Source organism: Micrococcus sp. KRD128 (assembly GCF_017168395.1).
GTDB lineage: Bacteria > Actinomycetota > Actinomycetes > Actinomycetales > Micrococcaceae > Micrococcus > Micrococcus luteus.
In genome coordinates this window covers 39,485-96,825 of record NZ_JABFAX010000009.1, presented here as the reverse complement: position 1 = coordinate 96,825, position 57,341 = coordinate 39,485, and the positions used below count along the sequence as shown (strand labels likewise).

At 72.7% G+C, this 57,341-nt stretch carries 50 protein-coding genes and 1 tRNA gene (1 of these 51 cut by a window edge); 19 read left to right on the top strand and 32 right to left on the bottom strand.

Features of this window, described 5'->3' with window-relative positions:
- Together J1M44_RS04605 and J1M44_RS04600 are read right to left on the bottom strand one after the other, a co-directional pair.
- Positions 1-705 carry the 5' portion of a phosphotransferase gene (locus J1M44_RS04605; RefSeq protein ID WP_036317327.1) on the bottom strand. 372 nt of this gene lie to the left of the window's left edge, so only the first 705 of its 1,077 coding nucleotides appear in the window; it begins with the start codon at positions 703-705; the stop codon falls past the left edge of the window.
- 114 nt (positions 706-819) lie between these two features.
- Complete coding sequence (locus tag J1M44_RS04600; protein WP_081091247.1) at positions 820-2,250, bottom strand: NAD(P)H-quinone dehydrogenase; 1,431 nt, start codon at positions 2,248-2,250, stop codon at positions 820-822.
- A 73-nt stretch (positions 2,251-2,323) separates the two neighbouring features.
- On the opposite strand from J1M44_RS04600, the gene J1M44_RS04595 reads away from it, so the two are divergent.
- The 6 genes from J1M44_RS04595 (at position 2,324) to J1M44_RS04570 (ending at position 8,054) form a co-directional block, all read left to right on the top strand.
- A complete protein-coding gene (locus J1M44_RS04595; protein ID WP_180971850.1) occupies positions 2,324-3,169 on the top strand; it encodes a purine-nucleoside phosphorylase in 846 nt (281 codons plus the stop codon).
- Positions 3,169-4,899 carry a phospho-sugar mutase gene (locus J1M44_RS04590; RefSeq protein ID WP_206480671.1) on the top strand — a complete coding sequence of 577 codons (1,731 nt, stop codon included), beginning with the start codon at positions 3,169-3,171 and terminating at the stop codon, positions 4,897-4,899. The genes J1M44_RS04595 and J1M44_RS04590 overlap by 1 nt, the downstream gene beginning before the upstream one ends.
- Positions 4,900-4,919: 20 nt before the next feature.
- Positions 4,920-5,609: a deoxyribose-phosphate aldolase gene (gene deoC / locus J1M44_RS04585; RefSeq protein WP_145032306.1), complete on the top strand. Its 690-nt coding sequence runs from the start codon at positions 4,920-4,922 to the stop codon at positions 5,607-5,609.
- 58 nt (positions 5,610-5,667) lie between these two features.
- A complete protein-coding gene (locus J1M44_RS04580) occupies positions 5,668-5,973 on the top strand; it encodes a hypothetical protein (protein ID WP_098471326.1) in 306 nt (101 codons plus the stop codon).
- Positions 5,974-6,051: 78 nt separating this feature from the next.
- Positions 6,052-7,119 (top strand): acyltransferase family protein, encoded by a 1,068-nt coding sequence (locus J1M44_RS04575; protein WP_002854397.1) that lies wholly within the window; start codon positions 6,052-6,054, stop codon positions 7,117-7,119.
- Positions 7,116-8,054 (top strand): arsenate-mycothiol transferase ArsC, encoded by a 939-nt coding sequence (locus tag J1M44_RS04570; RefSeq protein WP_206480670.1) that lies wholly within the window; start codon positions 7,116-7,118, stop codon positions 8,052-8,054. Before J1M44_RS04575 ends, J1M44_RS04570 begins: the two co-directional genes overlap by 4 nt.
- 10 nt (positions 8,055-8,064) lie before the next feature.
- Here the strand turns inward: J1M44_RS04570 and J1M44_RS04565 are convergent, their stop codons facing one another.
- The gene (locus tag J1M44_RS04565) at positions 8,065-9,399 is read right to left on the bottom strand and encodes an O-antigen ligase family protein (protein WP_206480669.1); all 1,335 of its coding nucleotides are present in this window, start codon (positions 9,397-9,399) and stop codon (positions 8,065-8,067) included.
- A 126-nt stretch (positions 9,400-9,525) separates the two neighbouring features.
- Here J1M44_RS04565 and J1M44_RS04560 point away from each other — a divergent pair, with 126 nt between their 5' ends.
- A complete protein-coding gene (locus tag J1M44_RS04560) occupies positions 9,526-10,917 on the top strand; it encodes a polysaccharide biosynthesis tyrosine autokinase (RefSeq protein ID WP_206480667.1) in 1,392 nt (463 codons plus the stop codon).
- A 108-nt stretch (positions 10,918-11,025) separates the two neighbouring features.
- Here the strand turns inward: J1M44_RS04560 and J1M44_RS04555 are convergent, their stop codons facing one another.
- Positions 11,026-11,601, bottom strand: coding sequence for a hypothetical protein (locus tag J1M44_RS04555; RefSeq protein WP_102708173.1), 576 nt, complete (start codon positions 11,599-11,601; stop codon positions 11,026-11,028).
- Positions 11,602-11,912: 311 nt separating this feature from the next.
- Here J1M44_RS04555 and J1M44_RS04550 point away from each other — a divergent pair, with 311 nt between their 5' ends.
- Positions 11,913-12,800, top strand: a complete 888-nt coding sequence (locus tag J1M44_RS04550; RefSeq protein ID WP_206480665.1) for a nucleotidyltransferase family protein — start codon at positions 11,913-11,915, stop codon at positions 12,798-12,800.
- On the top strand, positions 12,790-13,122 hold the full coding sequence (locus J1M44_RS04545) for a PqqD family protein (protein WP_206480663.1): 333 nt from the start codon (positions 12,790-12,792) through the stop codon (positions 13,120-13,122). The genes J1M44_RS04550 and J1M44_RS04545 overlap by 11 nt, the downstream gene beginning before the upstream one ends.
- A 6-nt stretch (positions 13,123-13,128) precedes the next feature.
- Here J1M44_RS04545 and mfd read toward each other — a convergent pair whose 3' ends face one another.
- Complete coding sequence (gene mfd, locus J1M44_RS04540; protein ID WP_102708176.1) at positions 13,129-16,785, bottom strand: transcription-repair coupling factor; 3,657 nt, start codon at positions 16,783-16,785, stop codon at positions 13,129-13,131.
- Entirely contained in the window at positions 16,782-17,846 is a 1,065-nt protein-coding gene (locus J1M44_RS04535) for a MauE/DoxX family redox-associated membrane protein (protein WP_206480661.1), read from the bottom strand. Before J1M44_RS04535 ends, mfd begins: the two co-directional genes overlap by 4 nt.
- 184 nt (positions 17,847-18,030) lie before the next feature.
- Here J1M44_RS04535 and J1M44_RS04530 point away from each other — a divergent pair, with 184 nt between their 5' ends.
- Both J1M44_RS04530 and J1M44_RS04525 read left to right on the top strand, forming a co-directional pair.
- Positions 18,031-18,558: a DUF2505 domain-containing protein gene (locus tag J1M44_RS04530; RefSeq protein WP_078025720.1), complete on the top strand. Its 528-nt coding sequence runs from the start codon at positions 18,031-18,033 to the stop codon at positions 18,556-18,558.
- Between the two features lie 83 nt (positions 18,559-18,641).
- On the top strand, positions 18,642-19,217 hold the full coding sequence (locus tag J1M44_RS04525) for an arsenate reductase/protein-tyrosine-phosphatase family protein (protein WP_145015841.1): 576 nt from the start codon (positions 18,642-18,644) through the stop codon (positions 19,215-19,217).
- A 47-nt stretch (positions 19,218-19,264) separates the two neighbouring features.
- On the opposite strand, the gene pth is transcribed toward J1M44_RS04525, so the two are convergent.
- From pth to J1M44_RS04510, 3 genes are all read right to left on the bottom strand, one after another.
- Positions 19,265-19,840, bottom strand: coding sequence for an aminoacyl-tRNA hydrolase (gene pth, locus J1M44_RS04520; RefSeq protein WP_127435006.1), 576 nt, complete (start codon positions 19,838-19,840; stop codon positions 19,265-19,267).
- Between the two features lie 7 nt (positions 19,841-19,847).
- Positions 19,848-20,471, bottom strand: a complete 624-nt coding sequence (locus J1M44_RS04515; protein ID WP_206480659.1) for a 50S ribosomal protein L25/general stress protein Ctc — start codon at positions 20,469-20,471, stop codon at positions 19,848-19,850.
- A gap of 185 nt (positions 20,472-20,656) precedes the next feature.
- Positions 20,657-21,820 (bottom strand): O-antigen ligase family protein, encoded by a 1,164-nt coding sequence (locus J1M44_RS04510; protein WP_241252791.1) that lies wholly within the window; start codon positions 21,818-21,820, stop codon positions 20,657-20,659.
- 315 nt (positions 21,821-22,135) lie between these two features.
- On the opposite strand from J1M44_RS04510, the gene J1M44_RS04505 reads away from it, so the two are divergent.
- Positions 22,136-23,539, top strand: coding sequence for a polysaccharide biosynthesis tyrosine autokinase (locus J1M44_RS04505; protein WP_206480656.1), 1,404 nt, complete (start codon positions 22,136-22,138; stop codon positions 23,537-23,539).
- A 60-nt stretch (positions 23,540-23,599) separates the two neighbouring features.
- Here the strand turns inward: J1M44_RS04505 and J1M44_RS04500 are convergent, their stop codons facing one another.
- Both J1M44_RS04500 and rfbB read right to left on the bottom strand, forming a co-directional pair.
- Positions 23,600-25,015, bottom strand: coding sequence for a sugar nucleotide-binding protein (locus tag J1M44_RS04500; RefSeq protein ID WP_206480654.1), 1,416 nt, complete (start codon positions 25,013-25,015; stop codon positions 23,600-23,602).
- 13 nt (positions 25,016-25,028) lie between these two features.
- Positions 25,029-26,024, bottom strand: a complete 996-nt coding sequence (gene rfbB / locus J1M44_RS04495; protein ID WP_206480652.1) for a dTDP-glucose 4,6-dehydratase — start codon at positions 26,022-26,024, stop codon at positions 25,029-25,031.
- A 104-nt stretch (positions 26,025-26,128) separates the two neighbouring features.
- Between rfbB and J1M44_RS04490 the strand changes: the two genes are divergently transcribed.
- From J1M44_RS04490 to J1M44_RS04480, 3 genes are read left to right on the top strand one after another with little or no spacing between them, the layout of a single operon-like run.
- The gene (locus J1M44_RS04490; protein ID WP_144862323.1) at positions 26,129-27,139 is read left to right on the top strand and encodes a hypothetical protein; all 1,011 of its coding nucleotides are present in this window, start codon (positions 26,129-26,131) and stop codon (positions 27,137-27,139) included.
- The gene (locus J1M44_RS04485) at positions 27,136-27,966 is read left to right on the top strand and encodes an alpha-1,2-fucosyltransferase (protein ID WP_144862321.1); all 831 of its coding nucleotides are present in this window, start codon (positions 27,136-27,138) and stop codon (positions 27,964-27,966) included. Before J1M44_RS04490 ends, J1M44_RS04485 begins: the two co-directional genes overlap by 4 nt.
- Positions 27,967-28,017: 51 nt before the next feature.
- Positions 28,018-28,857, top strand: coding sequence for a glycosyltransferase family 25 protein (locus J1M44_RS04480; RefSeq protein ID WP_144862320.1), 840 nt, complete (start codon positions 28,018-28,020; stop codon positions 28,855-28,857).
- A 51-nt stretch (positions 28,858-28,908) separates the two neighbouring features.
- On the opposite strand, the gene J1M44_RS04475 is transcribed toward J1M44_RS04480, so the two are convergent.
- Complete coding sequence (locus J1M44_RS04475; RefSeq protein ID WP_036340540.1) at positions 28,909-30,876, bottom strand: glycosyltransferase; 1,968 nt, start codon at positions 30,874-30,876, stop codon at positions 28,909-28,911.
- A gap of 4 nt (positions 30,877-30,880) precedes the next feature.
- Positions 30,881-31,741, bottom strand: a complete 861-nt coding sequence (locus tag J1M44_RS04470; protein ID WP_144862318.1) for an alpha-1,2-fucosyltransferase — start codon at positions 31,739-31,741, stop codon at positions 30,881-30,883.
- 51 nt (positions 31,742-31,792) lie between these two features.
- On the opposite strand from J1M44_RS04470, the gene J1M44_RS04465 reads away from it, so the two are divergent.
- Genes J1M44_RS04465 through J1M44_RS04455 form a run of 3 tightly spaced genes read left to right on the top strand, consistent with a single transcriptional unit; the run spans position 31,793 to position 34,702 of the window.
- The gene (locus J1M44_RS04465) at positions 31,793-32,779 is read left to right on the top strand and encodes a glycosyltransferase family 2 protein (protein WP_052001260.1); all 987 of its coding nucleotides are present in this window, start codon (positions 31,793-31,795) and stop codon (positions 32,777-32,779) included.
- Between the two features lie 21 nt (positions 32,780-32,800).
- Positions 32,801-33,670: a glucose-1-phosphate thymidylyltransferase RfbA gene (gene rfbA, locus J1M44_RS04460; RefSeq protein ID WP_144862315.1), complete on the top strand. Its 870-nt coding sequence runs from the start codon at positions 32,801-32,803 to the stop codon at positions 33,668-33,670.
- 24 nt (positions 33,671-33,694) lie between these two features.
- On the top strand, positions 33,695-34,702 hold the full coding sequence (locus J1M44_RS04455; RefSeq protein WP_144862313.1) for a hypothetical protein: 1,008 nt from the start codon (positions 33,695-33,697) through the stop codon (positions 34,700-34,702).
- Positions 34,703-34,712: 10 nt separating this feature from the next.
- Here J1M44_RS04455 and galE read toward each other — a convergent pair whose 3' ends face one another.
- Genes galE through J1M44_RS04405 form a run of 10 tightly spaced genes read right to left on the bottom strand, consistent with a single transcriptional unit; the run spans position 34,713 to position 46,131 of the window.
- The gene (gene galE / locus J1M44_RS04450; RefSeq protein WP_036340621.1) at positions 34,713-35,696 is read right to left on the bottom strand and encodes a UDP-glucose 4-epimerase GalE; all 984 of its coding nucleotides are present in this window, start codon (positions 35,694-35,696) and stop codon (positions 34,713-34,715) included.
- The gene (locus J1M44_RS04445) at positions 35,696-36,838 is read right to left on the bottom strand and encodes a glycosyltransferase (RefSeq protein ID WP_144862311.1); all 1,143 of its coding nucleotides are present in this window, start codon (positions 36,836-36,838) and stop codon (positions 35,696-35,698) included. The genes galE and J1M44_RS04445 overlap by 1 nt, the downstream gene beginning before the upstream one ends.
- A 25-nt stretch (positions 36,839-36,863) precedes the next feature.
- Positions 36,864-37,826 (bottom strand): glycosyltransferase family 2 protein, encoded by a 963-nt coding sequence (locus tag J1M44_RS04440; RefSeq protein WP_206480650.1) that lies wholly within the window; start codon positions 37,824-37,826, stop codon positions 36,864-36,866.
- A 16-nt stretch (positions 37,827-37,842) separates the two neighbouring features.
- On the bottom strand, positions 37,843-38,880 hold the full coding sequence (locus J1M44_RS04435) for a glycosyltransferase family 4 protein (protein WP_206480648.1): 1,038 nt from the start codon (positions 38,878-38,880) through the stop codon (positions 37,843-37,845).
- Complete coding sequence (locus tag J1M44_RS04430; RefSeq protein ID WP_342356567.1) at positions 38,877-40,013, bottom strand: glycosyltransferase; 1,137 nt, start codon at positions 40,011-40,013, stop codon at positions 38,877-38,879. The genes J1M44_RS04435 and J1M44_RS04430 overlap by 4 nt, the downstream gene beginning before the upstream one ends.
- Positions 40,004-42,247 (bottom strand): N-acetylneuraminate synthase family protein, encoded by a 2,244-nt coding sequence (locus J1M44_RS04425; RefSeq protein ID WP_206480646.1) that lies wholly within the window; start codon positions 42,245-42,247, stop codon positions 40,004-40,006. The genes J1M44_RS04430 and J1M44_RS04425 overlap by 10 nt, the downstream gene beginning before the upstream one ends.
- Positions 42,244-43,035 carry a cytidylyltransferase domain-containing protein gene (locus J1M44_RS04420; RefSeq protein WP_206480644.1) on the bottom strand — a complete coding sequence of 264 codons (792 nt, stop codon included), beginning with the start codon at positions 43,033-43,035 and terminating at the stop codon, positions 42,244-42,246. Before J1M44_RS04420 ends, J1M44_RS04425 begins: the two co-directional genes overlap by 4 nt.
- On the bottom strand, positions 43,032-44,153 hold the full coding sequence (locus tag J1M44_RS04415; protein WP_206480642.1) for an RNA-binding protein: 1,122 nt from the start codon (positions 44,151-44,153) through the stop codon (positions 43,032-43,034). The genes J1M44_RS04420 and J1M44_RS04415 overlap by 4 nt, the downstream gene beginning before the upstream one ends.
- The gene (locus tag J1M44_RS04410; RefSeq protein WP_206480640.1) at positions 44,150-45,211 is read right to left on the bottom strand and encodes a CgeB family protein; all 1,062 of its coding nucleotides are present in this window, start codon (positions 45,209-45,211) and stop codon (positions 44,150-44,152) included. Before J1M44_RS04410 ends, J1M44_RS04415 begins: the two co-directional genes overlap by 4 nt.
- Positions 45,208-46,131 (bottom strand): glycosyltransferase family 2 protein, encoded by a 924-nt coding sequence (locus tag J1M44_RS04405; RefSeq protein ID WP_206480638.1) that lies wholly within the window; start codon positions 46,129-46,131, stop codon positions 45,208-45,210. Before J1M44_RS04405 ends, J1M44_RS04410 begins: the two co-directional genes overlap by 4 nt.
- 171 nt (positions 46,132-46,302) lie before the next feature.
- Between J1M44_RS04405 and J1M44_RS04400 the strand changes: the two genes are divergently transcribed.
- Entirely contained in the window at positions 46,303-47,427 is a 1,125-nt protein-coding gene (locus J1M44_RS04400) for a PqqD family peptide modification chaperone (RefSeq protein WP_241252790.1), read from the top strand.
- 20 nt (positions 47,428-47,447) lie between these two features.
- Here the strand turns inward: J1M44_RS04400 and J1M44_RS04395 are convergent, their stop codons facing one another.
- The 9 genes from J1M44_RS04395 to rsmA all read right to left on the bottom strand — a co-directional run.
- Complete coding sequence (locus J1M44_RS04395) at positions 47,448-48,323, bottom strand: glycosyltransferase family 25 protein (protein ID WP_206480636.1); 876 nt, start codon at positions 48,321-48,323, stop codon at positions 47,448-47,450.
- Positions 48,324-48,395: 72 nt separating this feature from the next.
- Complete coding sequence (gene lepB / locus J1M44_RS04390) at positions 48,396-49,148, bottom strand: signal peptidase I (protein ID WP_206480634.1); 753 nt, start codon at positions 49,146-49,148, stop codon at positions 48,396-48,398.
- Positions 49,149-49,150: 2 nt separating this feature from the next.
- Positions 49,151-50,131, bottom strand: coding sequence for a ribose-phosphate diphosphokinase (locus J1M44_RS04385; RefSeq protein ID WP_020627447.1), 981 nt, complete (start codon positions 50,129-50,131; stop codon positions 49,151-49,153).
- A gap of 118 nt (positions 50,132-50,249) precedes the next feature.
- Entirely contained in the window at positions 50,250-51,743 is a 1,494-nt protein-coding gene (glmU, locus tag J1M44_RS04380; protein ID WP_206480632.1) for a bifunctional UDP-N-acetylglucosamine diphosphorylase/glucosamine-1-phosphate N-acetyltransferase GlmU, read from the bottom strand.
- A gap of 37 nt (positions 51,744-51,780) precedes the next feature.
- Positions 51,781-51,852 (bottom strand) — tRNA-Gln (locus J1M44_RS04375).
- Positions 51,853-51,916: 64 nt separating this feature from the next.
- Positions 51,917-53,410 (bottom strand): sugar transferase, encoded by a 1,494-nt coding sequence (locus J1M44_RS04370; protein WP_342356566.1) that lies wholly within the window; start codon positions 53,408-53,410, stop codon positions 51,917-51,919.
- 140 nt (positions 53,411-53,550) lie between these two features.
- Entirely contained in the window at positions 53,551-55,392 is a 1,842-nt protein-coding gene (locus J1M44_RS04365) for an ABC-F family ATP-binding cassette domain-containing protein (protein ID WP_206480630.1), read from the bottom strand.
- A gap of 65 nt (positions 55,393-55,457) precedes the next feature.
- Positions 55,458-56,426 (bottom strand): 4-(cytidine 5'-diphospho)-2-C-methyl-D-erythritol kinase, encoded by a 969-nt coding sequence (locus J1M44_RS04360; RefSeq protein WP_206480628.1) that lies wholly within the window; start codon positions 56,424-56,426, stop codon positions 55,458-55,460.
- Positions 56,423-57,341 (bottom strand): 16S rRNA (adenine(1518)-N(6)/adenine(1519)-N(6))-dimethyltransferase RsmA (rsmA, locus tag J1M44_RS04355; RefSeq protein ID WP_241252789.1); only part of this gene is annotated, 919 nt, incomplete at its 5' end. The genes rsmA and J1M44_RS04360, both read right to left, overlap by 4 nt.

The following is a 57,341-nucleotide window of genomic DNA, read 5'->3' as shown; positions in this document are numbered from 1 at the left end:
CGACGGCGGCACGGGCGGCGCGGCGGTCCACGCCGTCACCGTGTCCGCGAGGGCGGCCACCGCGTCCGGCCACGCCTCGGCGCCCAGCCGTGCGTCGACGTCGTGGCCCTCCCACGCGCCCAGGCGCGCGGCGACCGCCCCCGGCAGCGCCGCGACGTGCCGGGCGCGCTCCGGCGTCCACGGGCCGCGGAAGGCGAACGGGCGGCCGAGGTGCGGGGCGATCCGCGGGTCGGTGACGTCCACGGCGGCGAGGTCGTCGAGGACGCCGCGCAGCACGTCCGGATCGCCTTCGTGCGGCGGGTGCGGGCCGCCCGGGAGGAAGCGCTGCAGCACCGCGGCGCCCGGGCCCGCGGAGACGGGATCCGAGAGGGCGACCGGGACGGCCCACGGCACGCGGCGCTCGGCCAGGGCCGCGGCGAGTCCGTCGAGGAGGGCCAGGCGCCGGGGCAGGTGCGCCGCGGGGTCCCGCTCGGGCGCCCACCGCGCGGCCGGGGCGGCCCCCACCTCGTGGGCCCGCGTCATCCGGAGGACGCCGACGTCCTCGAGCACGAGCACGCGGTGGAACTGCCCGCCCTCCTCCACGGACGCCGCGGCCCAGTCGGCTGTGCGGAGCCGGCGGGCGAGAGCGGGGTCGAGACCGGGGCGGAGGTGCCTCAGGGCGCGGTGGACCAGCTCGAGCTCGCTGGGGGCAGGCGGGGAGACCACACGACCACGCTAACCCTCCCGCCGCCCTCTCGGACTTTCGAACGTGACATCGGGGGAATGGACGCTTTCGGTCGTGAGATGGGCCCTATCTCACGACCGAAAGTCGTCTCTGGGTCAGATGCGCACGTGGAGGCGGCGCGCCGCCTCCGCGATCGACCCGGACATCGACGGGTACACGGTGAAGGTGTCCGCGAGGTCGTCCACGTGCAGCTTGTGCGTGACCGCGAGCGCGAGCGCGTAGATCAGCTCGGAGGCGCGCGGCGAGACCACCACGCCGCCGATCACGGTGCCGGAGCCCTGACGCGCGAAGATCTTCACGAACCCCTCCTCCGCGCCGGACATCTTGGCGCGAGGGTTGGTGTGGAAGTCCAGGCGCAGCACGTCCGCCTGGTACTGGCCGGAGTCCACCTGCGCCTGCGAGACGCCCACGGTGGCGATCTCCGGCGAGGTGAAGATGTTCGAGGCCAGCAGGTGCGGGCGCAGCGGCTTGAGGGCGTCGCCGAGCAGGTGGGCCACGGCGATGCGCCCCTGCATGGCCGCCACCGAGGCGAGGGCGAGCTTGCCCGTGCAGTCGCCCGCCGCGTAGATGCTCGGCACTGACGTGCGGGAGACGCCGTCCACGAGCACGTGGCCGGAGCCGGACAGCTTCACGCCCACGTCGTCGAGGCCGAGGCCCGCCGTGTTCGGCACGCCACCGACGGCCACCAGCGCGTGGGAGCCCTCGATCGACGGGGTGTCCTCGGCCCCCTCGCCGGAGAGGTGCACGCGCACGCCGGTCTCGGTCCGCTCGACGGACTCGGCCCGGGAGCGGGAGACCACCCTGAGGCCGTTGCCCTCGAAGACCTTCTCGAGCAGCTCGGCGGCGTCGGCGTCCTCGCCGGGGAGCACGCGGTCGCGCGAGGAGACGAGGGTGACCTTGGCGCCGAGGCGGTTGTAGGCCGAGGCGAACTCGGCGCCGGTGACGCCGGAGCCCACGACGATCAGGTGCTCGGGCAGGTCCTTGAGGTTGTAGACCTGCTTCCAGTTGAAGATCCGCTCGCCGTCCGGGACGGCGGTGGGCAGCTCGCGGGGGCTCGCGCCGACGGCCACGAGGATCGCGTCCGAGGTGATGATCTCGGGCTCGGCGCCGGCGTCGGCGTCGGCGAGGGCGCGGACGGACACCTCGTGGGGGCCGACGACGCGGCCCACGCCGTCGATCACCCGGACCCCGACCCGCTGGAGGCCCGCGCGGATGTCCGAGGACTGCTCGTGGGCCAGGTTCAGGATGCGGTGGCCGACCCGGCCCATGTCCGCGTGGGCCTCGGCCCCGCCGAGGTCCACCCCCAGGTCCACGGAGGCGCCCACGCGGCGCATCGAGTCGGCGGCGGCGATCAGCGTCTTGGAGGGGACCACGTCCGTGAGGACGGCCGCGCCGCCCACCCCCTGGCGCTCGACCAGGGTCACGCGGGCGCCCAGCTTCGCGGCCACCATGGCGGCCTCGTAGCCGCCGGGGCCGCCGCCGATGATGGTCAGGGACGGGATGAAGGTGCTGTTTTCCTCGGTCACGGGCTCCATTGTGTCCGCCGCGGACGGGAAAGTCCTAGCCCGCGGCCACGGGACACCGCCTAGACTCCACGACGTGACCGACCAGACCAGCATCCCCTCCCCCGACTCCCCCCTGACCGGCGACCATCCGGGCTTCGACGAGGCCCGCGCGGCCGCCGACACCATCGCCCGGGCGACGGGCGTGGCGGAGCACCGCGTCGCCGTCGTCCTCGGCTCCGGCTGGGGCGAGGCCGCCGGCCTGATCGGCGACGAGGTCGCCGCCGTGCCGCTGGCCGAGGTGCCCGGCTTCCACGCCCCGAAGGTGCCCGGCCACAACGCGGTGATCCGCTCGGTCCGACTGCCGGACGGCACGCACGCCCTCGTCTTCGGCTCGCGCACGCACTTCTACGAGTCCCGCGACGCCCAGGCCGTGGCGCACACCGTCCGCACCGCCGCCGCCGCCGGGGCGCGCACCGTGGTGCTGACCAACGGCTGCGGCGGCCTGGACCCGGAGATCGCCCCGGGCACCCCCGTCCTGATCGCGGACCACATCAACCTCACCGGCGCCACCCCGCTCGCCGGCGCCACGTTCGTGGACCTCACCGACCTCTACTCCCCGCGGCTGCGCGCGATCGCCTGCGAGGTGGACCCCTCCCTGCGCGAGGGCGTGTACGTCCAGTTCGCCGGCCCGCAGTACGAGACCCCCGCCGAGGTGCGGATGGCGCGCACCCTCGGCGGCGATCTCGTCGGCATGTCCACGGCACTGGACGCGATCGCGGCCCGTCACGCCGGGCTGGAGGTGTTCGGCATCTCGCTGGTGACCAACCTCGGCGCCGGCATCTCGGAGACGCCGCTGTCCCACGCCGAGGTCGTGGAGGCCGGTCAGGCCGCCGGCCCGCGCATCGCGCGCCTGCTCGCGGACATCGTGGGGCGGCTCTGATGCCCGCGCATCCCCCGCACGACGACGTCGCCGCGCTGCCGGAGGACGTCCTCGCCCGGGCTGAGCGGTGGGCGGCGGAGGACCCCGATCCCGCGCACCGGGACACCCTGCGCGCCGAGCTCGACGCGGCCGCCGGCGTCGGCCCGGAGGCCGCGGCCGCCCGGGCGGCGCTCGCCGCCCGCTTCGCCGGGCCGCTCGCCTTCGGCACCGCCGGCCTGCGCGCCGAGGAGGGGCCGGGCGAGTCCCGCATGAACCGGCTCGTGGTGCGCCGCACCGCGGCGGGTCTGGCCGCCCACCTGTGGGACGGCGTCGGGCGGGACGCGGCCCCGCCGCTGGCCGTCGTCGGGTACGACGCGCGGCGCGGTTCGGCCGCCTTCGCCGCGGACACGGCCGCCGTCCTGACGGCCGCGGGCGTGCAGACCGTCCTGCTGCCGGATCCGCTGCCGACGCCGGTGCTCGCCTTCGCGGTGCGCCATCTCAGCGCGGACGCCGGCGTGATGGTCACGGCCAGCCACAACCCGCCCGCGGACAACGGCTACAAGGTCTACCTCGGCGGGCGGCTCACGGACGAGGCGGGTCGGGGGGCGCAGATCGTCTCCCCCGCGGACGCGCAGATCGCCGCCCGCATCGACCACGCGGCGTGGGCCACGGACATCCCGCTCGCCGACGACGGCTGGACCGTGGCCGGGCCGGACCTGCTGGAGGCCTACCGCGCGGCAGCCCTCGGCGTGCTCGACGACGACCGGCACGGCCACCGCGACCTGCGCGTGGTCTACACGCCCCTGCACGGGGTGGGCGGCGCCGTGGTCCCGGGCCTGCTCGAGGACGCCGGCTTCGGCCCCGTCCACGTGGTGGCCGAGCAGGCCGCCCCGGACCCCGCCTTCCCCACGGTGGCGTTCCCCAACCCGGAGGAGCCGGGGGCGATGGACCTCGCCCTCGCCCTGGCCGCCGACGTGGACGCGGACCTGGTGATCGCCAACGACCCCGACGCCGACCGCCTGGCCCTGGCCGCGCCCGTCACCGGCGCGGACGGCGTGCGCTCGTGGCGGATGCTCTCGGGCGATGCCGTCGGGACGCTGCTGGGCGCGCACGCGATGCCGGCCCTGCACGCGGCCGGCCGCAGCGCCGCGAACTCCGTGGTCTCCTCCCCGCAGCTGGCCGCCCTGGCCGAGGCGAAGGGGGTGACGCACCACGTCACGCTGACCGGCTTCAAGTGGATCTCCCGCGCCCCGGACCTCGGCTTCGGCTACGAGGAGGCCCTCGGCTACTGCGTGGACCCGGACATGGTGCGGGACAAGGACGGCATCACGGCCGCCCTCATGGCCGCGGAGCTGGCCGCCGCTCTCAAGGCGCAGGGACGCGGCCTGACGGACGCCCTGGCCGACGTCGACGCGGTCACCGGCGCCATGCCCAGCGCCCAGGTCTCGGTCCGCGTGGCGGACCTGTCCCTGATCGCCCGCACCATGGCGGCCCTGCGTCAGCAGGCGCCGGCCACGCTCGCGGGCGAGCCGGTCACCGTGCGCCGGGACCTGGCCGCCGGCGGGGACGGGCTGCCGCCGACGGACGCGCTGCTGTTCGCCACCGACTCCGGCACCCGCGTTCTCGTGCGGCCCTCCGGCACCGAGCCGAAGCTCAAGTGCTACCTCGGCACCCGGGACGCCGACCCGGCCGCGGCCGCCGAGCGGCTCGAGGCGCTGCGCGCCGAGGTGACGGCCCTCGTGGGCGGCTGAGCCTCGGTAGGCTGGCGGACATGACCGTCTCCCTCACCACCGCCGAGCTGGCGAAGTACATCGACGCGACCGCCCTGAAGGCCGACACCTCGGAGGCGGACGTGCGCCGCCTCGTGGCCGAGTCCCGCGAGGCCGGGGTCAAGAGCGTCTGCATCAACCCCGTGTGGGTGCCGCTGGTGGCCGCCGAGCTCGCGGGCTCGGACGTGCTGACCTGCACCGTGATCGGCTTCCCCCTCGGCGCCAACGCCTCGGAGGTCAAGGCCTTCGAGGCCCGGCAGGCGATCGACGCCGGCGCGGACGAGGTGGACATGGTCCTCGACGTCGCCGCGGCCCGGGCCGGGGACCGCGCCCGGCTCGTCGCTGACGTCCGCGCCGTGGCCGAGGCCGCGCATGCGGGCGGCCCCGCGGGCGACGGCGGGGCGCTGCTCAAGGTGATCGTGGAGACCGCCCTGCTGGACGACGACGCGATCGTCCTGGCCTGCGAGGCCGCGGTCGAGGCCGGGGCGGACTTCGTCAAGACCTCCACGGGCTTCTCCACCGCGGGCGCCACCGTCGAGCACGTCGCGCTGATGCGCCGCACCGTGGGCGAGGACATCGGAGTGAAGGCCTCCGGCGGGGTGCGCACCCGCGCGGACGCCCTGGCGATGATCGAGGCAGGTGCCACCCGGATCGGGGCCAGCTCCGCGCTTGCTATCCTGGGATCCGACTGACTCGCATCACTTCGGCCGGGCGTCTGCCCCGGCCGGGACCGCACCGAAGGAGCATCACGTGATCCGCAACGGCAAGGCCATCGACCACTCCAACGTGGGCGGCGTCTGGGGTTCCCTGATCGCCTTCATCGTCGCCTTCGGCGTGTTCCTCGGCTGCCTCTACGCCATGGGCTTCTGGTCGCTCGAGTCGGTCTGGGTCCCCGGCCTGATCGCGCTGGCCCTGGCCACCGTGGCCTTCATGATCCCCCAGGTGTTCCTGGGCCGCAGCGACACCGTGGACACCACCGCCATCCACACCCGTCCCGCCGTCGAGCACGCCGCCGCCGGCGCCCACGCCGTCGAGACCGGCGCCGCGCACCGCTGAGCCGTCCCGGAGTCGAGGATCGCTGACACCGGTCGTCCGGCCGCCACGCGCCGAAGGGCGTCCACCCGCAACACGGGGGTGGACGCCCTTCGGCTTGTCTCCATCGCGGCGGTGGTGCTGGGTCACGCGTACCTGACGGACCTCACCTTCAGCCGGTACCTGGAGATCTGGCGGATGCCGCTGTTCTTCTTCCTCACCGGCTACTTCTGGACGCGCGGCCGCCCCTGGGCCAAGGACGTGCGGGGCCGCTTCCGGAGCCTGATGGTGCCGTACCTGGTGTGGGCGGCGCTCATGTCCGTGGCGGCGTTCGCGTGGTTCGCCGACGACCCCGACCTGCTGCGGCGCCTGGTGCTCACCGGCTGGTACGGGGGCGCGGACCAGGAGCCCCCGTGGTGGGCGTTCTGGTTCATCTCCGTCCTGTTCTTCACCACGGTGCTGCGCCGGTTCCTCGAGCGCTTCCCGTCCGCCGTCGCCTGGGCGGTGGGCCTGGCCGGGCTGGCGTGGGCCCACCTCGTGCCGGACTCCGCGATCGCCCGCACGCCGCTGGGCGTCGGGCTGGCCCTGCCCTGCCTGCTGTTCGTCCTCAGCGGCGAGATGTTCCGCCGCCACGTCCAGCCGCACGTGCGGCGCCATCGGACGCTCATCGGCGTCGGCCTGGTGCTGCTCGGGCTGGTCGCGGTCCGGCTGGGCCTGGAGCCGCCCAACATCAAGTTCGGCGGCTTCGGCACGCCGGTGCTCACCCCCGCCGTGGGCGTCCTGATGTCCGCGGGGATGGTGCTCGTGTTCGGTTCCATGGTGGAGAGGCTGCTGCGCTCCTTCGCCCGACGCACCGGGACGGGTCAGGCCCTGCGCCGCGTCATCACCGCCCTGGTCCGGACGGGCACGGTGGTGGTGCTGCTGCACGGCTGGGTGCTGATGTGGATCATGCGCCACGGCGTGGAGGACAACTTCGCCAAGTTCGCCCTCGCGCTCGCCCTGAGCTGGGTGGCAGGCCTCGCCCTGCTCGCCACCCCCCTGTCCAAGCCGTTCACGGGGGCGCGCCGCCGCTGGTACCCGGTGCACCGCCTGCGACGCGTGGAGCCCCCGCACCCCGTCACGTCCGCGCTGCCGCGCGTCACGACCGCCTCGGAGAGGACACACCCATGAGCAGGGATCATCGCCCCCCGATCCGCAATCCGTTCCTGCCGCCGACCCCGGAGGAGCTCGAGGTGCCGGCCCGCGACGGCGGCCACCCGGCGGGTGACGGCGGTGACGTCGGCGCCCCGGCGGCCTCCACGGCGCGGGAGGATCGCCTCGCCGAGTTCCGGCTCGGCTCGGCGTTCCGCCCCCACCCGGCCGACCCCGCCGCGCCGCGGCAGCGTGCGACGCCGGCCGAGCGCACGGCGGCTCCCGCGACCGCCGCGGCTCCTGTGTCGGCCGCGCCTGCCTCACCGGCCGCCAGTGCCCCCGGCGTCCTGCCGAGCGCCCGCGTCCTCGTCGTGTGCACGGGCAACATCTGCCGCTCCGCCTACGTGCAGTACGCGCTGCAGGCGCAGCTCAACGCCCTGCTCGGCGACCGGGGGCGCGCGGAGGTCACGAGCGCGGGCACGGAGCCGAACCAGGCGCTGACCGTCCCCGGACCGCTGCTCGACCTCGCGCCGAGCCGCCGCGTCCGCGCCGCGCTGACACACCATCGACCGCAGCAGCTGACCGGGCGTTCGCTGGCGGGCCAGGACCTCGTGCTGACCGCGACGGACGACCACCTGGACGAGGTGCTGCGCGAGGACCCCGCGGCGGTGCGCCGGACCTTCACGATCCTCGGCATCGGCACCCTCCTGCGCGACCACGGCGAGGAGCTCGCCGCGGCGGTCCCCCCGGGCGCGGGCATCACCGCGCTCGTCACGGCGCTGGCCGAGCTGCGCTCCCGCCTGATCGCCCACGGGGAGCGGCCGGACGCGGATCTGCCGGACCCGTTCCGCGGCCCCGCCGAGGGCTACGCCGCGATGGCGCAGACCGCGCAGCCGATCGTCGAGCTGCTGGCGTGGGAGATCGCCCGGGCCCTCGACGGGGACCTCGTGGAGGAGGATCCGACGGGCGCCTGACCGGCCGACGTCAGAGATCGGGGACGGCGTGCCCGCCGGAGGACGGGGCGTCCTGCCCCCGGCGCGCCGCGGCCAGGACCCGACGACGGCGCCGCTCGAGCACCTCGCTCTCGAGCGGGGCGTCCCGCTCGTCGAGCCAGAGGGTCGCGCCGGCGGCGATGACGAGCATGCTCGGGATCGTGATGAACACCTCGCCCAGCTGGGTCGCGGAGACGAACACGACGACGGCCGCCGCCTCCACCGCCACGCGCGAGGGGGTGCGCAGCCGGGCGCTGAACAGGCGCAGCCCGAAGAACGCGTAGGCGCCGAGGACGGCGAGGAGGAGCACGACGCCGCCCTCGGTGTAGAGGCCCGCGTAGGAGTTGTGGTAGTGCCATGTGGCACCGCCGAAGTCCACGTACGCCGTGGTGAGGCCCCGGCCGTACCACGGCGTCTCCGCGACGCGCACGGCGGTCTCGGCCTGGATGTTCGAGCGCAGCCAGTCCGTGCCGGTGCGGTCCGCGAAGACGGCGATGCGGGCCAGGTTCTCCTCGGCGAACGCGACCGCCCAGGCGAGGACCGCCAGCAGGACCAGGCGCAGACCCGCCCCCATCCGCGGCGTCAGCCAGAGCCACAGGACGGCGCAGGCGAAGCCCGCCATGGAGGTGCGGGAGCCCGTGAGGACGACGCACACCGCGGCGGCGACGAGCAGGATCAGCTTCCACCGCCGCGTCCGCACGAGGGCGAGCGCCAGGACCGGCATGGCCGCGTAGTAGAGGCCCGCCACGTTCTTGTCCGCGAGGACGCCGGTCAGGAAACTGCCGTAGGGCGCGGGGACGAGGCCGGCGTAGAAGAGGGGCACGTTCAGGGCCAGGGCGGCGCCGAGACCGACGGCCAGCGAGCGCAGGCTGAGCCGGCCGCCGGCGATGCAGCCGACGAGCCCGACGAGGGCCGCCATCCGCACCCACCGGCGTAGCCACTCCAGGTCCGGGATGCCCTGGGACACGGAGACGATCGCGAGGAACAGCAGCACGGCGGCGGCGAGCACGGCGGTCAGCCCGAGGGCGGAGACATCGCGGCGGGACCGTCGGCACAGTGCCAGGGCCAGCAGCAGCAGCATGCCCGCCTCGTTCAGCGGGAGCGCCACGGGGCCGAGCGGGACGCCGAACGCCTCCATGGCCAGCAGGGCACCGAGCAGCAGTTCGGGGATGCGCAGGGGCTCGCGCGGGACGGCGGCGTCCTGGTCGGCCGACCACACGGACGTGCCGCGGGCGGCGGCGCGGGCGTGCCTCTCCCGCTCCGCCTGCAGGGCCACGTAGCGGGGGTCGGCGTGCCGCGGTCCGTGCGCGTCCTGCCCCACCGTCATGACCGCTCCTCCATCGACCTGCCGGGGCACATCTCCACCCCACGCTCAGCGTAGACGAGTGCAAAGGAATGGGCTGTCCCGCTTGTTAGAGTGACCTGAGTCGCTGCCCTCCGATCCTGGGACCCCATGAACATCATCGATTTCCTCCGTGTGCTGCGTGCGAACCGCCTGGTGATCCTGGGGTGCGCCGCCCTCGGCCTGGTGCTGGGGCTCCTCTACTCGCTGCTGCAGCCCACGCTGTACACCGCCACCTCGACCGCGTTCGTCACGGTGGAGGGGGAGGCGAGCATCTCCGGCACCGAGACCGCCCAGACCCGCGCCCAGTCCTACATCCCGTTGATCAACAGCCGCACGGTCCGCGAGCGGATCGCCGCCGAGGGCCTGGACACCGCCGGCGCGACCATGAGCGCAGCCCTGGTGCCGAACTCGAACCTCATCACGGTGTCCGCCGTGGCCCCCGACCCCCAGCAGGCCGCCGCGCTGGCCAACGGGGCGCTCGTGGCGACCGCCGACGTGGCGAACGAGCTCGATCCGACGTCCAACGTCACGGTCACGGCCATGGAGGACGCCCTCGCCCCGGCCGCGCCCTCGAGCCCGGACCGCGTCCGCCACCTGCTGTACGGCCTGGGCGCAGGTCTCGTCCTCGGTCTGGTCGTCGCGTTCCTGCGGCGGCTGCTGGACGTCAACGTGCGGACGACGACGGACGCCCAGGTGGCGGGCGGGGCGGGCCTGCTCGGCGCCATCCCCCTGGATCCCAGCATGAAGGCGGAACGCACGGCGCCGATGGCGCCCCTCTCCCCCCGCGCGTCGGAGGCGGTGCGCCAGCTGCGCACCAATCTGCGGTTCGCTGCGGTGGACGATCCGCCCCGCACCATCGCGTTCACCAGCTCGAACCCCGGCGAGGGCAAGTCGACGGTGATCGGCAGCCTGGCCCTGACCGTGGCGGCCGCCGGCCAGCCGGTGATCCTCATCGACGCCGATCTGCGTCGCCCCCGCCAGGCCCTGCAGTTCGGCGTCGACGGCCGTGTGGGCCTGTCCGAGGTCCTCAACGGGGACGTCGCCCTCCAAGACGTGCTGATCCCCGTGGGTGAGGACGGGCTGCTCCTCCTGCCTGCCGGCCGCACTCCCCCGAACCCGTCCGAACAGCTCGGCTCCGAGCGGATGAGGGACCTGCTCACCGCCCTCGCCGAGACGCACATGGTGCTCGTGGACGCCCCGCCCGTGCTGCCCGTCACGGACTCCACCCTGCTCGCCGCGGCGGTGGACGGCACCGTCCTGGTGGTCCGCCACGGCAAGACCCGCAAGGAGCACCTCGAGGTGGCCCGGGACATGCTCGCGGGCGTCAACGCCCGGGTGCTCGGCGTCGTGCTCAACGGCACCCCGGCCTCCGGTGTGGGCTCGGACTACTACGGCGGGGGCTACGGCGCGGACGGCGGCAGCTATGACGTCTACTACCAGGCGCCCCGGGACGCCGCCGACGCCGCGGCCGGGACCGCGGGCGACGCGTCGCGACGCTGACCGCGCCCGGCTGCGGGGCCAGGTCGTCGCACCGACGGCGCAGGCCCGGGGATGCAGAAGGGCCCCGCCTCTGAGGAGGCGGGACCCTTCGCGGTGGCGCTCAGAAGATCAGCAGACAGCCGACGGCGGGGTGGCCGTGAAGCAGGCCTTGTCCACCGCGGCCTCGGTGCACAGGTTGGCCACGGGCTGGCTACCCTTGACCAGAGCCACGCCCAGAGTGGCGCGGATGCAGCCGGCATCGTTGGCCGAGTTGCCGGTGTTGCTCACGACGAACCAGAACGTGCGGGTGTCCCCGGCGGTCCCGGAAGGCTCGAGGATCAGCCGGTCGCTGTTGCCATTCAGCTGCACGCCGCCCAGGCACGGATCCTTGTCGAAGATCATCAGCTGGGCACCGGTGTACGTGCCCTTCTTCTCGAAGTCGATGAGCACGCTCTTCGCAGACAGTCGGATCCGGCCACGCGTCGGGTTGGTCACGGTGACGGAGAAGCCGTAGGCGTGCTTCAGCTCGCCACCTCCACCAGTCGAGTTGCCGGGGTACTTCACCGGTTTCGTGCTCGCGGTGTTGACGCACGAGGGGGAGGCGGCGGCGAACGGGGCAGCGGCGACGGCGGCGACCGCCGGAACCGACCACGCGATGCCAGCGGTCACCTTACGGCGGGAGAGGGGGGAGGTGCTCTTCTGCATGGCTTCACTCGTTTCGAGTCGAGGTGTGGCTTTCGCGGCCGAACGGGGTCAGGAGTCACGCGAGTGGACGGAGCACCGCGGCCTACTCGGTGAGCATCGGCTGTGGAACTCTCCAGCTGAGTGTAGATGGGCCGCACAGCTCATTGCCAGCCCTCTCGCACATTCCTGGCGGGCGCGCCGCGTCGTGACTCCCGGGACCATGCGGATCTCCTGCCACCGGTCCATGAATTCACCCGAAGTTCAACCTCGCCCAACAACGTATCAAGCACAGTCGACGACGGCCCTCCTTTCGCTCGACTAAGCTCGCGGCCATGGGGGAACATGCGACGGGACAGCGACCGGCCGCCCCGCCGTCCCTGGACCTCGAGGTCCGCGTCCGCCTCGCCCACGCCCGCATCGCGCATCTGCTGGACCGGGCCGGCATCCGCGGCCTGCACCTCAAGGGCTACGCCACCGAGCCCGGCGTCTACCCCGATCACCGCCGCAGTTCGGACGTGGACCTGCTGGTCCATCCGGCCGATGCCGCCGCCGTCACCGCGCTCCTGCGCTCCCACGACTGGGAACCGGTCGCCACCTTCTCGGAGGGGTCGATCTTCCAGCACGCGGCCACGCTCTGGCACGACCAGCTGGGGTATGTGGACGTGCATCGGCTCTTCCCCGGCCTCGGCGCGTCCCCCGAGGCGGCCTTCGACACCCTGTGGAGCGAGCACATCCACCTCGTGATCGCCGGCCGGCCCGTCCCGGTGCCGAGCCCGCGTCACCAACGGCTCGTCGTGATCGTCCACGCGGCCCGCGACCCGTTCCGCGGTGGCCTCGACGTCCGGCACATCCGGGAATCCCTCCCCGCCGAGAGCTGGGCCGCCCTGCGCGAGGAAGCCCACCGGCTGGACGCGGGCGCGGCCTGGCACGTCGCCACGGGCGAGGCCGCCGACGGCGTCGACACCCGGCAGCTGGCCCTCTTCGCGGCGCTGCACGAGAGCCAGAGTGGTCTCGAGCTGTTCCGCACCCGGTGGCGGTCGGCCGCCACGGTGCGGGAGCGGGCCGTCCTCGTGGCCCGCACGATCCCGGTGAACCGCCCCCATCTGCAGATGCGCCTGGGCCGGCCTGTCACCCGTGCGGACCTGTGGCGCGAGCAGCGCGCCCGGCTCGGCGCACTCGCCGCCTGGGCCTGGACGAGGGCGGTGCGCCGTGACCGTTGAGACCACCGAGGGCTGGGCGCTCGCCCCCGACATCGCGTGGGCCCGCATCGCCGGCGACCAGGCCGCCGTCATGACGCTCGAGGCCGGTCAGCCGCTGCTGCTGAGCACCTCGGGCGACGTGATCTGGAACGTCCTCGTGGGCGGCCGGACCCCGGAGGACGACCTGGTCGCGGATCCGCCCGCGCCGCTGTCCGCGTCGGACGTCACGGTCCAGGTCGCGGACGCGTTCGGCCTCGCCCCCGCCGACGTCGCAGTCGATGTCCACGCCTTCCTCGAGATGCTCGAGGCGCACGGCATCCTCGTCCGCGTGCGGACGGCCTGACCCGGCTCAGCCCTCCGGCGCGAAGATCGCGTCGACCACCTGCTGCGCCCATTCGAGCAGCGGGACGTCCACGAGGTCCTGACCCATGACCGGCTTGGTCTTGGGCCGCGGGATGAGGACGCCGTTCAGGGCCGGCTTGACCTGCGCGCCCTTGTACATGCGGGTCAGGCGCATCTGACGGGACTCCGGCAGGTCCGCGGCGGGGCCGAACTTCACGTTCTGCCCCAGCAGCATCACCTCGGTGACGCCCGCGGCCCGCGCCCGGTTGCGGAACCGGGCGACGGCGACGAGCGCCTCCACCGGCTCCGGCAGCGGGCCGTAGCGGTCCTTGAGCTCCTCCACCACGGCGTCCACGGCGGCGTCATCGGCGGCCTGGGCGAGGTTGCGGTACATCTCCAGGCGCAGCCGCTCCCCCGGCACGTAGTCGTGCGGCAGGTGTGCGTTGACCGGCAGCTCCACCTTCACCTCGGCGGGCGCGGTGTCCTCCTCGCCCTTGAAGTCGGCCACGGCCTCACCCACCATCCGCAGGTAGAGGTCGAAGCCCACGCCGGCGATGTGGCCGGACTGCTCCCCGCCCAGCAGGTTGCCGGCGCCGCGGATTTCGAGGTCCTTCATGGCCAGCTGCATGCCCGCCCCGAGCTCGTTGTGGGTGGCCACGGCCTTGAGCCGTTCGAGGGCCACCTCGCCCAGGGGCTTCTGCGGGTCGTACAGGAAGTACGCGTACGCCCGCTCGCGGCCTCGACCCACGCGGCCGCGCAGCTGGTGCAGCTGCGAGAGGCCGTAGCGGTGGGCGTCCTCCACGATCAGGGTGTTGGCGTTGGCGATGTCCAGGCCGGTCTCGATGATCGTGGTGGAGACGAGCACGTCGAACTTCCGCTCCCAGAAGTCCACCATGATCTGTTCGAGCCGGGCCTCGCTCATTTTGCCGTGGGCGACGGCGATCCGCGCCTCGGGCACCAGCTCGGCGATGCGCTTGGCCACCTTGTCGATGGTGGTGACGCGGTTGTGCACGTAGAACACCTGCCCCTCGCGCATCAGCTCGCGGCGAATGGCTGCGGTGACCTGCTGGTCCGAGTACGGGCCCACCGAGGTGAGCACGGGGTGGCGCTCCTCCGGGGCGGTGGCCAGCGTGGAGGTCTCGCGGATGCCGGTGAGGGACATCTCCAGGGTGCGCGGGATGGGCGTGGCGGACATGGCGAGCACGTCCACATTGGTGCGCATCTTCTTCAGCGCTTCCTTGTGCTCGACGCCGAAGCGCTGCTCCTCGTCCACGATCACCAGGCCCAGATCCTTGAACTGCACCTGGTCGGAGAGCAGCCGGTGGGTGCCGATCACCACGTCCACCTCACCGTGGGCGAGCCCCTCGACGACCTCCTTGGACTCCTTGGCGGTCTGGAACCGGGAGAGCGCGGCCACCTTCACGGGGAAGCCGGCGAACCGGTCGGAGAACGTCTGGTGGTGCTGGCGGGCGAGCAGCGTCGTCGGGACGAGGACGGCCACCTGCTTGCCGTCCTGCACCGCCTTGAACGCGGCGCGCACGGCCACCTCGGTCTTGCCGAAGCCGACGTCGCCGGAGACGAGCCGGTCCATGGGGACGGCCGCCTCCATGTCCTTCTTGACGTCCTCGATGGTGGTCAGCTGGTCCGGCGTCTCGATGAACGGGAACGCCTCCTCCAGCTCGGCCTGCCACGGGGTGTCCGGGGCGAACGCGTGGCCGCGCGAGGCCATGCGGGCCGAGTACAGGCGGATGAGCTCGCCGGCGATCTCGCGGGTGGCGCGCTTGGCCTTGGACTTGGTCTGCGCCCAGTCCGAGCCGCCCATCTTGGACAGCGACGGCGTCTCCCCGCCCACATAGGAGGAGATCAGGTCGAGCTGGTCGGTGGGCACGAACAGCCGGTCGCCGGGGGCACCGCGCTTCGAGGGCGCGTACTCGAGCACGAGGTACTCGCGGTAGGACTCCTCGGCGCCGGGGGCGGTGCGCGGGCCGCCGGTGACCTTGCGGCGCTGCAGCTCCACGAAGCGGGCGATGCCGTGCTGGGAGTGCACCACGTGGTCGCCGGGCTGCAGGGTCAGCGGGTCGACGGCGTTGCGCCGCTTCCGCGCCAGCCGCGCCCCGGGGGCGCGCGTGCCCGCGGTGCGGTGCCGGCCGAAGAGGTCGTGCTCCGTGATCAGGGCGATCTGCGCGTCCGGGATCGTGAAGCCGGAGCCGACGGGCGCCGTCGCGATGGAGACCCGCCCCGGGGCGAGGTCCGCGGGCAGGGGCCCGTCCGCCACGGAGGCCGTGAGGCCGGCCTCCGTGGTGAGCTCGGCGAGACGGCGGGCGGAGCCGGGGCCGTCGGTGAGGACCACGGCATGCCACCCCTCCGCGAGCCGGACGCGGGTGTGCGCGACCATGGCCTCGATGTCGCCGGAGAAGGTCTGCGGGACGCCGAGGGTGGCGCGCAGGGTGGCGGCGTCGGGCAGCAGCTCCGCGTCCGAGACCAGCGCGGTGACGGACCAGAACCCCTGGTCCTGCTCGAGGGCGGCCGCGCGGAGCTCGGCCACCGTGAGGAAGCCTCCCGCGGCGGACTGGTCCGCCCCGGCCACGTCCACCGGGGCGACCGCGCCCTGAGCGGCGCCGGCCCACGCGGCCTGGAGGAACTCCTCGTTGGTGGCCAGCAGGTCGTCGGCGCGGCCGCGCAGGCGCTCGGGCTCCACGAGGACGGTCAGCGAGCCTGCGGGCAGCATGCGGGGCAGCGACGTCATGGCCTCGGCCAGCAGCGGGGCGAGGGACTCCATGCCCTCCACGGCCACGCCCTCGGCGATCCGGTCCAGCATGTCCGCGGCGGCGGGCATGGCCGGGATCAGCTCCTTCGCGCGCCGGCGCACGTGGTCCGTGATGAGCAGCTCGCGGCACGGGGGCGCGTACAGCTCGGAGGGGTGGCCCGAGCCGTCCTCCGTGGTGTCCTCGAGGGAGCGCTGGTCCGCCACGGAGAACCAGCGCATCTGCTCCACCTCGTCGCCGAAGAACTCGATGCGCACGGGGTAGTCCTCGGTGGGCGGGAACACGTCGATCAGCCCGCCGCGCACGGCGAACTCGCCGCGTCGGCTGACCATGTCCACGCGCGAGTAGGCGGCGTCCGCGAGCGCGGCCACCACGCCGTCGAAGTCCCGCTCCTCCCCCGTCCGCAGGGTGACCGGGCTCAGCTCGCCGAGCCCGGCCACGAGGGGCTGCAGCACGGCGCGCACGGGGGCGACGACCACGCGCAGCGGGCCCTCCGCGTGCTCCTCGGGGTGGGCGAGGCGGCGCAGCACGGCCAGGCGCGCGCCCACGGTGTCCGAGCGCGGGGACAGTCGCTCGTGGGGCAGCGTCTCCCAGGACGGGAACAGCGCGGCGGCGCCGGCGGGGGCCCAGGCGGCCAGGTCGGTCACGAGGTCTTCGGCCTCGCGGGTGGTCGCGGTGACCACGAGGACGGCGGCGCGCTCGCCGTGGCCCTCGGCCAGCGCCTCGGCGAGGACGGTCAGCAGGGGCGCGCGGGCGCCGTCGGGCAGGCCGATCTCCAGTTCGACGCCCCGGGCCTCGAGCGGCCGGGAGGCGGAGGCGGCGGCTGCCTCGAGCGCGCGTTCGGCGCGCAGGCGCGGCAGCAGCGGGGCGAGGACGGGGGTGGTCTCGGGGGCGCTCATGCGCGGACCTCCGGGGTGGCGGTGGAGCCGTCCGTGGCGGCGGGCAGTTCGGTGGTCATGATCTCCCGGATCTCTTCGAGGAAGGCGAGGACGTCGTCGGCGCCGCCCACCGGGCCGCCGGCGGTGAGCCGGTCCGTGCCGAGCAGCACCGCGGTGGGGAACGAGTGCAGGCCGAGGGCCTGCGAGGCGGCGCCGGCCGGGTCGGCGAGCACGAGCGACGCGTCGACGGCGCCGCTGTGGATCGCCCCCTCGGCGCCGGGGGCGTGCTGGGGCATGAGGACCCGCAGCCGGACCGGCCCGAGCGCGTCCTTGAACTCGTCCAGCCGCGCGATCACCCGCGCGCAGGAGCCGCACCCCGTGGACAGGCGCAGGGCCACCACGGCCCCGTCCGCGACCAGCCGGTGCAGGCCCGTGTACTCACCGTCCGCGACCACGACGGCGTCCGGGAACGGGTGGCGTTCGGGCTCGGCGCCGTCGGCCGGGTCGACGGCGGCCGGGGCCTCGGGCGTGGGCATCGCCGCGGCGGCGTCGGGTGCGGCCGGGACGGACTCACGCCCGGCCAGGAACACGGCGGTCGCGAGCAGCACGGACACGAGCAGGGCCCACGCCCACGCCCCGGCGCCGAAGGCGGTGAGCGGCTGCCAGGCCAGGCCCGCGCCGTGCACCGCCGGCGAGACGATCCCCTCGGCCAGGGCCAACACGGCGAGGACCAGGAAGACGACGTTGCGGACCACGGTGGTGCGGGAGATCGAAGCGGCCGAGGCCTCGCCGAAGCAGCCGCACGAGACGCCGTCGTCCTGGGCCCGGACCACGAGCGCGAGGAAGGCGGCGAAGAGGGCCACGGCTACCAGGCCGACGACCGGACGCAGCAGGGTGAAGGGCTGCAGGAGGGCGGCGGCGAGCAGCAGCTCGAGCCAGGGGAACGCGCGCGCCAGGGCGGGGGCCGCGAACGGGCGGGGCACCCTGAGTCGGGTGAACGTGGCCTGCACGTCCTCGCCGGAACGGAGCTTCGCCGTCCCGCTCAGGAGCATGATGAGGGCCACGGCCCAGAGTGCCGACATGGCGGACACACCTTCCAGGGGGTTCACGAGGGGTCGCGCGGCCGGTCCCGGCACCGTGCACGGGACCCGGGTCGCGGAGGCCAGCATATAAGGTGAGGAATGGACGCCCATCGCCGTCGGCGAACCGGTGCCGGCCCTCTCACGGCCCGCCGGGCGCGGCCCGACTTGACCCCGAGGAGACACCGTGGCCTTTTCCGCTCAGCAGTCCATCCCACACCCGCCGGCGGCCGTGGCAGCCGCCCTGGCGTCCGAGGACTTCCACCGTTCCGTGGTCGAGTCCTTCGGCGGCTCCCTGGTCTCGTTCTCCGTCGAGGGCTCCCCGGAGGGCCCGATGACCGTCACCGCCGTGCGCTCCCTGCCCGCGGACCGCATCCCGGACCGTGTCCCGGACATGGCCCGCAAGCTCATCGGCTCCGCCCTCCAGGTGGAGCAGGTGGAGCGCTGGGACGCGCCCGCCGCGGACGGCTCCCGGGCCGGCACCACCACCATCACCGTTCCCTCCGCCAAGGCGACGGCGGACGGCGCCCTCCGCCTGACCGCCGCCGGTGAGGGCTCCCAGTTCTCCGTGGACGGCACCCTCGTCTGCCGGATCCCGCTGGTGGGCTCGAAGCTCGCTGCGAAGGCCGAGCCGATGGTCGGCAAGGTCGTCAATCGCCAGGCCCGGGCGCTGTCCTCGTGGCTCGAGCGTGACGGCGGAGCCGCGCGCGGTTGATCTCGTTCTCCCGTCGCCCGGCGCTGTCGAGCTCGGCTCCGCCTGCCCGGCGGGGGCGCCGGGCCCTCCCCTCGCCGGACGCCGTGCTCATCGTGTGCACCGGCAACGTGTGCCGCTCGGCCTATGCGAGCCGGGCCCTGCAGGGCCGGTTGGCGGCTCTGGTCCCCGGCCGGGTGGAGGTCGGCAGCGCCGGCTCCCAGCCGAACCAGGCCCTGACGGTGCCGCCGCCGCTCGTGCGGCTCGGCGCCGAGGCCGGCGTCACCGGGCTGGAAGGCCACCGTCCCGCCGCGTTGCAGCCGTTCATGGTGGCGGAGGCGGATCTCGTCTTGGCCGCGGCTCAGGAGCACATGCGCTTCGCACTCCATGAAGTGCCGCAGGCGGTCACCCGGGTGTTCACCGTGCTGGAGCTCGCGGCGCTGGTCCGCGCGATGGACCAGCGGGACGGGCGGGACTGGATCCCCGCCGGTCGCGGAGTGCGTGCCTTCGCCGCCGAGGCGGCCCGCCACCGGGCCCTCGCGCGGTCGACCGCCCAGCCCCTCGACGTCGTGGACCCGTTCCGCGGGCCGGTGGAGGGGTACGCGGAGATGATCCAGATTATGGATCCCGCCCTGGAGACCATCGCGGACGCTCTGGCCCGCGCCGTGACCCCGACCCCCTGAGCGTGGGGCTGAGCCCCCGTCGAGGACGTCCGCCCGGGGCGGGAGGCTCAGTGGAACGCCTGCTGGGCGGCCTCGAGCCCGTCCGTGACGAGCTTCTCGACGGCGTCCGCCGCGCGGTCCACGTGCAGCGGCAGGACGTCCTGCTCGGGCTTGGTGAAGGGGCGCAGCACGAAGTCAGCCACGTCCATGCGGCCCGGGGGGCGGCCGATGCCGACGCGCACCCGGGCGTAGTCCTTCGTGCCGAGCGAGGCGGTGATGGACTTCAGGCCGTTGTGGCCGCCCTCTCCCCCGCCGCGCTTGAGACGCAGGGTGTCGAACGGGATGTCCAGCTCGTCATGGACCACCACGAGGTCCTCGGGGCCGATCCCGTAGAAGGACGCCAGCGCGGAGACGGGGCGTCCGGAGACGTTCATGTAGCCGGTGGACTTCGCGAGCACGACCCGCGGTCCCCCGATGCCGAGGCGACCCGTGGCCACCACGGCGCCGGCCCGGTGGCGGGTGAACCCGACCCCCATGCGGGAGGCGAGCTCATCCGCCACCATCTGGCCGACGTTGTGACGGGTGCGCTCGTACTCGGGCCCGGGGTTGCCGAGCCCGACGATGAGCGTGGTCCCCGTCGTCATGGCGTGATCAGTCCTCGGAGCCCTCGGACTCGCCCTCGGCGGACTCGGCGGCCTGCTCCTCCTGCACGGACTCGTCGCCGAGGTCCTGCTCGACGACCTCCGAGACGGTGGCGATGGCGATGTCGTCCTCGAGCTGCAGGGTGGCGCCGGCGGGGACCTGCACGTCCGGGGCGTACACGTGGTCGCCGGCCTCGCGGCCCTCGACGGAGATGGTGACGGCCTCGGGCAGGTCGGTGGCCTCGGCCTCGACCGGCACGGTGACGTAGTCCAGCACGTAGTCGTTGCCGGCGGCGACCTCGCCCTCGACCTGCACGGTGACCTCGACGACGACCTTCTCGCCGCGGCGGACCTCGATGAGGTCCAGGTGGTCCACGGTGTCCTTGATGGCGTGGCGCTGGATGTCCTTGGGCAGGACCAGGTGCTCCTCGCCGGCCTCGTTCACGACGGTGAGCAGGGCGTTGGGGTTGCGGACGGCCAGGGTGGTCTCCTGGGCCGGCAGCAGCAGGTGCACGGGCTCCTGGCCGTGGCCGTAGACGACGGCGGGGATCAGGCCGGCGCGGCGGGCCTGGCGGGCGGCACCCTTGCCGAAGTCGGTGCGGCGGGTGACCTTGATCTTGAGCTGGTCAGACATGATGCGTCCTCCTGTGGGGGTCTCGGCCGCGCAGCCGGGGGCGGCGCGGGATGCGGCCAGGAGGGGGCTTCAGTGCCGCGGCGGGTCAGCATGCTGACGCGCGGCGGCGGCCTCGTCGATCACGGAGCGCGCGCTCCCTCGCCTGGGCAACCTGGACAGGATAGCACCGGTGATGCTCGGCGCGTTCAGCGGCCCGCGCGTCGGGACCGCGCCACGATGCGGTCCAGCTTGCGGCGGTGAGCCCGTTCACCCGCGGACGCGCCGTGGGATTCGTCGTCCTCCTGGGCGCTCAGCAGCAGGCCGCAGCCGAGGACGACGGCGCCGAAGATCGTGATGAACACCTCGCCCAGCTGAAGGGAGGTCACCAGGACGATGAGGGCGGCCCCCTCGACAGCCACGCGGGACGGCGAGCGGTGCGTCCGGGCGAAGGGTCGCAGGCACAACCAGAGGTAGGCGCCGACCACGACGACCAGGAACGGCCACCCGCCCTCCACGAGGAGCCCCAGGTAGGAGTTGTGGAAGAACATGGTCACGCCGTCCAGGTCCACGAATGCCGTGGAGAGGCCCTGGCCGAAGAAGGACGTGTCCGCGACCTTCTCCGCGGACGCCTCCTGGATCTGCGCACGGAACCAGTCCGTGCCCGTGCGGTCTCCGAAGATGCCGAGGTCGGCCAGGTTCTCCTCAGCCCAGCTGACGAACCAACCCATGACGACCGCCAGTGCGATACGCAGGACCCTCCCCAGGTACGGGCTCACGAGGATCCACGCGACCGCGCAGAGCAGCGCGGCCATCGAGGTCCGCGAGCCGGTGAGGAAGGTCAGGGCGGAACCGGCACCCAGCACGAGGAGCTTCGGGCCCATGCGCTGCATGGTGGCCACCAGCAGCACGGGCAGGAGCGCGTAGAAGAGGCCGGAGACGTTCTTGTCCCCCAGGAACCCGGTGAGGTAGCCGCCGTAGGTGTCCGGGGCCAGGCCCGTGTAGAAGAGGGGCACGTTGATCAGTGCGCCGGCCGTCATCCCGTAGAGGACGCCCTTGATGTCGATCCTCTCGCTGGCGATGGCGTAGATCAGCAGGATCAGGAGCGTGATCCTCGTGGCGCGACGCGTGGGGTCGAGGTCGTTGTGCACGGTCACCGCGACGAGATACGCCACCAGGGCCAGTGCGACGAGGGCCAGCACGCCGTAGTGGGAGAGGTCCCGGCGGGGCTGCCGGAATGAGGCGAGGAGCAGCAGAAGGATGGCGGAGAACTCCGCGAACGGGATCGGCAGGCCGGGAGCGGTGAACGCATCCATCACCAGGCCGATGGCCAGCACGGCCTCGAACAGCCGCGGTGAGGCCGGCGTGACCAAGGGGTTCCACGGGGAGCGGGTCCACGCGGCCTGACCGTCCGGGACGAGGCCGAGTGAGGCGTGACGCCTGGCAGGCCGGGCCTCGGGTGGCGCGACGGCCCCCATGGCGCGGGCAGCCGTCCGGTCACGGGGCGTGCTCGGGCGCATGGTGCGGAACCTTTCGTGGACGCCGGGCAATACTCGGCTCAGCGTAGCGCGGTGGCGGGCCTCGTCCTCGGGGCCTCAGAGCGCACGGTAGGTGTTGGTACCGTGGACCTGTGCGTTTCCTGGCCACAACGGCCCGCGCATCCCCGTCCATGACCCCCGAGGTGCTCCGTGACGATCGTCGACTTCTTCCGCCTCCTGCGCGCCAACCTCCTGCTGCTCCTGGCAGCAGCCCTTGTGGGGGGTCTGTTGGGTTGGGGCTACTCCGCACTGCAGCCCCAGATCTACGCGTCCGAATCTCAGGGGTTCCTCGCCGCCCGGGCTGCAGATCAGAGCCTCATCACCAGCAACCTGCCCGCCGAGAGCCGGGCTCAGGCCTACGTCGCCCTGATCAACAGCGAGGCCGTGCGTGAACGCGTGGCACAGGACACGGGGCAGGACGGCGACGGCTCGCTCTCCGCGGTGCTCGTCCCCGAGTCCAGCATGATCAAGGTGACCGCCACCTCGACCGATCCCGAGACCGCCGCGCAGCTGGCGAACAGTGCACTGCAGGCGACGGCGGACGTGGCGGCGGACGTGGACAAGAACAGCCCGCTGGAGGTCGTGCCGCTGTCCGATGCCCGCGTGCCCTCTGCCCCCGTGAGCCCTGACACCCGGCGCAACGTCCTCTTGGGCGCGGTGGCCGGACTGGGTGCGGGACTCGCCATCGCCGTGCTCCGTCGTCTCCTGGACGTGAAGGTGCGCAGCCGCGCCGACGTGAAGGAGATCACCGGCGCCGGCGTCATCGGGGCCGTCCCGGAGAACGCGTCCCTGACCCGCACGGGCGAGGAGGCCGTGGACCTCGACCCCCGGGCCGGCGAGGCTATCCGGGCGCTGCGCACCAATCTCAAGTTCGTCTCCGTCGACGAGCCGCCCCGCGTCGTCTCGTTCACGAGCGCGGACCCCTCCGAGGGCAAGTCGACCGTCGCATCGAACCTGGCCCGCGCCCTGGCCCTGGCCGGCGAACGGGTGCTCGTGGTGGACGCCGACCTGCGGCGGCCCCGGCAGCACGACCTCTTCCAGGTGGCGGGCGACGTGGGCCTGTCCGAGGTGCTGGCCGGTGAGGTGCAGCCGGACGACGCCCTCGCGGCCACCGGAATCCCGAACCTCACGCTGCTCCCCGCCGGCCGGACGCCCCCGAACCCGTCGGAGCTGCTGGGCTCGAAGCGCATGCGGGCCCTGCTGAAGCTGGCATCGGAGGACTTCTTCGTCATCGTCGACTCCCCTCCCCTGCTGCCCGTGACGGACGGTTCCCTCCTGGCCACGGCCGTGGACGGGACTGTGCTCGTGGTGCGTCAGGGGCGGACCCGCAAGGACCACCTGGAGGCGGCCGTGGAGAATCTCGCCGCGGTGGACGCGCATCTGCTGGGCGTGGTCATGAACGGCGTCGCGCGCTCCCAGCGCGGCGGCGGCTACTCCTACGGCTACGGGTACGAGAGCACGTACCACAAGTCCCACGAGAAGTACCTCTCGAGCGTCGGTTCGTCGGCGAAGAAGGGGCGGCGTTCACGCCGCAAGGCCCGCACGCGCAGCTGATCGCCCCCACGCACGAAGCCCCCGCCGAAACCGGCGGGGGCTTCGTCGTGCGAGACGCGGTCAGCGCCTCAGGTACGTCCGCAGGCGTTCGCGCTGATCCGGGGCGGTGTAGCCGACGGCGGCCAGGGGCCCGAGGTCGAGGGCGCTGTTCGTCGGCCGCGGTGCCACGCCCTCCTTGCCGGCCAGGTACGCGGCGGTGGTCGTGGCGGAGACGCGTGCGGCATCGTGGCCGGTGTCCTCGAAGACCCACCGGGCGACGTCGTGCCAGGTGACCACGTCGCCGCTGTTGGTCATGTGGAACGTGCCCGTGGGCGCGTCCGTGGTGACCAGGTGCAGCAGGGCGTCGGCGAGGTCGTCGGCGAAGGTGAGACGGCCGTGCTGGTCGGCGACGACGGCCGGGTCGATCCCGCGCTCGGCGAGGGAGGCTATGGTGGCCACGAAGTTCTTCCCCTCCCCGATCACCCAGGAGGTGCGGACGATCCAGTGTCGCGGCACGGTGCGCACCGCGGCCTCGCCGGCGGCCTTCGACTGGCCGTAGACGCCCAGCGGCGCGAGCGGGTGGTCCACCGGGTGCTCCTGCCCCACGGGGAGGGCGCCGTCGAACACGTAGTCCGTGGAGACATGGGCCAGGCGCACGCCGGCCTCGGTGCAGCGGCGGGCGAGCTCGGCGACGGCGGTGGCGTTGACGGCCCAGGCCTGGGCCCGGCCCTCGGGCGTCTCGGCGGCGTCCACCGCGGTCATGGCGGACGCGTTGACCACGGCGCGCAGGCCGCGGAAGTGCTCCCGCGGCCAGGAGGCCGGATCGGTCATGTCCCAGGTGTCCCGGCCATGGGCCTCGACCGGGATCCCCGCGGCCTCGGCGCGGGCCACGAGGGCGCGGCCGAGCTGGCCGCCGGCGCCGAGCACGAGGATCGGGGCGGGCGGCATGGGAGTGACGTCCGCGAGCATCGGGTGGGCGCGGTCCTTGTCCGAGAGCTCGGCGTCCTCGAGCGGGATGGGCCAGGCGATGGCCGCCGTCGGGTCCGCGAGGTTGAGGAACGTGTACTGGCCCTGCGCGTCGGCGGACCAGTGATCGTTCACCAGGTAGGTGTAGGCGGTGTCCGGCTCGAGCGTCTGGTAGGAGTTGCCCACCCCACGCGGCACGAAGACGGCCTTCTCCGGGCCGAGTTCCACGGTGGCGACGGCGCCGAAGGACGGCCCTTCGCGCAGGTCCACCCAGGCGCCGAAGATCCGGCCGTGGGCGACGGCCACGTACTTGTCCCAGGGTTCGGCATGGATGCCGCGGGTGGTGCCGACGGCGTCGTTGAAGGAGATGTTGTTCTGCACCGGGGCGAGCGAGGCCAGGCGGGGGTGCCCGGCGGCGAGGGCGCGGATCTTCTCCCGCTGCCAGTTCTCCTTGAACCAGCCGCGGTTGTCCCCGTGGACGTCGAGGTCGAGGACGAGCAGGCCGGGGATGGCGGTCTCGGTGATGCGCATCAGCGGTGCCCCCTCACTGGCCCTGGGCGCGGTAGGTGGCCTCGACGGCGTCCTTGGCCGGGCGCCACCAGGCCTCGTTCTCGCGGTACCAGCGGACCGTGTCCGCCAGACCGGCGCGGATGTCCGTGAACTGCGGCTCCCAGCCGAGCTCGGTGCGCAGCGCGGTGTTGTCGATCGCGTAGCGCAGGTCGTGGCCCGGGCGGTCGGCGACGAGGTCGTAGTCGTCCGCGGGGCGGTCGAAGAGCTCGAGGAGGATCTCCACGATCTCCCTGTTGTTCCTCTCGCCGTCCGAACCGATCAGGTACGTGCGGCCGATCTCGCCGCGTTCGAGGATGCGCAGCACGGCCGAGGAGTGGTCCTCCGTGTGGATCCAGTCCCGGACGTTGACGCCCTGGCCGTAGAGGCGGGGGCGGACGCCGTCGATCAGGTTGGTGATCTGGCGCGGGATGAACTTCTCGATGTGCTGGTACGGGCCGTAGTTGTTGGAGCAGTTGCTCAGCGTGGCCTGCACGCCGAAGGAGCGGACCCACGCGCGCACCAGGTGGTCCGAGCCGGCCTTCGAGGCCGAGTAGGGGCTGGAGGGGTTGTACGGGGTGGACTCGGTGAACTTCGCCGGATCGTCCAGTTCGAGGTCGCCGTAGACCTCGTCCGTGGACACGTGGTGGAACCGCTTGCCGTACTTGCGGACGGCCTCCAGCAGCGTGAAGGTGCCGATGATGTTCGTCTGGATGAACGGCGAGGGATCGTTCAGCGAATTGTCGTTGTGGGACTCGGCGGCGTAGTGGACGACGGCGTCCGACTCGGCGACCAGGCGGTCCACCAGGGCCGCGTCGCAGATGTCCCCGACCTCGAGAGTGACGCGGTCCTCCGGCAGGCCGGCGAGGTTCTCCCGGTTGCCGGCGTAGGTCAGCTTGTCCAGCACGAAAACGCCGTGCCCGGTCTCACGGACGACGTGGTGGACGAAATTCGAGCCGATGAACCCGGCGCCGCCGGTGACGAGGAGGTGCATGGGGCCAGGGTATCGGGAGGACACGCAGCGGGCCTGGTGCCACCCTTAACTCCTGTTCGACACCTGGGGGACTGCACACCGGTGCCTCATGGCACACTGCCAGTGTGATCAAGGAGAAGGCGCTTAACGCCGCCCGCAGGGCGAAGCACCAGGTCTGGACCCTCCGGAAGGTGTCCGCACAGCAGGCGCGCGAGCTCCTCGACACGACGGCGCAGCGTCTCCGGCCGCTCAGCTTCAACCCCCACCGCTACCCGCTCCATCGCTTCCTGCGCTTCGATGCGCCGATGCAGGAGACCCTGCCCGCACCGGAACGCATCTTCGTCCTGTGGACGGGGTTGAACGAGATGCCCGCCATCCGCGCCGCCAACCTGGGCCGGATCCGCACGATAGTCGGGGTCCCGGTCGAATTCGTGACTCCGGCCACACTGCACGAGTGGACCGTGGAGCATCATCCTCTGCACCCGGCCTACCCGCATCTGTCCCTAACGCACCGCTCGGACTATCTGCGGGCGTACCTTCTCCACCACCATGGCGGCGGATACATGGACCTCAAGGCCCCTGCGGGTTCATGGGCAGACATGTTCACCCGCCTAAACGGCGATTCCGAGGCGTGGGTCCTTGGGTATCCCGAGGACTCCAAGGGGAGGATCCCCCCGTATGGCGGTCACATGGAGCGGGACCTGCGCATCCATTTCGCCAGCGTCATGGGGACGATGGCCATGATCGCTCGCCCCCGTTCGCCGTTCACGGCGGAGTGGTTCCACGAGGTCGAACGGCGCCTGGACTACTTCCTCCCTCTTCTGAGGGATCACCCGGGAGGCGTGCGAGACGAGATCGACCTGTACCCCGTGGGCTGGACCCAGATCCTCGCCGACATCGCCTACCCCTGTCCCTCAAGCACCATGACCACATCCGGCTGGAGAAGGGGTTCACCCCGCCCGACGAGGCCTATCGCTGAGACGCTCCCACGCCACCGCCCGACGGACCGTAGCGAGGACTCGCAAAGGATCTCATCCGGGGCGACGGCCCTGTGGGCGAGGTGCCGGAGGCTGTCACCCACTCGAATGGAGCAGCGCACGTCGGGACATGACGGCCCTGTAGATTGCGATACATGAAGTTCCTCGACAAGTCGAAGTCACGCGCCCTGAAAGCGATCCGCCGCGGCGACCCCGTGTCCTGGGTTCCCGACTGGATGGGACTGGGAAACATTCTGTACCAGGGACTGTGGGCATTCGAAGGCGACGACCGTCAAGAGGGGCGCAGGGTCCTGTTGCACCCCAAGCGGGAGGCAGCGGTCGCGCTCTTCCCCACTCTGCGGGGACGCTACTTCGTCACGAGGGACCGCGTGCCCTTCACCGCGCGACGGGTGATGCCATGGCGCGAGGAGTCCCCGGAGCCTATCCCCTATCAGCCCGCCGAGCTCCCAGGCTTCATCCGTGAGGTGCTGCTCCCCGGTTCCCCCGTCGCTGCGGTCCCGGATGGAATATCCGAGGACGATGTCGTTGTCAATGTGCGGCGCGGCGATTACTACTCGGTCCCCCAGCACGAGGCCGAGTTCGGAATGGATCAGGTCGCCTACGTTCGGGCCGCCATCAGCCGAGCGGCGGCGGTCTCCGGCCCCATCGGGCGCATCATTGTGATTTCGGACGGCCTGGACTGGTGCAGGGAGAATCTTGGCCCCGTCCTCGAGCCGCACGGCCCGGCGATCTATGAGGACGGCGACCTCTTCCACGATCTGCGCGCCGTCGTGCATGCCCGCCGCCTGATCATCACGAACTCCACCTTCTCCTATTGGGGTGGATACATCGGCGACGAGTTGCACCCGGGCCGTCTCGTCATTGCACCGGCACTGTTCAGCCGTAACCTCAACGGTGGTCGTGCTCACCAGCTCAGGCCTTCGTGGACCGTGCTGGAGGAAGGGTGCGGGGACCTCGCCAGGTAGCCCTCTGTCGGAACCTCGGAAAGGGGAACCGCCCTTGGCTATGCTGGGCGCATGGTTCATTCAAGCCGGTTGGAGCGCCGGGTTTGCATCTCGCTCACCGACAGTGATCGACGCCCCCGGTTCATGGATGGGCCGGGGGCCGCCTGGTTCCGCTTTTACGATGCGTTCAACGGCTCCACCTCGGATCCGTCCCCTTACTTCAATGTGGCCCGCTACCGCGAGCACTACCCCGGTTCACCCACCCCCGGCCAGGCGGGATGCGCCATCAGCCACTTCCGTGTCCTCGAGTCCTTCGCGTCGAGCACAGGCCCCGACGACGGGGTGGCTCTTATCTCCGAGGACGACGTCCTCATGCCGACCCAGACGGAGGCGGTCCTCAACTGCATCCTAAAGGACAACTCCTTCGACATCGCCGTGCTGGCAGATCGCGCCCCCACGAACCCCTCGCTCGCGTTCCACCGCATTCTTATGACCGAGTCCCAACTCTCGCTACTGTCTCGCCCCATTGTGCGCGGGGGCCGAATCCGACGGATCGGCCGGTTCGAGGGAAATCCATACACGACAGCCTTTTATCTGGTCACTCGCTCGGGTGCACGCAAGCTCGTCTCGGGACTCGTAGAAGATGCGGGCGGCCCCTGGACCATCGCCGACGACTGGCCGCTGTTCCGGGACAGGTACGGTCTCGACATTCGCGTGCTGAGACCCGGGCTGGTGACCTATATGGGCGGGTCCACGACGCGGGATGCGGAGTCCCTTGCCCGCGATGGCGAGACGCCTGGCCGCGCCGATGGTCTCCTGGTCCGCCTGAAGACGGCGGTAGCGCTGCGCTCGCGATGGCAAGCCTCGCGTCTCGCCGTTCGGGCCACCGCGCACGACATCAAGGCTCGCTGAGGCGACCCGGCGAGCCGCCGCGGCGGCCCGCCAGGCAGGAGGGTCCGTAGATCAGAACCCGACGGCGGAGGCCCCGTCCATCAGCCGCCGTGGTGGGATCCGCTTCAACAGCCGGTAGCGGACCATACCCTGCAGGGCGCCCAGGTGCCCGCCGGCGATTCGGGCGTGGCGTAGCCGCGCGCCGCGCTCGCGGGTGACGACGTAGGCCGGAAGGTGGCGAGCCACCTCCGTGGCCGACACCCGCCAGCTCGGCCCACTCATGCCCTCGTGTCGGTGGCGGATCCACAGCAGCATCCTGCCGACCTGCTGGATCCGCTGCTGCCGGAAGACGGTCTGCGGGGTGGACCGCAGGCGATAGTGGACGACCGCATGCGGCGCGTGCACGACGACCACCCCGCGGCGCTGGGCGCGCCAGGAGAAGTCCGTCTCCTCAGAGCCACCGGGGAAAGAGGAGTCCATCCCGCCAGCCGCGAGGTACATGGAGCGGCGGACGCCGAAGTCATTACCCGCCACGGTGGGGAGGTGCCCGGCGAACCCGCCATGCACCACCGGATACCCCGTCGCGTCCGTGCCGGGCACGCCGACCTCGGAAGGGATGTCATAGGCGGCGAGCACGGCGGCGTCGTTGAACCGCCGGTGGAGGAGGGTACCCACGGCCAGGGCGTCCTCCCGCGAGCGCACGGCCGCGGCGAGCTCCCGGACCCACTCGGGCCCGACGAAGTCGTCTGCGTCGCAGAAAAGCAGGACCTCTCCCGCAGCCGCCAGGGCCCCGACGTTGCGGGCGTGCGAGGCGCTCGCCGGCCCCCGGGCGTCGACCACGGTCACAGTGAGACCGTAGCGCTTCGCGGCCTCGCGGGTAGCCGACACCGTGCGGTCCGTGCTCCCATTGTCGGCCACGATCACCTCGAACTCCGGAGGGTCCACCTGCACGGCCAGGCTCTCGATCTGCTCGGCGATGTAGGCCTCGGCGTTGTACGCCGGGATAATCACACTGACCAACTCGGGATCGCCGGGTTCCCCTGCGCCCTGCCGCACTTCCCCGGGGAGCGCCGGGTCGTCGGGGCCAAGGCCCAGGCCGACCTGCGGTGTGGGACGACGGCGCAACAGGTGGTACTCCACGGCTCCCGCGAGCGTGCCGGCGGCCATCGCCGTCCGCGAAGCGAGCCCCCGCCAGTCCGCCGTCGTCGGATGGGCCGCCATCTTCAGCGCCGCCCCCAGGCACCGCACGGGCTCGCTCGCCCACGTCGTGGCTCGAGAGCGGTCCCACACGCCATAGCGATCCGCCAGGAGCGCATGGGCCTTCGCGGACCGGAACGCGATCTTGCGAGCCGCCCGCGGGCTGGCCTTGCCCCGGGAGGCGACCCTTACCTGCGGCATCTCCACCAGCCGGTGCCCGGCTCGTAGGACGCGGAAGGCGAGGTCGTTGTCATCGCCCGCGTGGGGGAATGACTGGTCGAAGCCACCTACGGCTTCGAGCAACTGACGCGATGCTCCGAAGTCGCCCCCCATCAGCACGGGGAAGGGGCCGGAGACCTCCCGGCCGGGTCCGTCCTGCGGCTGCAGCTCGTCTCCGAGCCGGTCGCGGACGGCGTCCAGTCCCTGGTCGAAGATCTCGGCGGGAAGGTGCGTCACGCTACCCGTCCAGATCGACGTCGTGCCGAAGGCCGCCGCCCCGGCGGCCACCCAGTGCCGCGAGACGACGTCGTCCGCATCGCAGAACATGACGTAGGGGGCGCGGGCGGCGGCGATCCCCCTGTTGCGGGCGTAGGAGGACCCCTGATGCGCCTCAGCCCGGACCACCCTGAGCGAGGGGCCGGACTCCATGAAGGGCCGCATGGCGCCCTGTAGGTCGTCGGTGGAACGGTTGTCCACGACGATGACCTCGAACGGGGGCGCACCGACCTGCGTGCGGAGCGCCTCCAGCTGCAGCGGCAGGGTGCGCGCGCCGTTGTAGACGGGGATCACCACGGACACCGACGGCGCCGTGGGGGTCGAGGCGCTGTGGGCGTGGATGGACATGATGTCAGGCCTCTTCCTGGATTCGGTCCGGCATGGAGAACTCGTCATCGGGGATCGCCGTCCACTCGGGGAGGAGCAGCGGGGACTCCCCGTCGCTGTAGAGGCGGTTGAAATGGAGCGGGGCGAAGACGGTCCTCGGGCGCTCCCATGCGGAGCGCGCGGTGGCGAGGTACCCGCCCCAGTACGAAAACGTGGAGTTGCCCAGGATCAGGTCTCGCGCCACGGCCAGCTGCGCCAGGTCCTCGAACATGTCGTGCGGGGTCGGCATGAAGACGACGGACCTCTCCCTCCCGAGGAAGCCGAGGTTCGCAGCGCACCAGTCCGGGTCGTCGGACACGACGACGACACGCTCCTGCCGCTCGGCCGGGATGCGCCGGAGCGCGGCATGCACGTAGCCGGGGATGTCGAAGCCGAAGACCGCCCTGAGGCCGGCGTCCGCGTAGTAGTCGCCGCGTCGCACATTGACGACCACGACGCCGTCCGGGCGAGCGGCCATCCGGCTGCGGAAGGACTCGCTCGCGAGCAGCAGCTCGCGCGCGAAGTCCCGCAGGTCCTTGAAGCGGAAATCCTGCCCCGCCTGCTGCCCCCACTCCACCGTGCGCCTCTGCCGCCAGCCCACGTCCGCCTCGTCGACCGTCAACGCCTGCAGCAGGGGGAACTCCTGGAGCCACGGGTCCATCTTGGGCTTGTGTCGCACGAGCCATCGCTCGCCGGTGTGCCGCTGCCGCGCCCACGCCGTCGCCCACAGGTAGAGGTAGTTCCCCCCGTTCATGGGCTCGGCGCCCCAGATGACGAAGGGCTGCTGGGTGCGTACCAGGGAGAGCGCCCGCGCACGGGCGGCGGCGGCAGGATCGCGGCGGGCCATGCCGCTACCCTACCGAGAGGACCTCTCCTCCCCGAGACGGAAGCGATCACTGTGGACCTCCTCTCCCCGGCGCGTGCCCTCAAGCACCGCGCCTTCCTGGCCCGCAAGGACGCGGAGCTTCGCGCAGAGGCCCGCCGCCTGCGGGCGGACCCCGTCTTCCGGGCCCAGTACTCGGCCGCCGAGGCCGGTCTCGAGGTTCCGCCGCTCGAGGACCATCCGGGGCCCTGGGCGATCGCCATGGTGCGCAACGAGGCGGACGTCATCGAGACGGCGGTCCGTCACCTCGTGCGGCAGGGCGTGGACCACCTGCTGATCGTGGACAACCTGTCCGAGGACGACACCCCCCAGGTGCTGGCACGACTGGCGGAGGAGTTCCCCCATGTGCACGTCGGCACGGACCGTGAGGCGGCCTACTACCAGTCCGCGAAGATGACCCGCCTGGCCGACCTGGTCTCCGCCGCGGGGGCCCGGTGGATCATCCCCTTCGACGCGGACGAACTGTGGTTCGCCCCGCAAGGCCGGCTGGTCGACGCCCTCACCGGCTCGGGGGCGCCGGTGCGCCGGGCCCACCTGTACAACCTCTTCCCGACGCCGGACGGGCAGCAGTGGCGCCTCGACACCGCCCGCCACTTCGACGACAAGGTCGCCTTCCGCGCATGGGAGGGGGCGGTCCTGGCGATGGGCAACCACGAGGTGAGCCGCCCGGGATCCCGCGAGGGCGAGGGGCTGCGCATCCTCCACCTGCCCTGGCGGTCCTTCGAGCAGTTCGCAAGGAAAACCCGCATCGGTGCCGCTGCGGTGGCCCTGGCGGACCTGGACGGGGACAAGGCCTACCACTGGCGCTGGCTCGGCTCGGCCTCGGAGGACGAACTGCGCACCGTGTGGCGTCGGCTCCTGTCCGGTGAGGCGGTCGCGAACGCCGCCTGGTATCCCCGGGGGACGCTGCGCCCGATCGGGGACACGTTGCCGTCGTCGTGGGCCGACGTCCAGGCGCTGCTGGGCCCGGGCCCGGCGGAAGGCAACGTGCTGAGCCGGTGAGGCCCCGATAGAGTCGCCACCATGAAGGGCATCATCCTGGCCGGCGGCACGGGCTCCCGGCTGCACCCGATCACCCACGCCATCTCGAAGCAGCTCGTGCCGGTGTACGACAAGCCGATGATCTACTACCCGCTCTCGACGCTCATCCTGGCGGGGATCAGCGACATCCTGGTGATCACCACCCCCCACGACGCCGGCCAGTTCCAGCGCCTTCTGGGGGACGGCTCCCAGTTCGGGATCTCCCTCACCTATGTGCAGCAGCCCTCCCCCGACGGTCTCGCCCAGGCGTTCCTCCTGGGAGAGGAGCACATCGGCGACGACCACGTGGCCCTCGTGCTCGGGGACAACATCTTCTACGGGCCGGGGATGGGCCAGCAGCTGCGGCGCCACACCGAGGTCCACGGGGCCACGGTGTTCGGCTACTGGGTGGCCGACCCCACCGCCTACGGCGTCGTCGAGTTCGACGGCACCGGGCGGGCCGTCTCCCTCGAGGAGAAGCCCACGGCGCCGAAGTCCCACTACGTCGTGCCCGGGCTGTACTTCTACGACAACGACGTCGTGGAGATCGCGCGCGCCCTGAAGCCCTCTGCACGTGGTGAGCTGGAGATCACCGACGTCAACCGCACCTACCTGGAGCGCGGCACCCTGAACGTCGAGGTCCTCCCCCGGGGCACGGCCTGGCTGGACACCGGCACCTTCCACGACCTCAACGACGCCTCGAACTTCATCCGCACCATCGAGTCCCGCCAGGGGCTCAAGGTCGGAGCGCCGGAGGAGGTCGCCTGGCGCCAGGGCCTGCTGACAGACGACGAGCTGCGCGAGCGCGCTGAGCCGCTGGTGAAGTCCGGGTACGGCCGGTATCTCCTGGACCTGCTCGAGAACGCCCGCTGAACCGGCGCGCACCCCGGAGAACCCATGACTCTCGACATCCTGTACGTCCGCCCCAGGGGCTCCGGCTGGGGGCCCGTCGCCGAGCTTGTGGCCCTCGCTGCTCGCCTCTTCGACGCCCGCGTGGCGGTGGTGGATGACCACGGGGAGGTGTCGCTGTTCCGGAAGACGGCAGCGTCCCTGCCCCGGGGTCGCCGGCGCCCGGGTCACCACCTCCTCGTCGTCGCCCCCCACGCGGGCATGGCCGCCTACGCGGCCCGGCCCCGTCTGTGGTTTCCGGGTTACGACTCCACCGCGGTGTGGGTCATCGACTCGTTCTGGACCGACAGGACACCGCGACTCCTGCGCGGCACCGCCCACGTGGATCGGGTGTTCATCACGGACCCCCAGCTCGTCGAGGAGTGGGAGCAGATCACCGGCACCCCGGTCTCCGTCCTGCCCTGGGGCGCGGACACAGCGCTCTACCCCGGCGCCGCGCAACACCGCGGCATCGATGTGCTGCGCCTGGGCCGCCAGCCCGAAGCCTGGGCGGACGACGACGCTACGGCCCTGGAAGCCCACCGGCAAGGCCTACGGTTCGCGGGGCGCCCGCCGACGAGTGACGACCCGGGCCAGAACCAGCGCAACGTCCGAGAGGCCCTCATGGGGGCGAAACTGGTGCTCGCATTCTCGAACCTCGTCAGCCCCGCTCCGTACACCCATCCCACACGGGACTACCTGACCGGCCGGTGGATGGATGCACTCGCGGCCGGATGCCTCGTGGCGGGGACCGCGCCAGCCGCAGCGACGAGCACGCTATGGGACGGGGCCACGCTGGAGATCTCCCCGACGTCGCGTGAGGATGCCTGGCCCATCCTGACCGCGGCCGCCGAATGCTGGTCCCCCGAGCGAGCTGCCGAGCAGCAGGAGTGCGCGCGTCGCACCCTCGACTGGCGATGGCGCCTGCGACAGATGGGCACCGTGATGGGGTGGCCCGAGCCGCCGCGTCTGACCCAAGAGCTAGAACGGCTGATCTCGTCCCCTCAGCAAGGCTGAACCGATTCGCCTATTCGTCGCCGCTTGCTGAGATCCCCAGGCGTCGATGGGCGTCCCACGCCGACCGGACCATGTCCTCCACCGAGTGGCGCATACGCCAGCCGAAGTCCTGGGCTGCCAGCGTGCCGTCGGCCACGATTCGCGCCGGATCCCCGGGGCGTCGGGCGTGCACCTCCGGCGGGTCGGAGACCCCCGTGACGTCACGGACCGCGGCCATGATCTCGCGCACAGAGGTCCCTTCCCCCGACCCCAGGTTGTACACGGAGTGCAGGCCCGCGCCGGACGTCAGCGCCCGCGCGGCCGCCACGTGCGCGTCCGCGACATCCTGGACGTGGACGTAGTCCCGGATGCAGGTGCCGTCGGGGGTCGCATAGTCGTCGCCGAAGATACGGGGCCGCTCGCCCCTCTCCAGCGCAGAGAAGACCATGGGGAAGAGGTTGTGGGGGCTGAGATCCGTGATGTCCGCCCACCCGGATCCGACCACGTTGAAGTACCGCAGGCTGGTATGACGGATGCCGACGGCACGCTCCTGGTCCCGCAGCAGCCACTCTCCGATCAGCTTTGACTCGCCATACGGCGACTCAGGTGCCGGCGATGTGTCCTCGGTGACCCGCTCAACGGCGGGTGTCCCGTAGACCGCAGCCGACGACGAGAAGACGATGTTCTCCACCTGCGTGGCCGCCATCGCGGCGAGTACGCTCGCGGTTCCCTGGACGTTGACGTGGTACGCCGTCAACGGCACCCGAACAGACTCCCCCGCGTACTTGTACCCGGCGACGTGGACGACCCCCTCTGCCTCATTCTCACGGAGCACCGCCGTCAGCGCTGCGGTGTCCGTGACATCCGCATGAAAGAACGGGACGCCGTCGGGGACGAACTCCCGGTGCCCGGTGGACAGGTCGTCTACGACCGCGACCGGCAGACCCCGCTCCCTAAACGCCCGGACGACGTGCGCCCCGATGTAGCCGGCGCCTCCGGTCACGACCCAGGTCATCACATCGCCCCCTTGTTCCGGGCATGGGTCTGGAGCTGCCCAAGTTGGGTGCGGACCTGACGGGCGATTTGGTCCTCCGAGAAGCGCTCCGCGTGCGCCCGCATCGCAGGGGGGTCCCAGTCCCGGGCCAGCGCCTGCTCGACGCCATCGGTCACGGCTTCCACCGTGGGCGCCTCGACGAACACCCCGTTGACGCCCTCTGTGATCGTGTCCAGATACCCGCCGGCCCGCAGCGCCACGGTGGGGACGCCCCACGCGCTCGCCTCCAGGGGAGTGATTCCGAAGTCCTCGTGGCTGGCCGCGATCAGCGCGGTGGCATGGGCGTAGGCCCAGCGCAGCTGCGCGTCGGTGAGGTCCTGGGCGAAGACGACGCCGTCGCCAGCCATCGCCTTCAGGCGCGCCTCTTCGGGGCCCTTGCCGATCACCAGCAGCCGCAGGCCGGTGCGCTCCGCTGCACGGATGGCCACGTCCACGTGCTTGTACGGCATGAGCCGCGCCACGGAGAGCAAGTATCCGCCCTCGGCAAGGTGCTCGGCGCCCGGGATCGGCTCCTGGGGTCCATCAGTGGACACCGAGTGCGGCGGGAACACGACGGGCACGTCTATCAGCCCGTACACCTCCTCGATGCGCTCCTTCACCACCGTGGAGTTGGCCACATAGCGTGATCGACGTCGAACGGCCGCGCGGTCCCACCTGCGCAGACCCGGGCGCAGCACGCGGGCGATCCGGCCCTTGATGCTGTTCTGACCGTCCTCGCCCAGGTAGTCGTCCAGCAGGTAGACCCAGCGCGCCGGGGTGTGGCAGTAGACGAGCGTGGCGCCGTCGTAACGGAATCCGTGGGCCCATCCGGAGGTCGAGACCACCGCGACCGGCTCCTTCACGTGCATGAGCGAGGAGGCGACGGGCAGCAACGGCAGGGCGCGGCGCGGATCCCTGCGCAGGACGCCGACCCGGTTCAGGGGGGAGGTGATGATCCGGGCGTCCTTGAACTCCGGGAACGTCCCCTCGGGGTCGTAGAAGGTCGTGTAGATCGGGGCGTCCGGCCACATGCGGTGCAGGGCCAGGACGACCCGCTCGGCTCCGCCCTTCTGCGTCAGGTAGTCGTGGGCGATCGCGATGCGGCCGGCGGCGTCGGCGGTCATGGGGTCCTCTCCTGCGAGCCGATGGTCAGAACGTGCGGCGAGCACGCTCGGGGTGGACGCGGCCAGCCTCCGCGGCGGCCTCCACCTGCAGCGCGATGAGCTTGCGGGCGACCGGGGCGGGGAGGCGGCCCGTCAGGGCGTCGACCGCCTTGGATCCCTGTTCCAAGGTGGCTTCCGTAGTGACCGCGGCGAGCGCCCGCACGGCGGCGCCCCACAGCCCCGCGGGGGCGCCGACCCCCTCGAGGACACCGACGCCGTGCTTGGCTACGAACGTCTGCCGGGCAGAACCCGAGTGCAGGGCCCGGCGGGCCTTGGTGTACGTCGTCGCGGCGGCGGCATGATGCCGCGTCTCCAGCTCCGGGCAGATCACCACGGGGTATCCCGCCGCGTGGAGCCGGTAGCCGAAGTCGACGTCCTCCCACCCGTAGCGGCGGTAGTCCGGGTCGTAGCCGCCGAGCTCCTCGTGCAGAGTGCGGGGCACGGAGACGTTGCCCGCCCAGTGCCGCCACTGCTGCTCTGCGGGCAGAGCGTATGCGTGGGCCCGGTGGGTGCGCCCCTGCGCCGTGCCGTAGACCTTTTGATAGGCCGTTTCGGGCAGGACGTCCTTGGTCAGGCCGATGACACCCCGAGGACCCTCCTCATGAGCGGCCACGTGGTCCCGGATGTAGTGGGGCCCGGGCTCCAGGTCGTCGTCCGCGCGGATGAGGATGCGGCCGGACGTCGCGTCGGCGCCGGCGTTGAGCGCAGCGACCCGTCCGCGGTTCTCCCGGAAGACGGTCCAACTCAGGTCCAGGCCCGGATGTTCTGCGGCCAACTGGGCGAGCACCGCTTCCGACCCGTCCACATCCCCGTCCACGACCACGTAGACCTCGAACGGCGGGGCGTCCTCCTGCGCGGTGAGGGCGCCGATCAGGCGCGGCAGCCGCTGGGCGCCGCCCCGGCTGGGGACGATCACGCTGGCCTCGGGGGTCAGGGGCGTCTCGGTCATGAGTCCTCCGCGGGGATCATAGGGACAGGTCATCCAGGAGCTCGGCGACGGCGGCGCGGCCGGCCTCGGGAGAGAACAGCGACTCCCAGCGGCGTCGCTGGGAGTGGGCCACCGCCCCCAGATCGATCGCTCGTACCGCCCGCAAGCAATTCGCGAGTGCGGCAGCGTCGCGCTGCGGAACAACGAAGGGGTGATCGCTGCCGACCACCTCGGGAACGGCCCCCGCATCGGAAGCCACCACCGGAACGCCCGCCGCCATCGCCTCGGCCGTCACCAGGCCGAAGACCTCGGCCCACTGCGACGGCACGGCCAGCACGTCCACGGAGGCCAGGAACTCACCGCTGTCCTGCCAGCCGAGCACCTGGACGTCCTCACCGGCTGCCGTCAGGGCGGTGGCGAGCCGGCCGGCCTCGTCCTCCGCCACGAATCGGCTCTCCCCCGCGACGCGGAACACGAAAGCACCCGGGTCGGTCTTCCGCAGCAGCGCGGCGGCCTCCAGGAGCGTCACGATGCCCTTGTCCTCGGACAGCCGGCCAAGGAAGCCCACGGTCACCGGATCATCGGCACCGCGGGCCCGCCGTGTCTGCGGCGCCGTCGGGGCCGGAACCCAGTTGTGGAGCACGCGCGCCCCGCGGATGCGGTCCGCCGCGAATCGGGACGGCGCGAGGACCGCGAGCGCACCGGGACGCGCCAGGGCGGAGAACACCCGCAGAACCGGCTTCTCGGGTACCTGATGCAGGTGCACGATCCGGCGCGGCCGGCCGGCCAGCGCCGTGGCCGGCAGCAGCCCGTTGCACCACACGACGTCGTCCCCGCCACGGCCACGGTCCCAGGCCCGGAGAGCACGCAGGTACCCCAGGCGTCCGGGCCCACCCACGCGGACCACGTCGAAACCGTCCGCGTCGAGGCGATCGGCGGTCTCGGCCGGGTGCGCCGGGGCCACGACGCCCACATCCCGCCCCAGCTCGCGCAGGGCAATGGCGAGGTGGTGCAGCATCACCTCGCCGCCACCCACTTCGCCCTGGTTCGCCAGGATCCAGATGCGACCGGTCATCCCGAGGACTTCCCCACCCGGCGCCCGAGCACCTCGAGGGTCGCCTCGGCGGTGGCCCGTGCCATCGTCTCCACGTCGCCCACGCGCACCTCACCCGGGCCGTCGGCGGCGGCACGCACGACGGCGTCGGCGATGGCCGCCGGCGTGGTCTCGCGGACCAGGCGCTCGGGGGGCAGGATCTCCCCGTTGCCGCCCACGTCCGTGGCGACGGCGGGCAGGCCCGCGGCCGCGGCGTCGAGCAGGGTGTAGCTGAGGTTCTCCCACGCGGAGAGCTGCACCAGCACGTCGTGCTCGGCCATGGTCTCCCACGGCTCCACGAAGCCGGGAAGGTCGACCGCCTCCGCGACACCGAGTGCCTCGGCCTGGGCGCGCAGCTCCCCCTCCAGGGGGCCAGCGCCGGCCAGCGTCAACCGCGTCCCGGGGTCCCGCTCCAGCAGGGCCGGCAGCGCGGCGATCAGCCGGTCGAGGTTCTTCTCGGGCGCCAGCCGGGACAGGGAGAGGATCCGCAGCCCCTCCCCCGGTGCGCGCCGCTGCCCCGCGGCCGCGGCCCGCACCGCGGACACGTCCACCCCGTTGCGCACCACGGTGAGGGGCGCCCCCGTGCCCCACTTGCGCCGGAGCACGTCCGCGGTGGACTGCGCCACCGAGACCACGAGGTCCGTGCCGCGCAGCCGGGCGCGGTGCGCGGCGTTCTTCACCCGGGCCGCCGCGGCGCGGTTGTACAGCCCGTCGTCCGGGGCGATCCCGTGCTCGGTGCTGAGCAGCGCCGGCGCACTGGTCCGCCGCCGGGCCCGCCCCGGGCCGAGCGCGGCGAAGGCCGTGAGGTCGGCGTAGGCCAGGTGCGTGTGGACCGCGGCCGGGCGCAGGGTGCGCACCGCCGTCCGGAGCGTGCGCACCGAGGCGGCCAGGCCGGCGTCGGGACCGACGTCCCCGGTGAACACCGCCGCCCCCTGCTCGCGCAGGCGCTCGGCGAGCGGCCCCTCGGGGCAGAGCACCGCCAGACGCAGACCGGGCAGGCCCACGCGCGCGACGTCGAGGACGTGCCGGGCCACGCCGCCGAGGTCGGCCACGGGAACCACCCAGAGCGTCAGCGGAGCCAGGGCGGTCCTCGCCGCCTCCGGGATCACAGCCACTGCTCCAGGCGGTCCAGGGCCGTCCAGAAGCCCTCGCCGTTGTTGATGTGGCCCTGCCAGATCTCCGGGATGAAGCTCACCCCGGGCGCCAGGCGGTCCAGCTGCTCGCACAGCACGGGCCAGTCGACGTCGCCCTCACCGATCTGCGGCCCCTCCCCGTCCACACCGGTGGCGTCCACGAGGTGCAGGTGGATGGTGTGCGGGGCCAGCTTCTCCACCATCTCCGAGAACGGGATCCCCAGGAACGTGGCCGAGAGCTTGGAGTGGGAGATGTCCAGGCACAGGGGCACCCCCGTGGCCTCCACGAACGCCACGGTGTCGTCCGGGTCCATGAAGAGGTTGTGGTACTGCTGACCGCCCATCAGCCACGGGAACGGCGGCAGCGTCTGCGCGGCGATCCGGATGCCGGAGGTGTCCAGGCGCTGCACGGCCTCGGCGATGCGCTCGTACTTCGGCCGCCGCTCCTCCGGGCGGATGTGCCGGTCCAGGGTGAACCCGCCCATGGTGATGACCATGATGGGCTCCTCCTCGTTCGGGAACCAGCGCTTCAGGTCCCGGGTGATGTCGATCGTGCGCTGCACCTCGGCGATCGAGCGCTCCCACACGGCGTCGTCGTCGCTGGCCAGGTCCACAAGGAAGTCACCGGAGAAGATGTCCGGCAGGTGGGTGGTGAAGCCCATCGGCATGGGCTCGCGGAACACCGAGTCGATGTCGATCTCGAGGTCCTTGTAGGAGAAGTGGAACTCCAGGAAGTCCGGGGTGCAGTCCTTCGTCAGCGCCTCGACGTCGTGGTAGCGCACCGGCAGGCCCCAGGGGCGCCGGAACTGGAACTGGCGCCCGGTGGGCACCGTGTCCGTGAGGTCGCCGGCGAAGAAGAAGTCGCCCTCGGCCATCTCGCGGTGCAGCGTGCGGCCGACCAGGCGCGGCAGCTCGTTGGGCTGCAGGCCACGGCCCGGGGACTTCACGGTCACGTCGTCGGCGGTGATCGTGGCGCCGACCCGCAGCGGACGGGCCGCCACCAGGGACTTGGCCAGGTTGATGCGGTTCATCGCCTCGCCCGTGGAGACCACGCGCTCGGTCCCGACGCCGATCGACTCCTCGATGTCCCGGGTCTGCCGGACCAGCTGCGCGAACTCCTCCGGCAGCAGGGAGACCTTGTGGTCGTTGCCCTCGAGCCCGCGGTCCACGGTGAAGTGCTTCTCGATGATCGCGGCGCCCCGGGCCACCGCGGCCAGGGCCACGTGGAAGCCGCGCTCGTGGCCCGAGTAGCCCACCGGCGTCTGCGCGATCTCCGCGAGCCGGTCCAGGTAGGCCAGGTTCACGTCCTTGTAGGGGGCGGGGTACGTGGACTGGGCGTGCAGCATCGCGAAGGGGACGCCGAAGGAGCGCACGAGGGCCGCCGCCTCGCGGATCTCCTCCTCCCGGGACATGCCGGTGGAGAGCACCATCGGCAGGCCGGAGGCGGCCGCGTCCCGCAGCAGACCATGGTTCGTCAGGTCCGCCGAGGCGATCTTCACGCCGTCCACCGGGTACTCGCGCAGCACCCGCATGGACGGGGCGTCCCACGGGGTGCACATCAGGGCGACGCCGGCGTCCCGGACGTGGTCGAACACCCGCACCATGTCCTCGGCGGAGAGCGAGAACTTGGCCAGCTCGTCCAGGGTGCGCTGGGCGCCCAGGTCCTCACCGGCGGTGGCCGCACCGGACTGCCGGTACAGGGCGTCCATGTCCCGCAGCTGGAACTTCACGGCGTCCGCACCCGCCTCGACGGCCAGGTCCACGAGACGGCGAGCCAGGTCCACATCGCCCTGGTGGTTGTTGCCGATCTCCGCGATCAGGAACGCCGGGTGGCCCTCCCCGATCCGGTGCCCGCCGATCCGCAGCTCCGCCTCCCGGTCGATCGCCAGGGCTGTCAGGCGGCCGCGCTCGTCCAGCAGCGGCAGGTGCAGCGCCCCGGCGGGCAGGGCCTCGCGCATCTCGGCCGGGGAGGCGCCCAGGGAGGCCGTCGCCGGGTCGCGATGGGCGACGTCGGCCGCGGCCACGTCCAGCGACGCCTCCGGATGCGCCACGAGCCAGCGGCGCACGTCCCCGTCCGTCAGGGAGCCGACGAGGAAGCCGTGGGAGTCCACCACGAACACGGTGCGCTCGCGGTTGTCGGTCATCTTGTGCAGGGCGACCAGGAGCGAGTCCTCGGGGAAGACGAGGTAGGGGGTGAGCCTGCGTTCGATGATCACTGCGCGCCTCCGGGGGTGCGGTTCGGGCCGGTGGTGGGGGTCTCGTCGGTGCGCGGGGCACCGAGGTCGGGGCGGTGCCGGAGCACCTTGTGGACCGCCAGGTACTGGTCCATCTGCTGCTCGGCGAGGGCGAAGTCCAGCTCGGTGTCGATGTCCACGCCTTCGAGGTCGTCGAGCTCCAGCAGGCCGATCCGGCCGCCGAGCCGGTTGTGCAGCCGGTCGTAGACCCAGGGGCGCGTCACGTAGAGGGACCCGTTCTCGCGGAACCGCAGGTCGGTGCGCGTCATGTCCTGCCGGCGCTTGCGCGCCGTGACGTCGAAGTCCGGGATCGGGTCCCCGTCGGGGTCCTCGGCGTGGCGCCACAGGAACGGGGACACCCGGACGACGCCGACCAGCGAGTCCACCCCCGTGTCCCGGAACTGCCGCACGGCGCGGTCCAGGGTGCCGGGCAGGCGGAGCGGGCTGGTGGCCTGGAGGAGCATCACGCCCTCGGGCTCGACGCCGGCCGCGCGCTCGGCCGCGAGCACGTGCTCGATCACGGGCTCGGTGGGCGTCGAGTCCTGCGCCAGGTGGGCCGGGCGCAGGCCCGGGACGTCCGCGCCGTAGCGGAGGGCGACCTCGGCGATCTCGGCCGAGTCCGTGGAGACCACCACGTGCAGGTCCTCCTCCGCCTCGAGGGCGGCCTGGATGGTCCAGGCCACGAGCGGGTGGCCGCCGAGGAGGCGGATGTTCTTGCCGGGCAGCCCCCGGGACCCGCCGCGCACGGGGATGACGCACAGGATGCTCACGCGGACTCCTTCCAGACGTGCTCGGCGATCGCGGCCGCGGGGTCCGGGGTCGGCGGGGCCAGGGCGGGGGTGGGCTCCGGGGTGCGGCCGGGCCGCCACCGGGTCATGCCGTAGCGCCGCCAGAACCCCTCGAGCCAGGCGGGCGGGTCCGGGTGGACGGCCCACGCGGGTCTGCCGGCCTGCGCGGCCTCGAGGATCCCGGTGGAGAAGACGGCGGCCACGGGTCCGCGGGTGGCGACGAGAGGCGCCCCGGCGTCGTCGATCCGCACGCCGGCCCTGCGCCAGGCCGCGTGCTGGCCGCGGGAGAGACGGTCCCGCTCGGCCGGGTGGGGGCGGTAGGCGGCGCCGGTGGCCCGCACGTACTGTTCGGCGGCCGCGGCGAAGTCCCGGCGGGCCAGCTCGGCGCCGTGCAGCTGGCCGAGGAACACCCCGGGGCCGTCGTCCCCGGCGTCCGAGCGCGCGGGCGCGGTCCGGCGGGCCTGCTCCAGCAGCGCCGAGCCCACCGGGACGGCCTCCACATCGGCGCGGCCCTGGGTCCACCAGTCCGCGTCCGCGCTCGTGAAGGCGTACAGGGTGGCGTCCTGCGGGACGGGCGGCGTGGACACGGCCAGCAGCCCGTGCTGGACGACGCCGACCCGCGCCCCCCGCTGCCGGGCCCAGCGCACGGCGGCGCGGCCCGAGGGCAGGTACTCCCCCGCCACCAGGACGCGGCGGAGCCCGGACAGGCGATCCGTCACGACGTCGGCGGTGGCGGCGTGCTCCCGGTGACCCGCGGCCCCGGGCAGGGCGGGTGCGTCTCCGGCGGGCAGCACCCAGCCGACCCCGGTGGCGGCCTCCGGCCGCGCGGTCACCAGGGCGGCCACGGGCGAGGCCAGCGCGGCCAGCTGCGTGGGGCCGAAGGACTCGAGGGCGACGAGGGTGTGCACGTCCCCCGGCGGCAGGAGCAGGCGGGGGGTGCCGTCGCCGGTGGACCCGCGGCGTGTCAGGGCGCCGGCCACGCCGCGCACGGTCGAGCGCGCGGTGTCCGCGGCCCGCCGGGTCAGCGGCCACTGGGCGCGCTGCCACGCGTGCCAGCGTGGCAGGTCCTCGGAGCGCCAGAAGAGGGGCGCGTCGGTCATGCCCACCACCCCTGGGCCATGGCCGCCCGGTGCGCGAACGTGTGCTCCGCGTGCGACCGGCGGCGGCCGGCCTCCCGGATGCGCGCCCCCCAGGCGGGATCCGCGACGACCCGGCGGCCCAGCTCGATGAGGTGGTCCGCGTCCTCGAAGACGAGCACCTCCTCGTCCGGGACGTAGAACTCGGCCACGTCGGCCCGATCGACCAGCTGGAGACCGCCCATGCCGGGCACCTCGAAGGTCCGCATCGCGTGGCCGGCCTGCAGGCCGTGGATGTTGATGGCACCCGCGGCGGCCGCCTGCACGGCGTACGCCTCCTCGAGGGGGATGTCCCGTTCGGCCGGCAGGTCCGGCCGGGTCAGCTCCCACGTGCGCAGGCGGTCCACCGGGTGGTGGCTCCACTGACGCCCGTAGGCGCGCACCGGCACCCCGGCCGCGGCCAGGCGCGAGAGCAGCTCCACGCGGTTCGGGTAGCGCGAGCCCACGAAGACCAGTTCCTCGCGCCGCGGCACCTCCGGCAGCGCCATCGCCGGGTCGAAACCGTTGGGCATGTAGTGCGCGTCCACGCCCTCGCCGGCCAGCAGCTCGGCCTCGGAGCGGGCGTAGCTGAGCACCGGCCCGACGGAGCGCAGGAACTCCATCGAGTAGTCGTGCCGCGCGAGGTCGTCGTACAGCCAGAGCATGCGGGGCAGGCCCGCATCGAGGATCTCGGACCAGAAGTCCTCGCCCAGCGAGTCCCCCTTGATCACGAGCACGCGGTCCGGCCGGGCCTCGCGCAGCGCGGCCACGGCCCGCCCCGTGTCCCAGGCGACCCGCGCGGCCGTGCGGTCGACGCCCGCCTTCTGTGGCAGCTCGAGCAGCCCCTTGTTCCGCAGCTTCATGCCGAGCGTGGCGTAGGCGTCGTAGCAGTGCACCGTGACGTCGAAGCCCTGGGCCGCCCACGCCGCCGCGATGGAGCGGTGGTAGCCGTGGAACGCCGGCGAGACGAGGAACAGCCGTTCCGGTGAGCGGCCGCCCCGAGCGTCGGGCGGCGCCGGCACGGTGTAGCCGGTGGCGCTCATCGGCGCTGCCCCTTCCAGACCAGCGCGTGCTCGTCCCGGAGGACGGCGCGGGCGTCCACGTCCACACCGCGGGCCTGCCGGAGCGCGTTCACGGCGAAGTTCGCCCCGGTGGCCGCGGTGAGCGCGGCCTTGAGGACCCGGGGGTGACCGAACTTCCGGGCGTAGCGGTACCGGGAGTCCACCAGCCAGCCGCGCCGGCGCAGCGGGTCCGAGGAGCCGTGCAGCCCGTGCGGCACACGGACGGCCGGCACCACGATCGACGGCACGCCGCGCTCGCGCAGGCGACGCTGCAGGTCGACCTCCTCGGAGTTCATGAAGTACTCCTCGTCGAACCCGCCGACGGCGCGGACCTGCGCCATCGGCAGGAGCAGCACGGCGCCCATCACCCAGTCGACCGCCACGGGCGAGGCGGACCGGGCCGCCGCGACGTCGTGCCCCACGGCCTCGTGGAGCACGTCCAGGTGACGGAAGCGGGCCAGCGGAGTCAGCCACTCGACGGTCTGGTGCAGGACCGTGGGGAAGTGCCGGCCGGACCACTGCGGCGAGCCGTCCTCGTTGACGACCTGCGGACTGACGACGGCCGGCTGGTACGGAGCGGCCGCCGCCACCAGCGCGTCGATCTGCGCCCCCGTGATCTCGGCGTCCGAGTTGAGGACCAGGGCCAGCTCGGTGGTGACCGCGGCCAGGCCGGTGTTCACGTTCGCCCCGAACCCGCCGTTGCGCTCGCGGCGCACCACGGTGAGTCGTGGATCGTGGGCTTCGGGATACGGGGTGGGCGAGGCGTCGTCCGAGACCACGACGGCGGCCAGCGCGTCCCCGGGATCGGTCAGCAGGCGGGCGACGAGGGCGAGGGTGGGGGCCGGATCGCCGTAGTGCGGGATCACCACGGTGACGGCCGCCGTGGGCGACTGGGCTGCCATGCGGGTTCCTCCCTCGGCTCGGATGGAGGGCGCACCCAGCGCCCGATAAGCCTGTGACGAGTATAGGGAAGGACTGGCGGGGGCCCGTGCCGTCCGGTGGGGCGGCCTCGTGGCCGTCGACACGGTGCTCGGTACACTGACCGGACAGCCACGGGATGGAGAGGGTGAGCCATGCCCGGCACCCAGGGGGAGGACGAAGCCATGCGCGAGACGACCGCGTTGCGCATCGGCGCCGGACTCGATGCTGTGACGGTCAGCGGCCTCACGGGAGACGAGCGGGCGGAGGTCGTCGAGTCCTGGGCCCGATGCGGTGTGGAGGCCGTGGAGCCGCCGGCCCGCGCGGATGCGCACCGCGACGCCGACACCGCGCGTCCGTGGCTCCAGTGGCACGAGGACCTGGTGTTCCTGGCGACCTCACGGGCGATCGAGTCCGCCCGCGGCACCCACCTGCTGTTCCATGCCGCGTGCCTCGCCGCACCGGACACCGGGGCGGCGATCGTCCTGGTGGCGGCGTCCGGGACGGGCAAGACGACGGCCACGCGCCGACTGGGGCCCCATTTCGCCTATCTCACCGACGAGACCGCGATCATCGCCCCGGACGGCCTGGCCGTCACGCCCTACCCCAAGCCGCTGTCCGTGCTGGGGTCACGGGGAGTGCGGCCGAAGACCCAGCGCGGCCCGGACGACCTGGGTCTCGGCCCGACCCTCCCCGACGCCCGGCTGGCCCGGATCGCCGTGCTCGACCGCGTGCGGGATCCGGCAGGCCCGGTGACGCCGCGGGCGGAGGCCATGGAACTCGTGGCCGCGCTCGAGGCGCTCGTCCCCCAGACGTCCTCCCTCGCCCGGCTCCCCCGCGGTCTCGTGACGCTGTGCCGCGTCCTCGACGCGGTCGGCGGCGCCCGACGCCTCGTCTACGCCGAAGCCGAGGACCTACGGGACGTCGTCGACGGCCTGCTGGCGGCCCCGCCCACGCCCGTCACCCCCGCCTGGGAGGCGCTCACCGATGAGGAGCTGCGGGCCTCGGCCGGTGCGGCGGCCCCGGGCGCGGTGTCCCGCTGCGCCGTCGACGACGGCATCCTGACCGACCACGGCCGCCTGGTCCTGCTCGCCTCGGAGCGCCTGGTCGTGCTCGACGGTCTGGGCCCGTCCGTCTGGCTCCTGCTGGACGAGCCGCGGACGGCCGCCGACGTGGTGGGCCGTCTCCGCGCCGAAGGGCCCGTGCCCGACGACGCCGAGACCCGGGTGCAGGAGGCGATGGACGCCCTGGTGACCGCGGAGCTGGCCACGACCGGCTGAGCCGGCCCGGCCGGTCGCCCCTATGGTGTCTTCCGCAGACGCCAACGGAGATCGAACTTGGTCGACCGCGCCTTACGGAGCGCCCGGTGGCGCCACTCTTTCAGGAATTCGCCCACGCCGACGCGTGAGGCCTTGCCGCCATTCGTCGCGCGCCATCCCACGTGGTCGCCGTCCTGGATGGACGACTCCCCCTCCCAGTCGGCGAGGTTTGGGCGCACGGCGAGTACATCGATGCCCAGGTCGTCCCGATAGAACCCGTGGTAGTCGGCCGCCCACCAAGGCCGCCCACCGAACTCCTCATCAAGTGACCGCACGATGCCACGTGCGGCTGATCTAGTGACCAGATACAAGCCCATGCCGGTTAACCCGGCACTCCAGCGGCCCATGGTTACAACACCGCTGTGAGAAGGGTGCGGGAATCGGCGCGCAAAAAGTGACAATTGGACGAAATGCTCAGACTTGCTCCCTACGGATCGGTCGCGCCGTCCGGCGGGGCCGTAGGGATCAGCTAGGACGACGAGGGACGTCGTGGAAACATATGGTGCGATTCTTCGCACCACCGCTTCCGCATCCTCGGCAAACCGCGCGTCATCTTCCGCGACAAGCAGCAGATCACGGTCAGCTCCGGTCTCCTCGGCAAAACTTCGCATGACCCCCATGTGGCTCAGGGTGCAGCCGATCTCACCGAGACGGGGATCACGCTGGAAAAAGTCCCGGAACCGCTCCACATCGAAGTGCTCTGTCACCGAGCCCGAACGATTGTCGATGGCGTCGAACACCTCAAAGTCCTCACCCCCCGGCTGGGCTCGGAACCCGGACAGGCGCGTGCTGTCCGGCAAGGCGATGACGACACGACGGATGATGCGGGACCTCGGAGAGCGCGGCTTGACCGCCACTGATCGCTCACCTCTCTCCCTTCACCTGGCCGTTGCGTCTGCACCGGCCCGACGCCGCCACCACGACGTATCTCAGTGTCCGCCCCAGTGCGTGGGCGGCCAGACGGTCACGAAGACCTCGCCCACGATGTCCTCGCGGGTGACGAAGCGGGCGCAGTCCCCGGCCTGGTCGGCGGGGATGCCGCGGCACGCGATCACGGAGTCGGCCGAGTTCGAGCGGTGGTCGCCGAGCACGAGCATCGAGTCCTCTGGCACGGTGACCGGGCCGAAGCAGCGCGCGGAGATCACCTCGGACTCGCAGTCCAGCTCGTCCCGGATGAACGGCAGGTCGTTGTGGATGTACGGCTCGTCCAGGGGCTCCCCGTCCACCGTCACGGCGCCCTCGGCGGTGCAGCACTCCACGGTCTGCCCCGCGGTGCCGATCACGCGCTTGACCAGCGCCTGCTCGTGCGAGCGGCCGATGCCGGTGAGGTCGCCGAACGTGCGGACGGCGTTCTCCACGGCCCCCTCCGACGAGGCGGGGGTGGCCCAGTCCTCGTTCGCCGTGAAGACCACCACGTCCTGGGAGTCGGCCATCCCGTCCGGATAGGCGGTGCGGTTGACCAGCATGCGGTCCCCCACCTCGAGGGTGTTCTCCATCGAGCCGGACGGCACCGAGTACACCTTCACCCACAGGGCCTGCACCACGGCGACGACCGCGATGGCCACCACCACGTTCACCAGCAGGGAGGCCCAGAACGGCAGGCGCGGACGGCGAGGCTGCGGCGCGGCGCCCGCCTCGCCGTCGACGTCGTCCCCGCGGGCCGGCTCGAGGCGCTCGGCCATGGTCAGGCGACGCCGTCGAACAGGCTGGTGACCGAGCCGTCCTCGAAGACCTCGCGGATCGCGCGGGCGATCAGCGGGGCGATCGAGAGCACCGTGAGGGTCTCGAAGCGCTTCTCCTCCGGGATGGGCAGGGTGTTGGTCACCACGACCTCACGGGCACCGCACTCGCCGAGACGCTGGGCGGCCGGGTCCGAGAACACCGCGTGCGTGGCGGCGATGATGACGTCCTTCGCGCCGGCGTCCTTGAGGATCTGCACGGCGCCGGCGATGGTGCCGCCGGTGTCGATCATGTCGTCGATCAGCACGCACACGCGGCCCTCGACGTCCCCGACCACGGTCTTGGACTCGGCCTTGTTCGGGACGGTGAGGTCCCGGCTCTTGTGCACGAAGCCCAGCGGCACGCCGCCCAGGCGGTCCGCCCACTGCTCCGCCACACGCACGCGACCGGTGTCCGGGGAGACGACCGTGACCTCCTCGCCCTCCACGCTGGAGCGGATGTGGTCCGCCAGCAGCGGGATGGCGAACAGGTGGTCCACCGGGCCGTCGAAGAAGCCCTGGATCTGGGCGGTATGCAGGTCCACGCTCATCACACGGGAGGCGCCGGCGGTCTTGTACAGGTCCGCCACGAGACGGGCCGAGATCGGCTCGCGGCCGCGGCCCTTCTTGTCCTGGCGGGCGTATGGGTAGAACGGCGAGACCACCGTGATGCGGCGGGCGGAGGCGCGCTTCATGGAGTCCACCATGATCAGCTGCTCCATGAGGTGGTTGTTCAGCGGCGCCGGGTGCGACTGGATGATGAACACGTCCTTGCCGCGCACCGACTCGCCCGAGCGCACGTAGATCTCGCCGTTGGCGAAGTCGTAGGCGCTCATGGGGAGCAGCTCGGTGCCCAGCTCCTCGGCGATCTCCTGCGCGAGCTCGGGGTGGGCGCGGCCCGTGGCCAGCACCAGTCGCTTGTCCTCGCTGCGGCTCAGCTCCGTCATGACGTCCTCAACATCCTTCGTGGTCTCGCGTTCCAGGACCGACAGCGGTGGGCGCCCGGCATCGGCGTCGGCCGCCCGTGGCGGCCCGGTCCTCGCACCCATCCTAGGGCGCGCGGGATCAGCCCTCGGCGTCCGCGACCGTCGCCCCGGCCGCCTCCGCGGCCTGGGCGGACGTGCTGCCGGGGCGCTTGGCGGGCACCCAGCCCTCGATGGTGCGCTGCGCCACGGCGTTCAGCGCCAGGGCGCCGGCCGGGACGTCGTCGCGGACCACCGCGCCGGCACCGGTGTAGGCGCCGTCGCCCACCGAGACCGGGGCCGTGAACACCGTGTTCGAGCCGGTGCGCACGTGGGCCCCGATCACGGTGCGGTGCTTGGCGACGCCGTCGTAGTTGGCGGTGATGTTGCCGCAGCCGATGTTGGTGTACTCGCCGATCTCGGCGTCCCCGGCGTAGCCCAGGTGGGAGAGCTTGGCGCCGCGGCCCACGGTCACGTTCTTGGTCTCGTAGAACGCGCCGATCTTGCCGTCCTCCCCCAGCACCGTGCCCGGGCGCAGGTAGGTGAACGGGCCGACGGTCGCGCCCGCGCCGATCACGGCCTCCGTGGCGTCGGTGCGCTTCACCACGGCACCCTCCCCCACCTGCGTGTCCGTGAGGGTGGAGTCCGGGCCGACGACGGCGCCCATGGCCACCGACGTCGTGCCATGCAGCTGGGTGCCGGGCTTGAGCGTGACGTCCGAGGCGAGGGAGACGGTGACGTCCACCCACGTGGAGGACGGGTCGACGACCGTGACACCCTCCTTCATCCAGCCGCGCAGCACGCGATCGTTGAGCTGGCGGCCCAGGTCGGAGAGCTGACGGCGGTCGTTGGAGCCCTCGACCTCCCACACGTCGTCCGTGCCCACCGAGGCGACACGGCCGCCCTCGGCGCGGGCCATGCCGAGCACGTCCGTGAGGTACTTCTCACCCTGCACGTTGTCCGTGGAGATCTCCGGCAGGGTGCGGCGCAGCAGGGCGGCGTCGAAGGCGTAGATGCCGGAGTTGACCTCGCGGATCGCCACGAAGGAGTCGTCCCCCGTGGACTCGGCGTGGGCGAGGGCGTCCTTGTGCTCCATGATCCGCTCCACGAGGCCCTCGGCGTCGCGGACGATGCGGCCGTAGCCCGTGGCGTCTTCGAGGGTGGCGGTGAGCACGGTGACGGCGTTGCCGTCCGCCTCGTGGTCCGCGACGAGGCGGGCGAGGGTCTCCGGGGTCAGCAGCGGGACGTCGCCGTAGGTCACCACGACGGTGCCCTCGAGGTCCGCGGGCAGGGCGGCCAAGCCCAGCTCGACGGCGCGGCCGGTGCCCGGCACGTCGTCCTGGTCGGCGATCGCCAGCGCGTCGATGCCCAGCTGCGCCGCCACCGTCTCGATGTGCTCGGCCACGCGGGCCCGCTCGTGCCGGACCACGGCCACGAGGTGCTCCGGCGCGAGCGACCAGGCCGCCGCGAGCGCGTGGCCCACGAGGGAGCGCCCCCCGATCGCATGCATGATCTTCGGCGTCGTCGACTTCATGCGGGTGCCCTGGCCCGCGGCCAGGACGATCACGGCGGAGGGACGGGCGGACGGCTGGGACATGGGGGCTCCTGCACCGGTGGGGGTCAGAGGACGGGGGTTCCGCCCCTAGGATTCGAACCTAGACCGCACGGCTCCAAAGGCCGGCGTGCTGCCATTACACCAGGGCGGAGCGCCGGACCCCAGGGGGCGGCGACGACGGCCCATTCTTCCACACAGGTCGCGCGGATCCGGGGTCAATAGGCGCCGTCGGCGGCGATCACGGCCTTGACGGTCCGCCCCAGGATCACGAGGTCGCCCAGGATGGACCAGTTCTCCACGTAGTAGAGGTCCAGGCGGACCGCCTCCTCCCACGGGAGGTCGGACCGGCCGGAGACCTGCCAGAGGCCCGTGATGCCGGGCTGCACCAGGAAGCGGCGGTGCACGTACTGCTCATAGGCCTCGACCTCGTGCGGCAGGTGGGGCCGCGGGCCCACGAGGGACATGTCCCCCCGCAGCACGTTCACGAGCTGGGGCAGCTCGTCGATGCTGGTGCGGCGGATGAGCTTGCCGACCCGGGTGATGCGCGGGTCGTCCTTCATCTTGAACAGGACGTCCGCATCCCCGCCGTCCGAGACGAGCCGCTGCCGGATCTCCTCGGCGTCCACCACCATGGAACGGAACTTGAGCATGGTGAACGGCCTGCCGCCGAGACCGATCCGCTCCTGCCGGAACAGCACCGGCCCGCCGTCCGTGGCCTTGACCGCGATCGCGACGGCGATCAGCAGGGGCGAGATGGCGATCAGGCCCAGACCCGACGCGACGACGTCGAACGCCCGCTTGGCGAACGCCTTGCCCTCGGAGAGGCGCGGGGTGGAGAGGTGGATGAGCGGCAGACCCGCGAGGGGCTGCGTGTGGAGACGGGGTCCGGCGACGTCCACGAGGGCGGGCGCCATGATCAGGGAGACGCCGCGCTCCTGCAGCTCCCAGCCCAGTCGGCGGACGTCCCCGGGGACGAACGAGTGGCCCGAGGTGATCACCACGGCTTCGACGTCGCGCACCTCCACGAGGGCGACCACCTCCTCCACGGTGTCCAGGTCCGTGGAGACCGGTATCGGGAGGTAGTCCTCCCGCCGGGCCCTGTATCCGGGGAGAGCCGCCGCCACGGGGGCATAGCCGGCGCCGGCCTCGGAGTCGAGGGTCTGGAAGATGTGCCGGACCGCCTTCGGGCCGCCGACGAGCAGGAGCCGCCGCCGGAACCTGCCGCGGTGTCGCTGCCGCGCCACCCACCCGCGCACGAGGAACCGGCCCAGCAGGAGCAGGAGCACGCCCAGCGGCAGAGCCAGGCCCACGTAGCCGCGCGCCACCTCGAGACCTGCCGCATAGGCGAGGATCGCGACGGTGCCGAAGAGGTAGAGGGTGCCCTGCAGGACCCGCTTGTACTCCTCGCTGCCCACCCCCAGGATCCGGATGTCCCGCGAGCCCTGGATGGTCAGCGCGAGCACCCAGGCCGCGCTCAGCGCGAGGCTGATGACGCTGTAATCGATGACTTCGGCGCCGGGGAGGGTCGTGCGCCGCGGTCCGCCGAAGCGGAGCTGGGCCGAGACGAAGGTGGCGAGCAGGACCGCGACCACGTCCACGATGAGGACGAGCAGCGGAAGGCCCCGCTCCCAGGGCCGGCCCAGGACACGGCCGCGGGCGGTCGAGCCCATGCGGAGCGCGGTCGACTCATCACCGGGACTCCCGATCACGCTCTGCTCCTCCGTCCTGACGCGGGGGGTGGTCCACGTCGTGGGGGTCGGGCATGGTGCTGTGCCCCAGCCCCCGATTGTAGGCCGGAAACAGCCTTCAGCTGTGCCACCTGCCACACTCTCCTGTGCGCGCCCGCCGGTCAGTCCCCTTCGGCGAGTTCAGCGGCCTGCAGCCACTCCTCCTCCAGGACGTCCAGCTGTGCGTCGAGGTCCTTCAGGTCGGCGGAGGCCGCGGTGAGGGCATCGAAGTCCTGCGCCTGCCCCAGCTCGGCCATCCGCGCCTCGAGGCCGGACCTGCGGTCCCGGAGCCGGGTCATCTGCTTCTCGAGCCGGGCCATCTCCTTGCGGGCCAGCCGACGCTCCGCCTCGGTGGGCCCGGTGTCCTCCTCCGGTCCGCCCATGCCCGCGCACGTCCCGACGACGTCGTTGCGGCCTCGGGCCGCGCCGGCTCCCCGGGCCGGGCCGCCGGCGTCGTCCATCGCGGCGCGCAGCTCGAGGTACTGGTCCACCCCGCCGGGCAGGCCGCGGACCTTGCCGTCCCCGAGCAGGGCGACCTGGTGGTCGGTGACGCGCTCGAGCAGGTAACGGTCATGGGAGACCACCACGAGGGTCCCCGGCCACCCGTCCAGCACGTCCTCGACGGCGGCCAGGGTGTCCGTGTCCAGGTCGTTGGTCGGCTCGTCGAGCATGAGGACGTTGGGCTCGCCCACGAGCAGGCGCAGCAGCTGCAGGCGCCGGCGCTCGCCGCCCGAGAGCTCGGAGACCTGAGTCCACTGCCGGGAGGTGCCGAAGCCGAGCATCTCGAGCAGCTGGCCGGAGGACATCTCGCGGTCACCGACCTGGAAGGACGAGCCTTCGCGGGCCATGACTTCGGCGACGCGCAGGTGGGCGACGTCGTCGAGCTCCTTCACGTCCTGGGTGAGGGTGGCCGAGACCACCGTCTTGCCGCGCTTCACCCGCCCCGAGTCCGGGGCGGTGCGGCCGTCGAGCAGGCGCAGCAGGGTCGACTTGCCCGCACCGTTGACGCCGACCACGCCGAGCCGCTCGCCGGGCGCCAGGCGCAGGGTGACGTCGTCGAGGATCGGCTTCTCCCCCAGCGTCAGGCTCACGTGCTCGAGGTCGAGGACGTCCTTGCCGAGCCGGGCCGTGGCCATCTTCGCCAGGGACACCGAGTCGCGCGGGGCGGGGACGTCCTCGATGATGGCGTTGGCCGCCTCGATGCGGAACTTCGGCTTGGACGTGCGCGCCGGGGCGCCACGGCGCAGCCAGGCGAGCTCCTTCTTCACCAGCTGCTGACGCTTCTGCTCCGTCACCGCCGCCTGCCGGGAGCGCTCCGCGCGCGCGAGCATCCACGCGGCGTAGCCGCCGTCGAACGGGTCCACCGTGGCGTCGTGCACCTCCCACGTGCGCGTGCAGACCTCGTCGAGGAACCACCGGTCGTGGGTGACCACCACGAGGCCGCCGTCGGTGGGGCGCCAGCGCTGCTTCAGGTGGCGGGCGAGCCACGCGACGCCCTCCACGTCCAGGTGGTTGGTGGGCTCGTCGAGGAAGAGGACGTCGTCGTCCCCGGCGAGCAGACGGGCCAGGGCCACGCGACGGCGCTGGCCGCCGGAGAGGCCCCGCACGGACTGCTCGAGGTCGAAGCTGTCGAGGAGACCCCCCAGGACGTCCCGGACCTTGGGGTCCGAGGCCCACACGTGGTCCTCCACGTCCCCGACCACGGCCTGACGCACGGTGTGCTCCGGGTCGAGCCGGTCCTGCTGGTCCAGCACGCCCACGCGGACGCCGCCGCGGCGGGTGACGCGGCCCGTGTCGGGTTCCTGGAGGCCGGCGAGGATGCGCAGGAGCGTGGACTTGCCGTCGCCGTTGCGGCCCACGAGTCCGATCCGGTCCCCCTCATCCACGCCGAGGGAGAGGCCCTCGAGGACGGTGCGGGTGCCGAAGGCGATGCCGATGTTCTCGGCGCCGAGCAGGTGGGCCATGGAGGAGGTGGTCCTTTCCGGACGGAGGAGGGGTGGTCGGGTGCGGCGGGGTGCGCCGCCGGGTGTCAGAGCACGTGGGCGCCGGGCACGGGGCCGTGGACGGGGAGGGCGCGCACGCCCGTGCGCTCCTCGATGGCCGAGGCCAGCCGCAGCGCGGAGGCCTCGTCCTGCGCCACGAAGAGCAGGGTGGGGCCGGAGCCGGAGACCATGCCGCGCAGCGCGCCCTCGTCCAGGCCGAGGTCGAGGACATCCGAGAGCTCGGGGAAGAGGACGACGGCCGGGGTCTGCAGGTCGTTGTCCATGGCGGTGGCGAGTTCGAGCGGGTCGGCCGCGGTGAGGGCCCGCAGGACGGCCTCGTTCACCTCCGGACGCGTCGGCCCGTCGGGCAGGTGGCCCTCCCGGCGCAGCTCGTCCAGGGTCTGGAACACCACGGGGGTGGACAGCCCGGCGTCCGCCGGGACGAGGACGAGGTGCACCGGGGTGCGGGCCGCGACGGGGGTCAGCTCCGCCCCGGTCCCGAGCCCGACGGCGGCGCCGCCCAGCACGCTGAAGGGCACGTCCGCGCCCAGCGGGGCGGCCAGCTCGGCGAGCTCGGCGCGGGTGTGCCCGGTCTCCCACAGGGCGCTGCACGCGAGCAGCGCGGCGGCCGCGTCGGCGGAGCCGCCGCCCATGCCGCCCGCGACCGGGACCTGCTTGGCGACCTCGAGGTGGACGCCGTGGCTGTCAGGATCGAGCCCGAGGGTGCGCCGCAGGTGCGCGGCGGCGCGGTGCGCGAGGTTGCGCTCGTCCCAGGGCACGTCCTGGGTGTCCACCAGACTGATGTGGCGGCCCGACGGGCCGACGGTGATCCTCCCGTCCGTGCGCGCGATCGCCGTGACGGTCTCCCGCAGGCTGACGGCCAGGTACACGGTGGCCACGGGGTGGTAGCCGTCCGCGCCGGGCGGCCCCACCCGCAGGGACAGGTTCACCTTGCCGGGGGCGCTGACCGTGACGTGCCGGGCCGTGGGGTCGAGGCCGAGGTCCTCCGTCGTCATGCGCTCACCTCCTCCGCCGCACGCCGCGGGCCGTGCTCGGCGATCCGCGCGAAGGCCGCGATGTCCAGGGCCTCGCCGCGGGCGCGCGGGTCCACGCCGGCGGCCACCAGGGCGTCCTCCGCCGCCTGCGGGGACCCCGCCCAGGAGGCGAGCGCGGCGCGCAGGGTCTTGCGGCGCTGGGCGAAGGCGGCGTCCACCACGGCGAAGACCTCCCGGCGGGATGCGCTGCCCGCCGGCGGCTCGCGCCGGGTGAAGGCGACCAGCCCGGAGTGGATGCGCGGAGCCGGCCAGAACACCTGGGTGCCGATGGTGCCCGCCTTGCGCACGTCCGCGTACCACGCCGCCTTGGCGGACGGCACGCCGTAGACCCTGGAACCGGGCCCGGCCGCGAGACGGTCCGCGACCTCCTCCTGCACCATCACCAGGCCGTGCCGCAGCCCCGGCAGGACCGCGAGCGCGTGCAGCAGCACGGGCACGGCCACGTTGTAGGGCAGGTTCGCCACGAGCGCGGTGGGGCCGCCGGCGGCGGCAGCGGGCCGGACCTCGGCCAGGGCCTGCTCGCTCAGCGTCATGGCGTCCGCGTGCAGCACGGCGAGGGCGTCCTCGGCCCCGGGGCGGAACTCGGCGGTGGTGTGCGGCAGGCGGGCGGCGGTGACCGGGTCGATCTCGACGGCGGTGACGGCGGCGGCCGCGTCCAGCAGGCCGAGGGTGAGCGAGCCCAGCCCGGGGCCGATCTCGAGCACGTGCTCGTCCGCGGTCACGTCCGCGGCCTGCACGATGCGCCGGATCGTGTTCGGGTCGATCACGAAGTTCTGGCCCCACTGCTTGGTGGGACGCAGGTCCAGCTCGGCGGCGATGCGCCGCACGTCCGCGGCGCTCAGCAGCGGGGCGGGGGCGGGGTGCGGGGAGGGCTGG

Coding starts and splice junctions, on each gene's coding strand:
- J1M44_RS04590 (WP_206480671.1), top strand. CDS start 3,169: ATGCCCGCGCATCCCCCGCACGACGACGTCGCCGCGCTGCCGGAGGAC.
- deoC (WP_145032306.1), top strand. CDS start 4,920: ATGACCGTCTCCCTCACCACCGCCGAGCTGGCGAAGTACATCGACGCG.
- J1M44_RS04570 (WP_206480670.1), top strand. CDS start 7,116: ATGAGCAGGGATCATCGCCCCCCGATCCGCAATCCGTTCCTGCCGCCG.
- J1M44_RS04565 (WP_206480669.1), bottom strand. CDS start 9,399: ATGACGGTGGGGCAGGACGCGCACGGACCGCGGCACGCCGACCCCCGC.
- J1M44_RS04560 (WP_206480667.1), top strand. CDS start 9,526: ATGAACATCATCGATTTCCTCCGTGTGCTGCGTGCGAACCGCCTGGTG.
- J1M44_RS04555 (WP_102708173.1), bottom strand. CDS start 11,601: ATGCAGAAGAGCACCTCCCCCCTCTCCCGCCGTAAGGTGACCGCTGGC.
- J1M44_RS04550 (WP_206480665.1), top strand. CDS start 11,913: ATGGGGGAACATGCGACGGGACAGCGACCGGCCGCCCCGCCGTCCCTG.
- mfd (WP_102708176.1), bottom strand. CDS start 16,785: ATGAGCGCCCCCGAGACCACCCCCGTCCTCGCCCCGCTGCTGCCGCGC.
- J1M44_RS04535 (WP_206480661.1), bottom strand. CDS start 17,846: ATGTCGGCACTCTGGGCCGTGGCCCTCATCATGCTCCTGAGCGGGACG.
- pth (WP_127435006.1), bottom strand. CDS start 19,840: ATGACGACGGGGACCACGCTCATCGTCGGGCTCGGCAACCCCGGGCCC.
- J1M44_RS04515 (WP_206480659.1), bottom strand. CDS start 20,471: ATGTCTGACCAGCTCAAGATCAAGGTCACCCGCCGCACCGACTTCGGC.
- J1M44_RS04500 (WP_206480654.1), bottom strand. CDS start 25,015: ATGCGCATCACCGAGACCGCCATCCCCGGCCTGCTCGTCCTCGACCTC.
- rfbB (WP_206480652.1), bottom strand. CDS start 26,024: ATGCACCTCCTCGTCACCGGCGGCGCCGGGTTCATCGGCTCGAATTTC.
- J1M44_RS04485 (WP_144862321.1), top strand. CDS start 27,136: ATGAAGTTCCTCGACAAGTCGAAGTCACGCGCCCTGAAAGCGATCCGC.
- J1M44_RS04480 (WP_144862320.1), top strand. CDS start 28,018: ATGGTTCATTCAAGCCGGTTGGAGCGCCGGGTTTGCATCTCGCTCACC.
- J1M44_RS04475 (WP_036340540.1), bottom strand. CDS start 30,876: ATGTCCATCCACGCCCACAGCGCCTCGACCCCCACGGCGCCGTCGGTG.
- J1M44_RS04470 (WP_144862318.1), bottom strand. CDS start 31,741: ATGGCCCGCCGCGATCCTGCCGCCGCCGCCCGTGCGCGGGCGCTCTCC.
- rfbA (WP_144862315.1), top strand. CDS start 32,801: ATGAAGGGCATCATCCTGGCCGGCGGCACGGGCTCCCGGCTGCACCCG.
- J1M44_RS04455 (WP_144862313.1), top strand. CDS start 33,695: ATGACTCTCGACATCCTGTACGTCCGCCCCAGGGGCTCCGGCTGGGGG.
- galE (WP_036340621.1), bottom strand. CDS start 35,696: ATGACCTGGGTCGTGACCGGAGGCGCCGGCTACATCGGGGCGCACGTC.
- J1M44_RS04445 (WP_144862311.1), bottom strand. CDS start 36,838: ATGACCGCCGACGCCGCCGGCCGCATCGCGATCGCCCACGACTACCTG.
- J1M44_RS04440 (WP_206480650.1), bottom strand. CDS start 37,826: ATGACCGAGACGCCCCTGACCCCCGAGGCCAGCGTGATCGTCCCCAGC.
- J1M44_RS04435 (WP_206480648.1), bottom strand. CDS start 38,880: ATGACCGGTCGCATCTGGATCCTGGCGAACCAGGGCGAAGTGGGTGGC.
- J1M44_RS04415 (WP_206480642.1), bottom strand. CDS start 44,153: ATGACCGACGCGCCCCTCTTCTGGCGCTCCGAGGACCTGCCACGCTGG.
- J1M44_RS04410 (WP_206480640.1), bottom strand. CDS start 45,211: ATGAGCGCCACCGGCTACACCGTGCCGGCGCCGCCCGACGCTCGGGGC.
- J1M44_RS04405 (WP_206480638.1), bottom strand. CDS start 46,131: ATGGCAGCCCAGTCGCCCACGGCGGCCGTCACCGTGGTGATCCCGCAC.
- J1M44_RS04400 (WP_241252790.1), top strand. CDS start 46,303: ATGCCCGGCACCCAGGGGGAGGACGAAGCCATGCGCGAGACGACCGCG.
- lepB (WP_206480634.1), bottom strand. CDS start 49,148: ATGGCCGAGCGCCTCGAGCCGGCCCGCGGGGACGACGTCGACGGCGAG.
- J1M44_RS04385 (WP_020627447.1), bottom strand. CDS start 50,131: ATGACGGAGCTGAGCCGCAGCGAGGACAAGCGACTGGTGCTGGCCACG.
- glmU (WP_206480632.1), bottom strand. CDS start 51,743: ATGTCCCAGCCGTCCGCCCGTCCCTCCGCCGTGATCGTCCTGGCCGCG.
- J1M44_RS04365 (WP_206480630.1), bottom strand. CDS start 55,392: ATGGCCCACCTGCTCGGCGCCGAGAACATCGGCATCGCCTTCGGCACC.
- J1M44_RS04360 (WP_206480628.1), bottom strand. CDS start 56,426: ATGACGACGGAGGACCTCGGCCTCGACCCCACGGCCCGGCACGTCACG.